Below are 57671 nucleotides of genomic sequence, written 5' to 3' on the forward strand. Positions count from 1 at the left end.
CCCCCCCCGCGGCTGTAGATAAACGCCACGCGGTCGATCTCATCGGCGCGCAGCGTCTGCGCCAGCTGCGGCAGCAAGCGATCGACACCGCTCAGCGCCAGTTCGTCCGCCCTCGCGGCCGGCACCGGCGCCTTGCCGGCAAACGCCACGTTGGCGGCGGCGCGCAGATAATAATCCTCCGCACGGTTGAGCGGCAGCAGCCCGCCCTGGCCGTCGCCGATAGCGCGATCGCCGAACCCCGGCAATGCCAGGCGTTTGGCGATGGCAATGCAAAACGCCTCCATGGAAATCGGCTGCCCTTGCGCCGTTTGCGCAGTCGCCGGCGTCACTATCGGCCAGCGCGCGGTGGTGGTCTTACTGGCGACGCCGCCCCAGGGGGCGCTGAATCCCCAACTCTCAAAATTATGGGTGTCCGGGACGATATAGTCGGCCAGCGCCGTCGTTTCGTTGATAAACGCATCGATAGCGATAAACAGCGGCAAACGCGCCGGATCTTTCAGCCGCTCCTCCGCCACGCCGCGCAACCCGGCGATACCGTACAAGGGGTTGGTCATGTTCGAGATCCAGGCTTTCAGCCCGTACGGGTACCCTGCCAGCGCCGAGGTCAGCAGCTCGGTCAACTGCCCGGCGACGAACGGATACCAGGGCGCTTTGGCCGGCCAGGGCGAAATGCCCGCCGCCACTTTTTCGCGGTATTCGTCGGAGGTTTCATAGGCGGCCTTGCTGCGCGCGATATTCAGCCCTTTCGGTTTTACCAGGCCAGGAAACTCGACCAGGTTATAGCGCGGCCCCTCGGCGAAGCCGTTGAATTTACCGCCGCCGACGAACACGCCCCCCGCCAGGCTCAGGTTGCCGATCAGCACGTTAAGCATCATCACCGCCCAGGTATTGTAAAACCCGTTCGCCGCCATCATCCCGCCATGGGCGATCACTGCCGCCTTGCGCCCGTGGGCGGTAAAGGCCTCGGCCAGTGCCGCGATGCGTGCCACCGGCACACCGCATTGCCGGCTGTACGCCTCCGGCGACAGCTTGTCGGCGGCCTCTTTCAAACACTGGAAGCCGCTTTTCACCTCCACCTGCGCGCCATCGTACAGCGTCACCGTACGGGTTACCCACAGCTCGGCGCTGTCGCACGTCTCGGCCGCCACCAGCTCACCCGCGCCGTTGACCACCAGCGGTGACGCCGACCCGGTGCCGTTGAGATCGGCCAGCGTCAGGTGCTGCCCCGCGCGCGGATGCTCGCTCTCGGCGATCACCAGATGCGTGGCATTGGTCCAGCTCTTCTCGCCGGCGCGTTGCATGGCGGCCTCAGACGGGATGGCGAGATAATCGGTCTGATAACGCCGGTGGTCGAGGATCCAACGGATCATCGCCATCGCCAGCGCCGAGTCGGTACCCGGCAATATCGGGACCCAATGGCCATGATCGTCCGCCAACGTGGTGGTCAGCGGCAGCGCCGGCGCCACCACCGCATAACGGAATTCGCTGCGCAATCTGGCGCTGGCCAATTGCCGGGCCTGGCGCTTGAACGGGTTGCCGGACTGCGCCGGTGAGGTCCCCATAAACAGCGCGAATTCGACCTGTTCCCAGTCCGGTTTCACGTGCGGGTTCTTGTCCAGATCGTTCATCAACGCGCCGGAACCGGCACGGTAGGCCAGCCCGCAGTAAGCGCCGTGCGCGCCGAAGTTTTTGCTGCCGAAACTGTTCTGGGCGAAGCGCCGCAGGAAGCTATCGCGCCCGTCGTCACCGGCGTTGGTCACCAATAGCTGGTTGGCTTTCGGCCCCAGCCCCGGCCGTCGGGCATCGATCGGCGTCTCCAGATCGCGGATCGCCCGCAGGCCGTCCACATGCCCCTCGCCGAACAGATTGCCGCCCTCCACCACTTCGGCGATCAACTGCTCAAAGCTGATGCGCTGCCACTTGCCCTCGCCGCGTTTGCCGACGCGCTTCATCGGCTCCAGCACGCGCATCGGGCTGTAAAGCCCCTCCAGCAGCGTGGCGCCGCGTGCGCAGGCGGTGGAACGGGCATCGAGGCCGCGTTCGCCACCCAACTGCGCCAACGCATCCTGCAGCGGCAACGCAGAGTCGACGTGCCGTTCCTGAGACAGCGGATGATAAGGGTTGCCGGCAATGCGCAATACCCGGTCGGTCTGCCTGTCCACCCGTACCCGCACGCCGCATTGCGTCCAGCAGCCGAAACACTGGGTCATCGAGATGGCCTGCTGCGGATTGCCTTGCCATTCCGGCATTGCCCGCCCTTCGGGCGACAGGGAGTTGCCGTTGATGCGATCCAGAGTCACCCGCCCTGAGGTGCCGTGAATCAAGCCGTCGATCGCCCGTTTGGCGACTTCGCGATAGCTCAGGCCGAAAGCGGACAATCCGCCGAAGGCCAGGCCCACTTTCAACCACTGACGCCGGGTGAGTTTAGCCATGTTGTTTTCTCCGCAGTAAAAACGCCTGTGCTTCACGCACCATGATCATTAACGCCAGCCACAAGCCGAAGGTGCCGACGATCGCCAGCAAACCGTCGGTGCCGAGCGGCAGGCTATAAGAGGAGTTAGACGCGCTGTATTTCGGGATGGTTTGTACCTCGATCAACAGCGTCCAGCGCATCAGCCAGCTCAGCACCAGAGCACCGGCCACCAGCAGCGGCGCACCGCCGCGCGGCAAGCGCCGATAGCCGGCCCAGGCGGCGCACGCCAGCGTCAGCCCCCACAGCGCAATCCATCCTGCGGCATACCGGCGCGCCATCGCCTGCGTCTGCAGCCAGTGGCGTACCGCCGCGCCGGATAACGTATCGCCGCATACCCACAGCAGGATCGCCCCGCCGAGCAGCAGCAGTGTCAGCAACATCCCGCGCGCCAGCGGCGCCTGCTGACCGGGCCGTTCGCGCATCGCCAGCAGCAGCAAAGCCAAGAGCGCCTGCAGCGCGCTGAGGAACATCACGATCGGAAACCCGTAGCTGAACCAGATTGGGCGGGCGCGCACGATGGAAACCTCTCGCCCGGTGTACAACAGCAGGCCGATAGCCACCAGCGCGCAGGCGGGCGCTATCCCACGCAACAGCGCAACCGGTCTGCCCGTCAGCCGCGTAAATTCAATCGCGATAAACCACAGGCCGATCAGCAGGGTAAACAGCGGCAAGAACAGCGCGCCCCACGGCATCCACGACCAGGGCGTCGGGTAGGCGTAGAAATGCCAGAAACGGGCGGTTTGATGCAGGTCGGCGGTCAGCGCCAGCGGCGCGGTAATGGCGCACGTCAGCCCGATAAACAGCGCCATGCGCTCCAGATGCGCGGCGTTATCTCCACCGCGCCAGCGCCACACGCAGGCCAGCAGCGCGGCGCAGGCGGCGATGCCGATAAAGAAGAAATATTGTACGGCCCACGGCAGCCAGCTCACCGCCTGCGGCTGGCTCAGCACTTCTGCGATCATCAGTTGGCGGCTCATCGTCTTTCTCCCCATAAGGCGACCTGCGCCCGCCCCGGCAGCGGCGTGACGAAGGCGTCATCCAGCCCCAGATAGAACACGTGGGGCGCGGTTTGGTGCTCCGGCTTGAGAACTTTTATCTCGGCCTCGTGGCGCCGCAGCAGCTTGCTCAGCGTGCTGTGCGGATCGCGCATATCGCCGATGATCCGCGCCCCTCCCACGCACGACTCCACGCATGCCGGCAACAATCCCGCCTCCAGCCGGTGCACGCAAAAGGTGCATTTGTCCGCCGTTTGGGTTGTGTGATTGATAAAACGGGCATCGTACGGACAGGCCTGTACGCAATAGGCGCAACCCACGCAGCGTTTGTTGTCGACCACCACGATCCCGTCCTCGCGCTGAAAGGTGGCCTGTACCGGACATACCGGCACGCAGGGCGGGTTGTCGCAGTGATTGCACAGCCTGGGCAACAGCACGTTGGTCGCAGCGGCTTCGCCTTCGAGGCTGACCTGATACTGGTTTACCGTGGTACGAAACTCCCCGTGCGGCGTCTGGTTTTCAATGGCGCAGCTCACGGTACAAGCCTGGCACCCTACGCAGCGCCGCAGGTCGATCAGCATCGCGTAACGGCGGCTCGCATCCCCCTCGCGCCGCGTCGGTGCTAACGTCAGCCCGGCCTCCGCCACGGAGATCAGCGAAGCCCCCGCCGTCAACACGCCCAGCCGCTGTAAAAACTGCCGTTTACCGAAATCCATGCGCCTCTCCCACGTCCTGGGCATCACCCCGATCACGCTATTGATGCCCGTTAGATGAATAAACAATGTCGATGATTTACAGTGTAAAAATGACATTGGGCTCAGCTCTATTGTGGTTAACCACATACCGGACCTAACGTTGATCTAAAACAAGTGACGGCAGGCAGATTGCCCATCAGGAGGGGCCGTGAGGGTCGTGTTATTACTGCTGCTCAGTCTCGGCTGGGGGATGGCGGCACAGGCGGGCGAGTGGTCGGTCGGCGTGCTGGCGATGCGCGGCGATGCGGCGACCGCGCGTGACTGGCAGCCGCTGATCGACAGGCTCAACGGCAGCGTCGGCGGTGAGCGCTTCCGCCTGCAGCCGCTCGATCTGGCGCAGATGCGCGAAGCGGTCAATCGGGGCAGCGTGCAGTTCGTGGTCACTAATCCGGCGCAGTTCGTGCAGTTGAACAGCCACTATCATCTGCGCTGGCTGGCGTCGTTGCGCGCCGCCAACGGCGATCGGGCAACGGGCAACATCATCGGCAGCGTGATTTTGGTGCGGCGCGACAGCGGCATAACGACGCCGCAGGCGCTGATGGGCAAAACGGTGGGCGCCATCGCTCCGCAGGCCTTCGGCGGCTATCTGACCGGCTATAAGGCGCTCAGCGATGCCGGTATGCGGCCCGAGCGCGATTTTCACCTGCGCTTTACCGGTTTCCCTGCCGACGCCCTGCTCTATCTATTGCGCGAGCGCGCCATTCAGGCCGCTATCGTTCCCGTCTGTCTGCTGGAGAAAATGGGTCAGGAAGGCTTGATCAACCCGGCGGATTTTCGCCCGCTGTTGCAACGGCCCACATCGGTTCCCTGCGTCACCAGCACGCCGCTTTATCCCAACTGGTCGTTCGCCGCCCTGCCCGGTCTGGATAACTCACTGGTGGATGCAGTAGCAAGAGCCTTGCTGACCGCACCGCCGCAGTCTCCCTTTCAGTGGGGCGCACCGGCCTCGACCAGCGCGGTGGAAGCGCTGCTGCGCGCCGTCAATCAGCACCCGGAACAGCGGCGCCTGTGGCTGGATATCAAGAGCTGGCTGATCCAGCATCAGACGGCCGTCAGCCTGTCGCTGGCGGTGCTGGCGCTGTTGATCGTCAACCATATCTGGATCGCGCTGCTGGTGCGCCGGCGTGGGCGACAGCTGCTCCATGCCGGAGAACAACTGCGCCGTCAGGAGCAGGCGCTGGAGAACGCCAGGCAGTTGAACGTGCTGGGAGAGATGGCCTCCGGCTTTGCGCATGAGCTCAACCAGCCGCTGGCAGCCATTCGCCACTATGCGCAAGGGTGCCTGATCCAACTGCGCAAAACGGACGCCGGGCACCCGCTGCTGACGCCGCTGGAAAATATTGATCGGCAGGCGCAGCGCGGCGGCGAGACGATTCATAACCTGCGCCAGTGGGTGCAGCCCCCCACCGAGAAGGTAGACAAGGCGAGCTGGCGCCCCATCTCGATAAACGAAACCGCCGAGCGGGTGTGGGCACTGCTGCGCCTGACGCAACGCTACCCCGACCTGAAACTGTTCAACAACGTGGCACCTTCGCTGACGCTAACCCTGCCGCCGGCGCTGCTGGAACAGCTGCTGGCGAACCTGCTGCTGAACGCGGCGCAGGCCGGCGCCAACGCCGTCTGGCTTTCCGCCGACGAACACGAACGGGCGCTCGATGTGCGTTTGCAGGACAACGCGGGCGGGATGAGCGCGGCCGGGCTGGAGCAGGCTTTCCGCCCCTTCAACACCACCAAGGCCGGCGGCATGGGGCTGGGGTTGGCCATTTGCCGCCGCCTGGCCCGGTATGGCGGCGGCGAGATCCAACTGGCTAACCGCCCCGCCCCCGACAGCCGCAATGGGCTATGCGTCACCCTGCATTTCATATTTAACGATGAGGAAAACCATGCCGCTAATTCATCTGGTGGATGATGACGTCGCCGTCACCGACGCCTGCCATTTTTTACTGACCAGCCTCGGCCACGACGTGCAATGCTGGAATGACAGCACCGACTTTTTGGCGCAGGCCGATCTGTTTCAGACCGGGATCGTCTTGCTGGACATGCGGATGCCGAAACTCGATGGGCACCAGGCCTACGCTGAACTGCGCCGCCTCGGCAGCACGCTGGCGGTGGTGTTCCTGTCCGGCCATGGCGACGTGCCGATGGCGGTGGAGCAGATGAAGTACGGCGCGGTGGACTTCCTGCAAAAACCGATCGCCGCTGAACCGCTGATCGCCGCCCTCGAACGGGCGCGGCAGGTCTCGGCCAAAGCCTGGCGACGCCATGAAACTTGCGGCCGCTACCGCACGCTCACGCCGAAAGAACGCGACATCGCACAGCTGGTGGTGCGAGGCATGATGAACAGGGAAATGGCGGAGCGGTTGAATATCGCCCTGCGCACCGTAGAGGTTCATCGGGCGAAAGTGATGGAGAAAATGCAAGCCGCCAGCCTGGCGGAATTAGTGATTCAGTTGCAGGGATTACCGCACGCCGCGCAAGAATGATCGCATCATACAAAATTCCGCCCCCCCTCTTGCCAACCGGCCTTCCTCAGGCCAGAATACTGTACATTAATTCAGTATTTACAGGTGAGTCATGTTTGTAGAATTGGTGTACGACAAACGCAACGTCGCTGGGCTGCCCAACGCCGCCGAGATTATTCGCAACGAGCTGGAAAAACGCGTGCATGCGCTGTTCCCGGAAGCTGACGTGCGCGTGAAACCGATGCAGGCCAACGGCCTGAACTCCGACGCCAGCAAAAGCGATCGTGAGAAGCTGAACCGAATGTTGGAAGAGATGTTCGAAGAAGCGGATCAGTGGCTGGTCACTGATATATAAACCCAACCTGATGGCTGGGCTCCTCAACCGGCTATTTTACCGCCAGAATACAGCAAACGCTCAGCCCTTGATTAATGGGCTTGACGCGGTGCCTCCCCCATCCGGTTATCGGTTGGTTAGTGTGCACTTTTCCAGCGCATATATACCATAACAAAAAGCCCCAGCATCGCTGCTGGGGCCTCTGTCATGGTGCCGGCTACCGGAATCGAACTGGTGACCTACTGATTACAAGTCAGTTGCTCTACCTACTGAGCTAAGCCGGCTGAATTTGGCGGAAGGACAGAGATTCGAACTCTGGGAGCTGTTACACTCGACGGTTTTCAAGACCGTTGCCTTAAACCACTCGGCCATCCTTCCAATGGGCGCTGATATTAGCGATACCGTTATGAAATGTCTATCATTTTGATGCAAAAAAATGGCATGAGCGGTGCAGTTGCCTAAACTTCAGGCCTTAAACGCTTAAAAAATGAAAAGCCCCGCAAAAGCGAGGCTTTTATGTTCGGCTGAAACGCGATTACTTCGGCTGCGAATCGTAGTCGGAACAGGTTTGATAGCCCTTGTTCATGACATGGCCCGTGTCGTTGTAGCTGACAAAGTACGTTTGCACTTTGCCATCGCGCGGCGCGACAGCATAGGTATCGCAAGTGCCTTGCGCATGAATCAGTGTGGCAGACGTCGACGGCGGACCGGCAATCGCCCGCACCTGCTGCTTGGTCATCCCTACTTTGACATCGCTGACCACCGGCTCATTGACATAACTGGTTGCACGGTCATAGGCGGTGCAGCCGGCAAGAATGGAAAATACCGCTGCAGTACCGACGGCCAAAACCAACTTCTTCGTCATAGCTTGTCCTCTTGGAGTACGTTTGTTGTCCCCTAAGTCTAGAAGTGGAAAGGCTTTTCTACAAATTCCCGTTTGTCGATCGGTGCGGTTTACGCTCGTCGATCAGCGTTTGACGTTTTCCTGTCGTTTCAGCTGCTCTTCAAACCCCTGCTGTGACTCCTGCACGTAACGCTGCAGCCCTGCGGGATCGATAAATGCCTGCGCATCGCCGGCCTGTAAACGCCGCCATTTGTCGGCTAAAGCGAAACGCGTCCCTTTATTGGCGATAAATATATCCGCCTGCACCCGTGCCAAACGGGCGAAACTGCCGCGAATGTCCTCAATCAGCTGCGGATAGTTTTTGTTGCCGATCAGGTAGTAATCCGGTGTAGCCAGGCTGTCAGCATAGATAAAGCGATACGGCTTGCCGTTATGCCGTAGCGTGGTCAACCACGACGTCGCGCCCGGCAGATGCCCCGGCGTCATCATCGCGGTCAGCGTCAGGCCGCCAAGGGTGATGCTGTCGCCATCGGCAACCACAATATCCGTTTGCACGGCCGGGAAAGTGAGCGAATCCCCCAACGCGAAATCCTGCCGTCCACCTAACGCCAACTGGCGCGCATTGGCCGCGCTGGCCACCAGCCTCGCGCCGCTCCAGCGTTTCAGCTGCGCAATGCCGCCGGCCTGATCGAGCCTTGCATGGCTGTTCAGGATATATTTCAGATCCTTAATGCTGAACCCCAGCCGTTCGATATTCGCTTTGATGCCCGGCGCACTGCTCTCCAACCCCGCATCGATCAAAATCAATCCCTGCGGCGTGCTCAACAATACCGACGACAGGTTGCTCGTGCCGACGTAATACACCTGCTCAAAGATCTGGAACGGCGCTATCGGCTGCACCCACTCTTCAAACAGCGAGTATGGCGGAGCGCTAGACAACGGCTGCGCCGGGTCTAACTTCGCCTGCGTGGAGAAGCTCAAGGAAAAGGCCATCGCCATCAGATAATGCATGCTTTTTTTCATTTTTCTCTTCTGTCTGTGTCAACCGGGCAGGAGTATACTCGGCCTTATATTGAACAGTATTCAATTAAAAAAAGGACAATTGATGAATATTCTACAAATGGACATGAATCTGCTGAAAGTGCTGTATCTGCTGATGGTAACGGGTTCCAGCCGTAAAACCGCCGAGCGGCTGGGCATCAGCACCTCCGCCGTCAGTCATGCGCTGGCTCGCCTGCGGGAAGTGTTGGATGACCCGCTGTTTCGCCGAGAAGGCCATCGCCAGGTTCCCACCCTGTTTGCACTGTCGTTGAAAGACAAATTGGCGCCGCTGTTCTCCTCGCTGGACAGTGAAATGTTCGGCCAACAACCGCAGGCGCCGCGTCGCTTCACGCTGGTGGCGCCCCCCGCTCTGCACCCTATTCTGTTGCCTTTGCTGGCGGAAAAGGGCGCCGCTTGCCATGCCGATATTCACTGCCAAAACTTTGAACGACGCGCCTGGCGCGAAGAGCTGCTTGAGGGGAGCGTCGATCTGGTGCTGGCGGTGGGCGATCATCAACAACGCACCAGCGCACTGCATTATGAAGCGCTTGGGCGCACTCGCCTGATTGCGCTGTATGGCCCGCCGCTATACCCAGTCCTGCAAGATAAACGCGCGCTGGCCTTCAGCGAACTGGCGGATTACGCGCATTATTATTGCCATCCGTGGCCACAAACGGAAAACGAGCTGGATCGGCAGCTTGAGCGCCAGGGGTTGCACCGCCGCATTGCCCTGAACTGCGCCGACTACGCACAACTTCCACCGGTGCTGCGCCGCGCGCCGTTGCTGGCGGTAGTGCCTCAACCATGGTTTACCGCCCAGCCCGACAAGCACGGGTTAAGCGCGCTGCCGATTAGCGATAACCTGGCTATCGGTCACCTTTTTTCTCAATACCGAAAAGGCGAGCCGGAGTGGCGAAAGCGGCTGATTTCCGCCATCCACGCCGAGCTGCGACACTACTACCGCTAAGTAGGATCAGAAACCGAAGTCGCTCAGCGCCGGGACATCGTCCGGGCGCCGACCGAGCGGCCAATGAAAACGCCGATCCTGTTCGCGAATCGGCATGTCGTTGATGCAGGCATGGCGGTTAATCATCAATCCATCCTGATTAAACTCCCAGTTTTCGTTGCCAAAGCTGCGATACCAGTTGCCGGAATCGTCGCGCCACTCATAGGCGAAACGCACCGCGATGCGCGCGCCGTCAAACGCCCACAGTTCCTTAATCAGCCGATACTCCAGCTCTTTCGCCCACTTGCGTTGCAAAAATGCGACCACCGCCGCGCGGCCGTCGACAAACTCTGCGCGATTACGCCAATGGGTATCGAGAGAATAGACCTGCGACACCCGCTCAGGATCGCGGCTGTTCCAGGCATCCTCCGCCAACCGCACTTTTTCGCTGGCCGATTCACGGGTGAAAGGCGGCAATGGGGGTTTAATGCTCATGATCATCTCCTGCGTAATAATGTAGACAACTCTGTCTACATTATTACGCTAGCGCATGTAGACAGAGTTGTCTACAATCACTCGAAAATAGCCTGGGAGAAAATGATGACCGCCGATCGCAATACCTTACCCGCCCGCCAGCGCATCCTGTTGACGGCCCACGATCTGTTTTATCAGGAAGGGATCCGCGCCACCGGCATCGATCGCATCATCAAGGAATCAGGCGTCACTAAGGTGACGTTTTATCGCCACTTTCCCAGCAAGAACGAATTGATTACGGCGTTTTTGGCCTATCGCCACCAGCAGTGGCTCACCTGGTTCAGCACAGCGCTGGATCGCCATGTGGCACAGAGCGGCGGGTTGCTGCCGGCGCTGGCGCCCTGCCTGGCGGAATGGTTCGACGATCCGCGCTTTCGCGGCTGCGCGTTTATCAATACGGCGGTGGAAATCGCCGATCTGCTGCCGGAAAGCCTGCAAATCGCCGGCCGGCATAAACGGCAAATGGCGGATGAACTGGCGCGTCACCTGCCCGCCGGCCCACAGCGGGAAAAGCGGGCGGCAATGCTGGCGATGCTGATCGACGGCGCCATCGTCAGAGTGCAGATAGAGCGGCAACCGCAGGCCGCGCTGCAGGTGCTGAATGCCGCGTTGGACATGTTGGCGCAAGGCGGGTTCGATCAGTAATTGGCCCAAATGCCCGGCGTCACCAGTTCCAACAGATGGGCGTCGGGATCGCGAAAATAAATGCTCTCCCCGCCGTGTTCCCAGCGCATCCGCCCCTCAATCTCCACGCCGTTGGCCACCAGATGCCGTTCCCAGTGCGGCAACTGCTCTTTCGCCACCGCCAGCCCGATATGCGCCGGCCCCACGCCATCGTGCGCAGGAATAAACCCGGTCGGGTAGTGCGCCCCGCGCAGCGAATCACCTTCGATAAACAACAACAGTACGCTCCGATCGCCGACGTTGTAGGCGCGAAACCGTTCGTTGGCGACCATCGTCGGCAGCTTCAGCACCTCCTGGTAAAACGCGTCCGCGCGTTCAATATCGCTGACGTACAGCACCGTTTCTATCACCCTGTCGATCTTGAGTTCCATAATAGCCTCCGCTCTGTTTTCCGTTCTGACAGCGTAGGTCGAACGGAGGCGAGCCAAAGCGCTTCCCGAGCCGACAACGGATCAATCCGTGCTTTTTACCAGCAAAAAAAACGCGGCCCGAAGGCCGCGCTGTGTGATTCACACGCTGGTGCTTAGAACTGGTAAACCAGGCCCACGGCAACCACGTTGTCGGTGTTGATGCCGGCAGCGTCGGTGAAGTCGTTGTTGTCCATCAGGTTGATTTTGTAATCAACATAGGTAGACATGTTTTTGTTGAAGAAGTAGGTCGCACCCAGGTCGACGAATTTGACCAGGTCTTGATCGCCGTAGTCCTTGCCGTTGCCGGCGCGGCCCAGGTCTTTACCTTTGGTCTGGTTATAGCCGACGAACGGACGCAGACCGAAGTCGAACTGGTAGTGCGCATAGGCTTCGAAGCTCTGCGCCTTGTTGGCGTAGCCGTAAGCACCATCATCCTTGGCAGAGCTGCCGAAACGCGCCGCGTTGTAGGACTGGGTGAACATCACCGCCAGGTAGACGTCGTTGGCGTCATATTTCAGACCGCCGGAGTAGCCTTCCGCCTTGTCGCCGCGGCCCATGATGTTCTGGTGACCGTTACCGCCGTTCTGCTCGCTGGTGCGGCGAGAGTTGAAGAAGGCGCCCGCGGCGCTGATGCCGTAGCCCATGTCATAGCTCATGGACATGCCGTAGCCTTCGCCGTTTTGGCCCAGAACGTCGCGACCATTGTTGGTCTCTTCGCCGTTGCCGTTTTTACCCTGGTACTGCAGGGCGAAGTTCAGGCCGTCAACCAGACCGAAGAAATCATTGTTACGGTAGGTCGCCAGGCCGCTGGAACGCTGGAACATGAACTGGTCGGCGCCGTAGGTCATACCGTCGAACTCGGGCTGCAAGTCGGTATACGCCGCGACGTCGTACAGCACGCCGGTGTTACGGCCGTAGTCGAAGGAGCCGTAGTCGCCGAATTTCAGACCGGCGAAGCCGTAACGGGTGAAGTTCTTGTTGTCCTGGCTTTCAGCGTGGTTCAGGTTCGCCTGATATTCCCACTGGCCGTAACCGGTCAGCTGATCGCTGATTTGCGTTTCGCCGCGCAGGCCAAAACGCATATAAGACTGATCGCCGTCCACGCCGTTGTTGCTGGAGAAATAGTGAAGCCCGTTTACTTTACCGTACAAATCCAGTTTATTACCGTCTTTGTTGTAGATTTCCGCCGCGCCTGCTGTGCCTGCAACCAGCAGTGCGGGTACCATCAGAGAGAGTACTCGAAGTTTCATCGTTATTATCCTCGTTAATTATGTCGAGCTACGGCCACTGCCCTTTTCGAGCATTATTAGCACGACTGTGCATTACCATTCTGGTAACAAGGGTTATATTAATCCAGAAAGAAAATGATACCAAGTATCCGATAGTGTTTCATTGTAATTAATAAAGGTTTCAAAATGTAAATACGCGCGAACTTTCACAAAACATTACAGACAAACAAAATAAAGCACTTAAAGATAAAAAATAGACTAACTGATAAAAAATCATGTAGTTATACATATCTTTAAGAAAAAAAAGCCAACCATACAATTGAGCGAGACAATAAGCACATTGTGCCAAAACGCGAACCACGCGCAGCCGCTATAATCACCTCGCTATCATCATTATTTTCATTATTACCTTCATTATCCGAAGATAATTTCTGCATTCCTTTAACCGGCTTCTGGCCGGTTTTTTATTTTCCTCCCTACCCTCCTCACAATTTCAGCCCGTACAAATAGCACGCAAATAAATAACCTAATGATATAGTTTCATTAATTTACTTTCGCACTAATTGCTAATCTTTTTCCTTATTTTAGCCTACAAATTGAACTTGCTTTTCATTTCGTGCTTTATCTCATCGATTATTTCCCGCCGCAGGCACAATTAGCCGCAGAGATTCAGTTCTGGTAATCTGAAAAAAGCGCACCTTCAGCGAGTAAAATTCATGATGCCCTTTCAACCCGACGTGCTGTGGCGGCGGCTGCAAAGTTCCCCCTTCCGCGCTCGCTTCCGTTTAAATGCCAAGGACCAGACTTATCTCGAGGGTAAGGGATTGCCGCTGATCCTCAGCCATGCCCGCGATTTTATCGACCGCCGCCTGGCCGCCGCCCACCCTAAAAACGACGGCAAGCAAACCCCGATGCGTGGCCACCCGGTGTTCGTCGCCCAGCACGCCACTGCCACCTGCTGCCGCGGCTGTCTGGAAAAGTGGCACGGCATACCGCAGGGCGTCGCACTGGACGAACAGCAAAAGGACTATATTGTCCAGGCTATCGCGCTGTGGCTGGTGCGCAGAGGCGGTGCCAGGGATGTGTCAGGCACGAATATTTTCGACCCGGATCGCGGATTGTGATAAAAACTGTCAGTAACTTTCACCATTCTTTTGACCCAAGATCCTGACGCTTACATGACAGCCACCTTGTGCAATGAACAGCAAACGCCCGGCGTTCCTCAACAGATCGCCACCCGTCTGGCCTTTTTCGTCGCCGGTCTCGGCATGGCCGCCTGGGCGCCGCTGGTCCCCTTCGCCAAAGCGCGCATCGGTATCGATGACGGCTCGCTCGGCCTGTTGCTGCTCTGTATCGGCGCCGGCTCCATGTTGGCGATGCCGCTGACCGGTTTCCTGACCGGCAAACTGGGTTGCCGTGCGGTGATCCTGATGGCCGGGCTCGGGTTGTGCATCGATCTGCCGCTGTTGGCGCTGATGGACTCCCTCGGCGGCATGGCCGCGGCGCTGCTGCTGTTCGGCGCGGCGATCGGCATGATCGACGTAGCGATGAACGTGCAGGCGGTGATCGTCGAACGCGCCAGCGGCAAGGCGATGATGTCCGGTTTTCACGGTTTCTTCAGCATCGGCGGCATTGCCGGCGCCGGCGGCGTCAGCGCGCTGCTGTGGCTGGGGCTGACGCCGCTGCAATCCACCCTGCTCACCGTGCTGGCGGTGATCGCGCTGCTGACGCTGGCCAGCCGCCATCTGCTGCGTGAGAGCGGCGCCGATGACGGCGGGCCGATGTTCGTCTTGCCGCGCGGCTGGGTGATGTTCATCGGCATTTTGTGCTTTATCATGTTCTTGGCGGAAGGATCGATGCTCGACTGGAGCGCGCTGTTTCTCACCACATTGCGCGGCGTCGAACACAGCCAGGCCGGTCTGGGCTATGCGCTGTTTTCCATCACCATGACGCTCGGCCGGCTCAATGGCGATCGGGTGGTTAACTCGCTGGGCCGCTACCGGGTGCTGCTGCTGGGCAGCCTGTGTGCCGCTCTCGGCCTGAGCCTGGCCATCGCCTTCAATCACGCTACCGTTTCGCTGGTCGGTTTCATGCTGGTCGGCCTGGGCGCCTCGAACGTCGTGCCGATCCTGTTCAGCGCCGCAGGCAACCAGCGCGACATGCCGGCCAACTTGGCGATCGCTTCCGTCACCACCGTCGGCTATGCCGGTATTCTGGCCGGCCCGGCGCTGATCGGCTTCATCGCTCAGTTTTCCAGCCTGACGGTGGCCTTCGCTTGCGTAGCCGCTCTGCTGTTGGCGGTGGCCGCCAGCGCCAGGGCCGTCACTCGCTGATTCAGGAATGCGCAGCCACTATGCAAAATAAACAATTGACCATAAGCTCCAGCAACATTACCCGCTGCTTCCTGCTGTTTATCGTGCTGCTGACGATCGGCATCGGCCTGTATGGCTACAACTACACCAACGCCTGGCTGGCGGAAAAAAAGTACACGCTGAACAGCATCGCCGGTTCGCTGCAAAAGCGTATCGATGCCTACCGCTATATGACCTATCAGGTCTATGACAAATTCGGCAATGCGCCGGCGCAGAATGTCGATCCCGGTTTGCAGGAAACCCGCCTGCGGCCCGATGTCTATTATGTCGAGAAACCGCACAAGAAAACCGACGCGGTGATCTTCGGCAGCCATGACGAAAACACGCTGGCGATGATCGCCAACATCTCGGACTACCTGGACACCCGCTGGGGCGCCAAGACCGAGAACTACGCCATGTATTACCTCAATGGTCAGGACAATAGCCTCAGCCTGATCACCACCCAGCCGCTCAAAGAGCTGGCTTCGCGCTTTCGGGAAAGCTACCTGACCACCTCGGCGGACGAACGCCGCGCCGAGATGCTGCAACAGGCCAATATGCTCGACGAACGCGAGAGCTTTTCCGACCTGCGCAAGCAGCGCTTCCAGAACGCCTATTCGTTCTCGATTCGCACCACTTTCAATCAGCCGGGGCATCTGGCGACGGTGATCGCCTTCGATTTGCCAATCAACGACATCATTCCGGCCAATCTGGCCCGCGCCAATTTCCTGCTGCTGCCGGACGATGTCGATCTCGACGATAGCGCCATCCCGGCGGAAACCGTCCTCGGTACCCATGCGACGATGAGCGGCGGCTGGGTGGAATTCAGCGCCGCTCTGCCCAATGCACCGCTGAAGGTGATGTATCGCGTTTCGGCCATCAATCTGGCCATCGATCTGCTGCGCAACAACATTTGGCTGATCGCAGTCAACTTGCTGCTGCTGGCGCTGTCGATGCTGAGCATCTACTTTATCCGCCGCCAGTACATTCGCCCGAGCGAAAACATGGCGGTAGAGCTGGAGGCCGAGCGCGCGCTGAATCAGGAGATCGTCTCCAGCCTGCCCTCCGGCCTGCTGGTCTACAGCTTCGCCAACAATACGGTGATCGCCAGCAACAAAATCGCCGAGCACCTGCTGCCGCACCTCAGCCTGCAAAAGATCGCCCATATGGCCGAACAGCATCACGGTGTGATCCAGGCGACGGTCAACAACGAGGTGTATGAAATCCGCATTTTCCGCAGCCAGCTGTCGCCGGACACCTACCTGTTCCTGATGCACGATCAGGATAAAGAGGTGATGGTGAACAAGCGGCTGCAGCAGGCGCGGCGCGAATACGACAAGAACGTGCAGGCGCGCAAACTGATGTTGCACAACCTGGGCATCGAACTGAATCAGCCGGTGCGCCAGATGCACGATCTGGTCGACCGTCTGCACAGCCGGCCGGATGAGGAACAACAGCAGGCGCTGCTGGGCCAGCTGACGGCGGCGTCGGCTTCGGTGCTGGAGTTGATCGATAACATCACCCTGCTGACCCGGCTGGAAACCCAGGACTGGCAACCCACGCGCGAACCGTTCAACCCGACGGCGATGATCGACGAGTTGCTGCTTGAGGCCCTGCCTGCCCTTAATCAGAAGGGGCTGGCACTGTTCAAGCATTTCCAGCTGGACGTCGAGCAGAACTATATCGGCGATGCCAACGCGCTGCGCAAGGTGATCTCGCTGCTGGTGCATTACGCCATTATCACCACCGCCTGCGGCAAGGTTTCTCTGGTTATCGACCATGAGCCCGAGCACCCTGACCGCCTGATTTTCCAAATTAACGATACCGGCTCCGGCATCTCCAACGAAGAGATCAGCAACCTTAACTATCCGTTCCTCAGCCAGACGCTGGTGGATCGCTTCAACCACGGTTCCGGCCTCACTTTCTTCCTGTGCAATCAGCTGTGCAAGAAGCTTAACGGCCAGTTGGACATTCGCAGCAAGGTGGATATCGGCACTCGCTACACCATCCGCGTCGCCATGGAGATGGAGAAAAAAGAGCCGCAGGAGCAGGAAAAGCTGCTCGACGGCGTCACCGCCCTGCTGGACATCACGTCAGATGAAGTGCGCGGCATCGTGACCCGTCTGCTGCAGGCCTATGGCGCCGACTGCCTCGTCGCCGAAGATCGCGCGGTCAACCGCGATTATGACGTGCTGCTGACCGATAACCCGCAGCGCGCCGATGATTACACCCTGTTGCTGGCGACCGATGAGCCGGGCTGGCAAGCGCTGGATAAACGCTACATTCGGGTGAACTATAATCTGAACGGCGCATTAATCGACGCCGTGCTGATGCTGATCGAACAGCAAATGGCCGCGCTGGAACAGGAAGAAAGCCCGCTTTCATTGAGCTCAGAAGATATCCAACTCTATGAAAAACAATTGAAATCAAGTGATTACTATGGGCTGTTTGTCGATACAGTACCCGACGATGTCAAAAAACTGTATACTGAGGCGGGCAGCAGTGATTTCAATGCGCTGTCACAAACCGCACACCGCCTGAAAGGCGTGTTTGCCATGTTAAATCTGCTTCCCGGCAAGCAGCTGTGCGAATCGTTAGAACAGCGCATCGCAGAAGGTGATGCGCCCGAGATCGAGAATAACATCAGTCAGATTGATTTTTTCGTCAGCAGACTGCTGAAGCAAGGTAGCCAACAACATGAATAACCTGAACGTAATTATTGCTGATGACCATCCTATCGTACTGTTTGGCATCCGGAAGTCACTTGAGCAAATTGAATGGGTGAATGTCGTTGGGGAGTTCGAAGACTCAACCGCACTGATCAACAATCTGTCCAAGCTGGACGCCAACGTGCTGATCACCGATCTGTCGATGCCGGGTGACAAATATGGCGACGGCATCACGCTGATTAAATACATCAAGCGTCATTATCCGCAGTTGTCGATCATCGTGCTGACCATGAACAACAACCCGGCGATCCTGAGCGCGGTACTGGATCTGGATATTGAAGGCATCGTGCTGAAACAAGGCGCGCCGACCGATCTGCCTAAGGCGCTGGCCGCCCTGCAAAAAGGCAAGAAGTTCACGCCGGAAAGCGTCTCCAAACTGCTGGAGAAGATCAGCGCCAGCGGCTATGGCGACAAACGCCTGTCGCCGAAAGAGAGCGAAGTGCTGCGTCTGTTCGCCGAAGGTTTCCTGGTGACCGAAATCGCCAAGAAACTCAACCGCAGCATCAAAACCATCAGCAGCCAGAAGAAATCGGCGATGATGAAGCTGGGCGTCGAGAACGACATCGCCCTGCTCAACTACCTCTCGTCCGTCAGCATGACGCCGTTGGACAAAGACTAAAGCCCGCCTCACGGCAGGTTAACGCCAAACAGGCACGGCATCCGCCGTGCCTGTTTGCTTTTCAGGCCTCGCTGCGGTTGTAGCGTACCTGCTGGCTGTAATAAGCCAATGTCTGCTCCAGCGTCTCCAGCGTAACCGGCTTCGACAGGCAATTATCCATGCCCGCCTCGAGACAGCGCTGCTTCTCTTCCGCCAACGCGTTCGCCGTCACGCCGATCACCGGCGCGCTGAACTGCATCTCCCGCAGCGCCTGCGTCAGGCGATAGCCGTCCATGTTCGGCATATTGACGTCGGTCAACACAATATCAACGTGGTGCTGTTTCAGTACGGCGAGCGCGTCTACGCCGTCGTTGGCGGTCACTACCTGATACCCCAGCGACCCCAGCTGATCGGAAAGCAGGCGACGGTTGATCGGATGATCGTCAACCACCAGCAGATAGATATCGCCGTTGTCTGCCGCACTGGCCTTGGCGGGCACCGGCAGCTGTACCAGCGCCTCTGCCGCGCCGTTGCCGACGCCGAACAACCGGTTGATTAAGGTCAGCGTTTCACGCGGCGTAGAGGTGCTGTGCATCCAATAGCCTGGCCGGGTTTCCAGCGACGGGCCGATATGTTCGGTCGAGAACTGGATCTGAGCCAACAGCGGCGTGTTCAGCATCAGCGGGTAATCGCTGAGCATCACCTCGCCGGCGGCGGTATCCTGCCCGTCATAGCGCTGGATATCGGCGCCGTAGCCGCCCAGAATCGCCATCAGGTAACTTTCCAGGCGCTGATTGCGGATATCCAGCCACAGCCGCCGGCCCTGCCAGGTATCGCTGGCCTGCGGGATCGGGAACTGGGCGTTAAACAATGGAATGCGAATGCTGAACAAGCTGCCCAGCCCCGGTTCGGACTCGACGGAGACGTCGCCGTCCATCAGGTTGACCAACTTCTCGCAGATCGCCAGCCCCAAACCGGTTCCCTGGAAGTGGCGCTGCACGCCGGTTCCCACCTGGAAGAACGGATCGAACAGGCGCGAGATTTCCTTCTCCGGGATACCGACGCCGGTATCGCGCACGCTGAACTCCAGGTAACTGCCGCGGGTGCAGACCTGCAGCACAATACAGCCGGTATCGGTGAACTTGATGGCGTTGTTCACCAGGTTGGACAGCACCTGCTGCAGCCGCACCGGATCGCCGAAAATGCGCTCCGGCACGTTCTGTTCGATAAAGCAGTACAGCCCCAGACGTTTCTTCACCACCAGCGGCAAATAGTTGCCGGCGATATGGGTGATCACCTCCAGGCAGGAGAACTCGCGCGGTTCGATCTTCAGCTGCTCGGACTCGATTTTGGAGAAATCGAGAATATCGCTGATGATTTTCAGCAGCAGGCCGGAAGAGTTATTCATCGCGTTGACCAGCCGATCGACCCCTTGCGGCAGCGCCTTGGTCTGCAGCAAATCGAGGTTGCCGATAATGCCGTACAGCGGCGTGCGCAACTCATGGCTGACGGTGGCCAGGAACATCGATTTGGACTGGCTGGCCTGCTCCGCCGCCGCCGCCATCTCCTGCAGCGACTCTTCCATCTTCACGCGCGCGCTGACGTCCACCAGTACGCAGATCGCCACCTCTTCGTTACGGTAGCGCGAGTGGACAAAGCTGATCTGCAGGTTGTTATTGTTGCTGGTCATCACATCGACGAAATTCGCCTGCTGTTCGCAAATGATGCGCGTAATGCGATCGCGATCTTCGTGGGTCAACAGGTTGATGTAGTTATGCGCCAGTTCGTTACTCAGGATATTGGTGCCGTCGCTGATACGCAGGATGCAGATGCCCACCGGCGCCGAGGCGACAATCTTGCGGTTGAACTGCTCGTGTTCTTCCAGACGGAAGGCGTTCTCCTCCGCCGGCAAGAACATCTTGCGCTCAAACAGCCAGGCCAGCGTGAACAGCACGATAGCCGATAACAGGTTCAGCAACAGCGCGTTGAGGATCAGCATCTTGAAGCGTTCCACCACGCTCTTCACCGGCAGCGCATAAACGATGCTCAATGACGAAGGCGGCAACGCTTTCTTCAGGATCAGGTCGCGGTAATTGTCGACATAGCCGAAGTAGGCATGATCTGCGGGATAGTGGTTAAGTGAGGCGGCATAGCGATCGCCGTCCGCCAGGCGCAGCACCGGCTCGTTATTCTCATCCAGCAGCGTGACGCCGATCGGCAGGCTGCCGGCGGTAACGAAATCTTCCAGCCGGACGGTTTGCTCGATGCCCAGCAGCGCCTCCAGCTTGTTGCCGATATAGAGAGGCGTCAGCACATACAGATAACCGATATCAGGCCGCTGTGCGCTGGGGCTAATCCAATACAGGTTGTTGTCTTTGTCCAGATTCTTGGCGTTGCGGTATTTCAGAATGCGCTCGTGCAGCAACTTCAGCATGTTTTCCCGGTTGGCGACCGCGTTGCCGCCGCCGAATTCCGCCAGACACAGGCTGTCGCCGCCGATGAAGAACACCCGGTTGAGATCGTAGGCCGCCACGAAGTTCTCTTTCCAATACTGGATCAGGCCGCTCAGCGAATCGAGTGAACTGCGGTAAGTGGCGCTCAGGGCGCAGTTAGACTCCGGATACAGCGGGTAGAATTGCGGTGGGCTGCCCTTGCCGGGGATCACGCCGCTGAACATGTCCATGCCGCTGACCGAACCGTTGAGGCGGTTTTCCGCCATGTACTTGATGTCGCGTATGATGTCGGCAGAATGGCGGATATAGCCCTGCGCCTGATCGAAATTGAGGTTGTACTCCTGGCGGATGTCCGATTCTTTCTGATGCAGGATATTCAGAATATAAAAGGTGGTGAGCAGCGCTCCCAACGACCACAGCAAAATCGCCAGCACCCGGAACAGATAGCGGGATATCTTCAGCGTAGTTCGAAAAGAGGCTAAGTATTTCAATCGGATACCATACGAAAGTCAGTGGCGGCGCGCGTTGTCGCCGGCGCGGCGGCCGGCGGCTCGGTGCGCCAATTAAACCATATAACTGAAAAAGGGCCTAGCATCGCTGCCAGGCCCTTTTGTCTCAGTGCATTACGGTGTCGGCATGCCGACGCCCTCACCTTGCTTAAACGTTGTCGTCGTCCATCGGCTCAGCCGCGTCGTCGCCATCGTCCAGCGGCGTGGTGTCTTCTTCCACCGCTTCCGCGCCCGGTTCCAGGCTGTCCAGCTCTTCGTCTTCCACCGGTTCGGCCACGCGCTGCAGACCGACGACGTTTTCGTCTTCCGCCGTGCGGATCAGCGTCACGCCCTGGGTGTTACGACCGACCACGCTGACTTCCGAAACGCGGGTACGCACCAGCGTGCCGGCATCGGTGATCATCATGATCTGATCGCTGGTTTCCACCTGCACCGCGCCGACCACCTGGCCGTTACGCTCGCTCACCTTGATGGAGATAACCCCCTGAGTGGCGCGTGACTTGGTCGGATACTCGGTCACCGCGGTGCGTTTACCGAAGCCGTTTTGCGTCACGGTCAGGATGTCGCCCTCGCCGCGCGGCACGATCAGTGAGATCACGCTGTCGCCTTCGCCGAGGTTGATGCCGCGCACGCCGGTCGCGGTACGGCCCATCGAACGCACCTGCGTTTCCGGGAAGCGCACCACTTTACCGTTGGCGGAGAACAACATCACTTCGTTGCTGCCGTCGGTCAGATCGACGCCGATCAGCTCGTCGCCCTCGTTGAGGTTGACGGCGATGATGCCGGCGCTGCGTGGGCGGCTGAACTCGGTCAGCGCAGTTTTCTTCACGGTACCGCTGGCGGTGGCCATGAACACGTGGCGCCCTTCTTCATACTCGCGCACCGGCAGAATGGCGGTGATACGCTCATCGGCTTCCAGCGGCAGCAGGTTGACGATTGGGCGACCGCGCGCGCCACGGCTGGCTTCAGGCAGTTGGTACACCTTCATCCAATACAGGCGGCCACGGCTGGAGAAGCACAGGATCGTATCGTGGGTGTTGGCCACCAGCAGGCGATCGATAAAGTCTTCTTCTTTAATACGCGCGGCGGACTTGCCTTTGCCGCCGCGGCGCTGCGCTTCATAGTCGGACAGCGGCTGATACTTCACGTAGCCCTGGTGAGACAGGGTCACCACCACGTCTTCCTGGTTGATCAGGTCTTCGATGTTGATGTCGGAAGTATTGGCGGTGATCTCGGTGCGGCGGCCGTCGTTGTACAGCTCTTTGACCGCCACCAGCTCTTCGCGGATCACTTCCATCAGGCGCTCTGGGCTTTCCAGAATAAAGATCAGCTCGGCGATAAAGTTGAGCAGCTCTTTATATTCGTCCAGCAGCTTTTCGTGCTCCAGGCCGGTCAGTTTCTGCAGGCGCAGATCCAGAATAGCCTGAGCCTGCTGCTCGGTCAGGTAGTATTTGCCGTCGCGGATGCCGAACTCCGGCTCCAGCCACTCAGGGCGAGCGGCGTCGTCACCGGCGCGTTCCAGCATGGCGCTGACGTTGCCCAGATCCCACGGCTGAGCCACCAGCGCGACTTTCGCTTCCGCCGGCGTCGGCGCACGGCGAATCAGCTCGATGATCGGATCGATGTTAGCCAACGCGATAGCCAGCGCTTCCAGGATATGGGCGCGGTCACGGGCCTTGCGCAGTTCGAAGATGGTGCGGCGGGTGACCACTTCGCGGCGGTGGCGCACGAAGGCTTCGAGGATATCTTTCAGGTTCAGCAGCTTAGGCTGCCCCTGATGCAGCGCGACCATGTTGATGCCGAAGGTGACCTGCAGCTGCGTCAGCGCATACAGGTTGTTCAGCACCACTTCGCCGACCGCGTCGCGTTTGACTTCGATCACGATGCGCATGCCGTCTTTATCGGACTCGTCACGCAGCGCGCTGATGCCTTCTACGCGTTTTTCTTTCACCAGCTCGGCGATCTTCTCGATCAGACGCGCCTTGTTCACCTGATACGGGATTTCGTGAACGATGATGGTTTCGCGCCCGGTCTTGGCGTCGGCTTCCACTTCCGCGCGCGCGCGCAGGTAGACTTTGCCGCGCCCGGTGCGGTAGGCCTCTTCAATGCCGCGGCGGCCGTTGATGATCGCCGCCGTCGGGAAGTCCGGCCCCGGGATGTGTTCCATCAGCCCTTCGATGCTGATGTTTTCATCGTCGATATAGGCCAGGCAGCCGTTGACGACTTCCGCCAGGTTGTGCGGCGGAATATTGGTGGCCATGCCCACGGCGATGCCCGACGAGCCGTTGACCAGCAGGTTCGGGATCTTGGTCGGCATGACGGCCGGGATCTGCTCGGTGCCATCATAGTTAGGCACGAAGTCGACGGTTTCTTTTTCCAGATCCGCCAACAGTTCGTGAGCAATCTTGGACATGCGCACTTCGGTATAACGCATCGCCGCCGCGGAGTCGCCGTCGACGGAACCGAAGTTACCCTGGCCGTCCACCAGCATGTAGCGCAGTGAAAACGGCTGAGCCATACGCACGATAGTGTCGTAAACCGCGCTGTCACCGTGCGGGTGATATTTACCGATCACGTCCCCGACGACACGGGCCGATTTCTTGTATGGTTTATTCCAGTCGTTACCCAATACGCTCATCGCGTACAGAACGCGGCGGTGAACCGGCTTCAGTCCATCACGAACATCTGGCAGCGCACGTCCGACAATAACGGACATCGCATAGTCCAGATACGAGTTTTTCAACTCGTCTTCGATGTTTACCGGTGTGATTTCTCTGGCAAGGTCGCTCATGGAGCTGCTATCCCTCTACTAATGATTCATCTGCCCGCTGCCATAGTGGCAAAGGTGTAAAACTATATCACAAAGCACGCTTTACGGGAAAATAACCGCCGCTGTTTCACGGAAATTGTGCAGATAAGTGCGCTAAAAACGCATCGGCACAGACGATGCCGCGCCGGAACATGTATAATCCGCGCAACGAGAACAAGGAGCCAGACAAGCCCATGAACGCAGAATCATCCAGCCGAGTGCAAAACGTTGACCACCAGGAAATCGCCAAGTTCGAGGCCGTCGCCTCCCGCTGGTGGGATCTGGAAGGCGAGTTCAAACCGCTGCACCGCATCAACCCGCTGCGCCTGAACTACATCATGCAGCACGCCGGCGGCATTTTTGACAAGCAGGTGCTCGACGTGGGCTGCGGCGGCGGCATTCTGGCGGAGAGCATGGCGCGCGAAGGCGCCAAGGTAACCGGGCTGGACATGGGCGCGGAGCCGCTGCAGGTCGCCCGGCTGCACGCGCTGGAAAGCGGCATGGACGTCACCTATGTGCAGGAGACGGTGGAAAGCCACGCTCAGGCCAACCCGCAGCGCTACGACGTGGTCACCTGCATGGAGATGCTGGAGCACGTGCCGGATCCGGCCTCGGTGGTGCGCGCCTGCGCCCAACTGGTGAAACCGGGCGGCCACGTGTTCTTCTCCACCATCAACCGCAACACCAAAGCCTGGCTGATGGCGGTGATCGGCGCGGAGTACGTGCTGAAGATGGTGCCGCAGGGCACCCACGATCATAAGAAGTTTATTCGCCCTTCCGAACTGATCGGCTGGGTCGACGGCACGCCGCTGCGCGAAAAGCACATGATCGGCCTGCATTACAACCCGATCACCGATCATTTCAAGCTTGGGCGCAACGTTGACGTGAACTACATGGTGCACACCCAGCACGAAGGCTGAGCGCTGTAAACCGCGCCGGCCCTGCGTTATCGGGGTTCGGCGCCAACGCGGTGTTAGGAAAAATACCTAATTTCCGCGACTTCGATCAAAATCGTGGTTGTAGACAGTTTTTTAGAATATTAAATCAGATCAATATGCCGTTTTTTTCTAACGTTTAATAAAGCGCCAAACGATCGGTTTTTTCAGTTTTTCAGTAAAATCTGATCTCGCTTATTGACAAGCTTGTCGCGCCAGTCACGGCGCGCACTGCGAACGGCAAGTTACATTTCACCCCCAAGTTATCCACAAATTAGGCCGGTTTTGTTCACTTGCAAACGCCGTTTTTTCTCACTATCTTGTTACCTCACCGACATACAACCCCTATATATAGTGTTTACATACTGAGCAGAGCGACTACACTTCTGCTTAGGGGCACCATACGGACAGGTAAAACACCACATGAACCAAAGTCTGCTTGTAACTAAACGCGATGGCCGTAAAGAGCGCATCAACCTCGACAAAATCCACCGGGTCATCGATTGGGCCGCAGAAGGATTGCACAACGTCTCGGTTTCTCAAGTAGAGTTGCGTTCCCACATTCAGTTTTATGACGGCATCAAAACCGCCGACATTCACGAAACCATCATCAAAGCCGCTGCCGATCTGATCTCCCGCGATGCGCCGGACTATCAGTACCTGGCCGCTCGCCTGGCGATCTTCCACCTGCGCAAAAAGGCTTACGGCCAATTCGAGCCGCCGAAGCTGCACGCTCACGTGACGCGCATGGTCGAGATGGGCAAATACGATAAACATCTGCTGGAAGACTACAGCGCTGAAGAGTTCGAGCAGATGGACTCCTTTATCGATCACTGGCGCGACATGAACTTCTCTTATGCCGCCGTCAAGCAGTTGGAAGGCAAGTATCTGGTGCAGAACCGCGTCAGCGGCGAGATCTACGAAAGCGCCCAGTTCCTGTACATGCTGGTGTCCGCGTGCCTGTTCTCCAACTACCCGCGTGAAACTCGCCTGGACTACGTCAAACGTTTCTACGACGCGATTTCCACCTTCAAGATTTCGCTGCCTACGCCGATCATGTCAGGCGTGCGCACCCCAACCCGTCAGTTCAGCTCCTGTGTGCTGATCGAGTGCGGCGACAGCCTGGACTCCATCAACGCCACCTCCAGCGCCATTGTGAAATACGTTTCGCAACGCGCCGGCATCGGCATCAACGCCGGCCGCATCCGCGCGCTGGGCAGCCCGATCCGTGGCGGGGAAGCTTTCCATACCGGCTGCATTCCGTTCTACAAACACTTCCAGACCGCTGTCAAATCCTGCTCGCAGGGCGGCGTGCGCGGTGGCGCGGCAACGCTGTTCTACCCGATGTGGCACCTGGAAGTGGAAAGCCTGCTGGTGCTGAAAAACAACCGCGGCGTTGAAGGCAACCGCGTGCGCCACATGGACTACGGCGTGCAGTTGAACCGTCTGATGTACCAGCGCCTGATCAAAGGCGAAGACATCACCTTGTTCAGCCCGTCCGACGTGCCGGGGCTGTATGACGCATTCTTCGCCGATCAGGACGAATTCGAGCGCCTGTACACCCAGTACGAGAAAGACGACAGCATTCGCCAGAAGCGCGTGAAAGCGGTTGAGCTGTTCTCGCTGATGATGCAAGAGCGCGCCTCTACCGGCCGCATCTACATCCAGAACGTCGACCACTGCAACACCCACAGCCCGTTCGATCCGCAGATCGCGCCGGTGCGTCAGTCCAACCTGTGCCTGGAAATCGCCCTGCCGACCAAGCCGCTGGAAGACGTCAACGACGAGAACGGCGAAATTGCGCTGTGCACCCTGTCCGCCTTCAACCTGGGCGCGATCGACAGCCTGGACGATCTGGAAGAGCTGGCGACCCTGGCGGTGCGTTCACTCGACGCCCTGCTGGATTATCAGGATTATCCGATCAAGGCCGCGCACCGTGGCGCGATGGGGCGTCGCACCCTGGGCATTGGCGTGATCAACTTCGCCTATTACCTGGCGAAGAACGGCGTGCGCTACTCCGATGGCAGCGCCAACAACCTGACCCACAAAACGTTCGAAGCCATTCAGTACTACCTGCTGAAAGCCTCCAACCGCCTGGCTCAGGAACAAGGCGCTTGCCCGTGGTTCAAAGAAACCACCTATTCGCAGGGCATCCTGCCGATCGACACCTACAAGAAAGACCTGGATGCGATCTGCAACGAACCGCTGCACTACGACTGGGAAACCCTGCGTAAAGAGATCCAGGAAACCGGTCTGCGCAACTCGACGCTGTCCGCCCTGATGCCGTCGGAAACCTCTTCGCAGATTTCCAACGCCACCAACGGCATCGAGCCGCCGCGCGGCCACATCAGCATCAAGGCGTCGAAAGACGGCATCCTGCGCCAGGTAGTGCCGGAGTATGAGCGTCTGAAAGACAACTACGAGCTGCTGTGGGAAATGCCGAGCAACGACGGCTATCTGCAGCTGGTGGGGCTGATGCAGAAATTCATCGACCAGTCGATTTCGGCCAACACCAACTACGATCCGACCCGCTTCCCGGGCGGCAAGGTGCCGATGAAGCAGCTGTTGAAAGACCTGCTCACCACCTACAAGTTCGGCGTGAAAACGCTGTACTACCAAAACACCCGCGACGGTGCGGAAGACGCCCAGGAAGATTTGCAGCCTGCCAAGGCCGGCGATGACGACTGCGAAAGCGGCGCCTGCAAGATCTAAAGTTTGACCTAGCGGGCCGGAATTTTCCGGCCCCTTCATTTAGCCACGTTACGATGGATTCAGGCTTATGGCTTACACCACTTTTTCTCAGACCAAAAACGACCAGCTGCAAGAGCCGATGTTCTTCGGCCAATCGGTAAACGTTGCGCGTTTCGACCAGCAAAAGCATGAAATCTTCGAAAAACTGATCGAAAAACAGCTCTCCTTCTTCTGGCGCCCGGAAGAGGTTGACGTCTCTCGCGATCGCATCGATTATCAGGCGCTGCCGGAGCACGAGAAGCACATCTTCATCAGCAACCTGAAGTATCAGACCCTGCTTGACTCCATTCAGGGCCGCAGCCCGAACGTCGCCCTGCTGCCGCTGATCTCGATCCCTGAACTGGAAACCTGGGTGGAAACCTGGTCGTTCTCCGAGACCATCCACTCCCGTTCCTACACCCACATCATCCGCAACATCGTCAACGATCCGGCGCTGGTGTTCGACGACATCGTCACCAACGAAGAGATCAAGAAGCGCGCGAAAGACATTTCCGGCTACTACGACGATCTGATCGAGATGACCAGCTACTATCACCTGCTGGGTGAAGGCACCCACCAGGTGAACGGTAAAACCGTCACCGTCAATCTGCGTGCGCTGAAGAAGCAGCTGTACCTGTGCCTGATGAGCGTGAACGCGCTGGAAGCGATCCGTTTCTACGTCAGCTTTGCCTGCTCCTTCGCGTTCGCCGAGCGCGAATTGATGGAAGGCAACGCCAAGATCATCAAACTGATCGCCCGCGACGAAGCGCTGCACCTGACCGGTACCCAGCACATGCTGAACCTGATGCGTTCCGGCGCCGACGATCCTGAAATGGCAGAGATCGCCGAGGAGTGCCAGCAAGAGTGCTACGATCTGTTCGTGCTGGCCGCCCAGCAGGAGAAAGAGTGGGCGGAATACCTGTTCCGCGACGGCTCGATGATTGGCCTGAACAAAGACATCCTGTGCCAGTATGTGGAATACATCACCAATATCCGCATGCAGGCGGTCGGCCTCGGTCTGCCGTTCGAAACCCGCTCCAACCCGATCCCGTGGATCAACGCCTGGTTGGTGTCCGACAACGTGCAGGTAGCGCCGCAGGAAGTGGAAGTGAGCTCCTACCTGGTTGGCCAGATCGACTCGGAGATCAACGCCGACGACCTGAGCGACTTCGAACTGTAAGCGATGGCGACGCCAACCGTAACGCTGCGCGCCGCCGGCACGCAGCTCTCTTGCCCCAACAGTGAAAACTGCCTGCTCGACGTGCTGGAGCTGCACGACGTGCAGGTGGAGTACCAATGCCGCTCCGGTTATTGCGGCGCCTGCCGCCTGAAGCTGGTGAAAGGCGAAGTGGCCTACCGCCAACAGCCGCTGGCGTTTATCAACGCCGGCGAGATCCTGCCCTGCTGCTGCATGCCGCTGACGGATATCGAGCTGGAAATTTAACGTCGGGTGCCGGAAACCGCGCCTGGAGACCAGAAGGCGGGGTTGCCCCCGCCCTAGTATTACCGCTTCACCTCACACGCCAACCTGATCAGGATAGTGATATTTTCCTGGTAGATTTTCAGCTCGCACAGCGAGTCTCTTATCATCCAGATAAATAACAAAACCGTAATACATACAACGGTTAGCGAGTGAAACACATGCCTTAAGCGCATGCTTGCCTCCTTGCTGTGAAGGGGCTACCATAACGGTGTCTAGGCGTTAGGGCAGCCCCATTCTGATTGAGAGTCAGTCTGGGGCTTTCATCTATCCGCCTTGTCACACAATGCCCAAGACGAACAGTCTCAAGCACCCGTCAAGAGAGTAACAGCATTCCCTCACCGCGAATATCCCCTATAAGATTATGATTAATCAGGGATATATAACTATCCTCAAAGTATTTCGCTTAGCGCTCCTTTCCCGCCGATGCGGTAAAATAACGCGCCGGAGAATCGCCGAAGGCTTTGCGAAACATGGCGATAAAGTTGCTCGGCGAGGCATACCCCAGCGCTTCCGCGATCTGCAGCACCGTTTCGCCTTCGGCCAACTTCGCCAATGCATATGACAACCGGGCCTGCTGGCGCCACTGGGCAAAACTCAACCCCGTCTCGCCGATCATCAGCCGCCGCAGGGTACGCGGCGACATCGCCCCCCATTCAGCCCACGCCTCCAGTGAACGTTCGCTCCCCGGTTGCGCCAGCAAGGCCTGCAGAACGCCGGCCAGGCGCGGATGGGACGACATCGGTAAATACAGCGGCTCCGTCGGCGCCTGACGTATCTCATCCCGCATCACCTGCGCCATACGATCCTGCTCCAGGGTAAGCGCGCAGCGTTTATCCCAGCCTTCCGCACGCTGAGCCAGCGCCTGCAGCACGGCGCTGATGCCGATAACGCAAGGTGTATTCGACAGCTCGTGGCAGGCCTCCGGCGCCAGCAGCAAACTCCAGCCGCTCAGCGCGCCGCAGACCTGTACCCGGTGCTCCGTCGCCGGCGGGATCCAACCCGCCCGCTGAGGCGGCAGCACCCAATCGCCCTGCGCCGTGCGTACATGCAACAAGCCGCTTTCGACGCACAGCAACTGCCCGCGCACATGCTGATGCCAGTCGTATTCTCGCGTGCCCAACCGATACTCCCGGCCTGCCGCATCGCGGCCGCCAAGCGCGATAAGCCAGGGGCCCGCGGACCATTCGCTGCAGTCAGCGTCGAGGGCGTGAAGGTTCGCATTCATATTGGCCACTAATCACTATTTTTAGTCCAGATACCGTTATACCAACCTTTTCCTGCGCCGACATAATGAAATGCTTCCGGCCGCGACCGTCTGTGGCCACTGTTTCACGAGGGAATATGATGACAACACTCAGCATTGGCATTATCGGCGCAGGGCCCGGCGGCCTGTGTCTGGCTCAGGGACTGCGCCGCTTCGGCATCCACGCCACGGTATTTGAACGCGACGCCACACCGCAGGCGCGCGATCAGGGCTACCGGCTGCGCATCGATCCGTCGGGCCAGCAGGCGCTGGCCGCCTGCCTGCCGCCGGCACACTACCGGTTGCTCTGCGCCGGCAGCGCGCAAAACAGCGGCGAGAGCAATCTATGGGATCCGCAGCTTGCCCCGCTCACCAGCCGACGCCCCGAGCACTGGTTGCCCTCCAGCCAGCGCCAAACGCAAGAACCGAGCGGCGATCTCGGCATTCATCGCCAAACGCTGCGCGAGATCCTGCTTGCCGGCCTGCAAGACCAGGTGCGCTTCGGCCATACCTTGCGTGAATTTGCACAAACGCCGCAGGGTGTGGAACTGCAGTTCGCCAACGGCGAACACGTGCGGGTCGATGTGCTGATCGCCGCCGACGGCGTCAACTCGCTGGTGCGGCGGCGCTGCCTGCCCGAGGCGGGGCCCGAAGACAGCGGCGCGGTCACCCTTTACGGTAAAACGCCGCTCGATGCGGCGACCCGGGCCCAATTGGCCCCCGAGCTGCTGAACGGCGTATCGGTGATCTTCGCCGACGGCGTGTCGCTGGTGGTTGAACCGATGCGCTTTCAGGCCCCCATGGCGCAGCTGGCGGCCGACTACGCACCCGATTGCCGCCTCTCACCGGTCGACGACTATCTCTATTGGGCCTGTATCGGATCGGCTGGGCGTCTCGGCGGGCCGGTGCGAACTGAGGGAACCGCTGCGCTGCAGGCGCGCGTACGGCATATCTCGCAGGGATGGGCGCCCGCCTTGCAAACGGCGTTAGCGCTGGCGGATCCCCTGTCGCTCAGCGTGCGGACGGTGCAGGTTACGGCGGCGATGCCAGAATGGCACAGCGAACGCATCGCCTTTCTCGGCGACGCCGTGCACGCCATGAGCCCGGCGGGTGGACTCGGCGCCAACACCGCGCTGGTAGACGCCGCCAGCCTGGCGGCGCATCTGACGCACTCAGGCAGCGCCGCGCAGGCGCTCAGGAACTACGGTACAGAGCTGCAAACGCGAGGCGCGGCGGCAATACGTCTTTCACGCCTGGCGTCCGAACGGCTACAACAAAACAGTGAGGCAGACAACTCAGCGCCATGAGCGTCACTCGATAATGTCCACCACCTCCAGCCAGGCGTTTTTACCGCACGCCTGGCCCCCATTCAGCCAGCGGCGCAGCATATCCAACGCCAGCATCGCGACCGACTCCTGCCGCAGCCGCAGGCCGTGGCGCGACGCGCGATAACTCACGGTCTGGCCAATGCCGCCGCGCGGCGTGTGCAGCGCAATGCTCACCTGCTCATCGCGCATGGCGCTGACCGCCAACGCCAACGGTGCACCGGTCAATTCCGCCAGCGAGCGGGCGCGCGCCAGCGTCGTTTCCAGCGTTTCGATGCAGTGCGCCGGCAGCAGCTCGCCACCCGCCAGCGGCGCCCCTTCGCTCTGCAGCTGCAGATTGATCAAACCGCCGCTGAACTGCTCGCTCAACGCCAGCTTCAGCCCTTGCTGATTCAGCCGCTGCGTCAGCGTCGCCGGCAACCCGTCGGTGCCTTCAAAGATGCAGTTGTCCCCCGCCACTTCGCGCACGCGTCGCCAGGCCAGCTCCATCTCCGCACGCCGGCTTTCCGGCCCGGTCAGCTTCAGTTCGATGATCGGGCTGGAGGAACGGTAACCCAACACCACATCCGGCGGCAGCGGCAGGCCGTCCAGCTCGGCGGCCAGATCGCTCTCGGAGGTGCCGAAGGTGGTCAGGCGCAGGCACAGCGGCGGCGGCGGCAAGGTGAAGCGCTGGCGCAGACGCGGCACGATCTGCTGTTCGACCATCACTTTGAATTCCGACGGCACGCCGGGGGTGAAGAACATCAGGCATTGGTTCAGCTGCAGCGCGAACCCGCAGGCGGTGCCTACCGGGTTATCCAGCATTTCCGCGTTGGCCGGGATCTGCGCCTGCTTGCGGTTGGAAGGGGCCATCGGCCGCCCGCGCTCGGCGAAATAGGCTTCCATGCGCGCCAACCAGTCAGCCCGTTCGACCAGCTCTACGCCGCTGGCTTTCGCGGCGGCCAGCGCGCTGAGATCGTCGCTGGTCGGCCCCAGGCCGCCGTTGACGATCAACACATCGGCGATGTGGCTGCGTTCCTGCAGGATCTCGATCAACGCAGAGAGGCTGTCCCCGACCGTTTCACGCCCGCTCATCGGCACGCCCTGCTGGAACAGGTAGTCCGCCAGCCAGGCGGCGTTGGTATCAATAATTTGCCCGTGCAGCACCTCATCGCCGGTGCTGAGCATATCCACCCTTAACATTGATCTCTCCCACATTTTTTGGTCATTCCACTATAGAAGCCCGTAAATAACTTTTCACTAGCCGCCTGCGGATAATTTCAGCCATGGGTTCGTTTCTCATGCGCCATGCAGCCCGCCGCAATGTAAACATTACTGTACATCATGCGTAACGTCAGTTTGACACAAATTAGGGCTTCCACTATCCTGCCATCCTCATAAATCGTTACCTATAATTTTCAAAATCTTTCGGCTGGTAGAGAAAAAACGTGAAGAATCGCACTCTTGGCAGTGTTTTTATCGTGGCGGGCACCACCATTGGCGCCGGGATGCTGGCGATGCCGCTGGCGGCGGCCGGCGTCGGCTTCGGCGTCACGCTGGCCTTACTGGTCGGGCTGTGGCTGTTGATGTGTTACACCGCGCTGCTGCTGGTAGAGGTTTACCAGCATGAACAGGCGGATACCGGTCTGGGTACCCTCGCCAAACGTTATCTCGGCGGCGGCGGCCAGTGGCTGACCAGCTTCAGCATGATGTTCCTGATGTACGCCCTCACCGCCGCCTACATTAGCGGCGCCGGCGAATTGCTCGCCACCAGCATCAGCCAATGGACGTCACAGGACTTCCCGGTGTCGCTCGGCGTCCTGCTGTTCACCCTGGTGGCCGGCGGCGTGGTGTGCATCGGCACCCACTCGGTCGACTTGTTCAACCGCATCCTGTTCAGCGCCAAAGTGGTGTTTCTGGTGGTGATGCTCGGCCTGATGTTGCCGAATATCCACCAAACCAACCTGATGACGTTGCCGCTGGAGCAAGGCCTGGCGCTGTCGGCCATTCCGGTGATCTTCACCTCCTTCGGTTTCCACGGCAGCGTGCCGAGCATCGTCAACTACATGGGCGGCAACATTCGCAAACTGCGCTGGGTGTTTATCATCGGCAGCGCCATCCCGCTGATGGCCTATATCTTCTGGCAGCTGGCGACGCTGGGCAGCATCAGCTCCGACACCTTCGTCGGCATTCTGGCGCAGCAGGCCGGACTGAACGGCCTGTTGCAAGCGGTGCGCGACGCGGTGGCTTCGCCGCACGTTGAACTGGCGGTGCACCTGTTCGCCGATCTCGCGCTGGCGACCTCGTTCCTCGGCGTCGCGCTCGGGCTGTTCGATTTCCTGGCCGACCTGTTCAAGCGGCAAGATAACGTGCGTGGCCGCCTGCAAACCGGCGCCATCACCTTCCTGCCGCCGCTGGCCTTCGCGCTGTTCTACCCTCGCGGCTTCGTGCTGGCGTTGGGTTTCGCCGCCATCGCCCTGTCGGTGCTGGCGCTGCTGCTGCCTTCGCTGTTGGTGTGGAAAACCCGCCAAAAGCATCAGGCGCAGTATCGCGTCTGGGGCGGTACCCCTGCGCTGGCGCTGGTGTTTGTCTGCGGGGTAACGGTGATCGCCATTCAACTGGGCATCGCCAGCGGCATGCTGCCGACGGTCGGGTAAGCGACGAAAGACAAGAAATGATAAAGAAAAAGGGGCCGCAATGGCCCCTTTTTGCTGAGCGTCAGAAGCTCAGCCCTACGCCGACATAAGGGCCATCGGCCAGGGTGTTGTCGCGACGCCCGTCTTTGCCTTCCATCTGCATGTAACGGTAGCCCACGTCCACGCTCAGCGGACGGAACTTCCAGCGCAGGCCGCCGCTGGCTTCGTTATAGGCCTTCACGCCGCTGGTGAAAGACTCAGGGGCAAAGTAACCTTCGCCGTGCAGGCTGAAGTAACGGTTAATTTCCCACTCCAGGCCGCCGCCCAGCGCCACCGCCCCGCCGCTCTTCCCGTCTTTCGGGCTGAGGTACAGCGCTTTGGCGCCCACGGTCGCCGTCAACGGCCCCAGCGGCACGCCGAAGTTCAACCCCACGCTGCCGACGTTGCCGTCATGGTCGCTGCGCGCCCAGTTGCCGGTCAGGCCCAGACCTGAAGAGCCGGTGCTCATGCCAACGCCCAGGTTGGTGTAGTGCTGCCCGGCTTCGCCCGACACGCTGATGGCGTTCGCCGCGCCGGTCACCAACAGCAATCCTGCCGCGCACGCGACCCAAGTCTTTTTCATCATCTTTCCCTCTGGTTTGTCATCCGTACCGAATGATCGAATCAACGCATAATAATAACGTCACGAGTCTATACCAAAGCTCAATGCGTATTTAAGGGATAAAAGCGAAAAAATTCTTCAATAATCAAATAAATGTAAATATTTGCAAACAACAATCTATATTCGTCAAGGCGATGCCAACGATAACCGAGACCTATTTGCCGTCGCTCGGCAATAGGGCTACAACTAGTAGTGGCTTTGACCGAGGTCAGGGGAAGAAGCCCCGCCAAAGGACTATGCTGATGAACGCTTAAACCGCCCGAGTCTTTACTTAAATGCACTACGATAAGGAGCAAGTGATGAGCAAGAAAGGACTGACCACCGCAGCCGGCGCCCCGGTTGTCGATAACAATAACGTGATCACCGCAGGCAAACGCGGCCCGATGCTGTTGCAGGACGTGTGGTTCCTGGAAAAACTGGCCCACTTCGACCGTGAAGTCATCCCCGAGCGCCGCATGCATGCCAAGGGATCCGGCGCCTACGGCACCTTTACCGTCACCCACGACATCACCCGCTACACCCGCGCCAAGATCTTCTCCGAAATCGGTAAGCAGACCGACATGTTTATCCGCTTCTCCACCGTCGCCGGTGAACGCGGCGCCGCCGACGCCGAACGCGACATTCGCGGCTTCGCCATGAAGTTCTATACCGAAGAAGGCAACTGGGATTTGGTGGGTAACGATACGCCGGTGTTCTATCTGCGCGATCCGCTGAAATTCCCCGATCTCAACCACGTGGTGAAACGCGATCCGCATACCAACCTGCGCAACCCGGTCTACAAGTGGGACTTCTTCTCCCACCTGCCGGAATCACTGCACCAGCTGACCATCGACTTCAGCGATCGCGGTATTCCGAAGTCCTACCGCCACATGCACGGCTTCGGCAGCCACACCTTCAGCTTTATCAATGCCGCCAACGAGCGCTTCTGGGTGAAATTCCACTTCCGCTGCGAACAAGGCATTGAAAACCTGATGGATGAAGAAGCGGAAGCGATCATCGCCAAGGATCGCGAAAGCTCACAGCGCGATCTGTTCGAGGCGATCAAACGCGGCGACTTCCCGCGCTGGAAGCTGCAAATTCAGATCATGCCGGAACACGAGGCCTCGCAGACGCCCTATAACCCATTCGATCTGACCAAGGTGTGGCCGCACGGCGACTACCCGCTGATCGACGTCGGTTATTTCGAGCTGAACCGCAATCCCGACAACTACTTCTCCGAGGTCGAGCAGGTGGCGATGAACCCCGCCAACGTGGTGCCGGGCATCAGTTTCTCGCCGGATAAAATGCTGCAGGGCCGTCTGTTCTCCTATGGCGATGCGCACCGCTACCGTCTGGGCGTCAACCACCACCAGATCCCGGTGAACGGCGCCAAGTGCCCGTTCCACAACTACCATCGCGACGGCGCGATGCGCGTGGACGGCAACAGCGGCAATGGCGCCACCTACGAACCAAACAGCTTCGGCCTGTTCCAGGAGCAGCCGGACTTCAGCGAACCACCGCTGAGCATTGAGGGCGCGGCCGACCACTGGAACCATCGTGAAGACGACGATTACTACAGCCAGCCGCGCGCGCTGTTCAACCTGCTGAGCGCCGAAGAGCACCAGCGCATGTTCACCCGCATCGCCGGCGAACTGTCGCAGGTGCCGGAACAGATCCAGCGCCGTCAGGTCGAGCTGTTCACCAAGGTGCACCCGGACTACGGCGCCGGCGTCGCCAAGGCGTTGGGGCTGAAATAACCTTCTGCAGCCATCCACTCAGCCGCCCTTTCGGGCGGCTTTTTTATGCCTGGGAGAGACGCTGCGCCACCCACTGCTGCAACTGGCGGCGCGAAATCTTGATGCCGCCGTTTTTCAGTTCCTCGGGCAACGGGAGCAACGCCACCGGGCGTTGGAAATTGGCCAGCTGGTTCTGCGACCAGGCGAGCAGTGCCCCCAACGACAGCGCCGGATCGCCGTCGATCACCGCCACCGGCCGCTGGCCGAACTCAGCATCCGCCATCGGCACCACAAACGCCTGCGTGATCTGCGGGTGCGCCGCCAGCACGCGTTCGATATCCTCGGGCTGCACCCCTTCGCCGCCGCTGAAAAACAGGTTGTCCAGCCGGCCGAGAATGCGCAGTTCCCCCTCCTCCATCACGCCGCGATCGCGGGTCGCGAACCAGCCCTGCTCATCGGCCAACGGCTGCAGATGCCCATGACGCCAGTAGCCGAGCGCCAGGCTGTCGGCGCGGATCCAGACCTCTTCGTCGACCAGTTTTACTTCGCGGCCGCCGAGCGGCAGGCCGACGCCCGGCCGCGCATCGGCGCGCTTGGCGCACACCGTGGAGGCCAGTTCGGTCAGCCCGTAGCCGCACCAGCAGCGGATCCCCGCCGCCTCCGCCCGTTCGGTCAGCTCCACCGGGATCATCGCGCCGCCGAGCAGCACCGCTTTCAACGTCATGCCCGTCAGCGGTTGCGCCAACAGCCGCCAGAGCTGCGTCGGCACCAGCGAGGCGTGCGTGCAGCCAGCCAATGCCTCGGCCAGCGGGTGCATCTCGCGCACCGCCAACCGCGCACCCGCCGCCAGCCAGCGCCAGACGATGCCCTGACCGGAGACGTGAAACAGCGGCAGTGACAACAGCCAGCAATCCTCGCGTTGAAAATCCATCAGCTGCAACACCCCGGCGGCGCTGGCCAGATGATTGGCGTAGCTGTGCGCCGCCGCCTTCGGCATGCCGCTGGAACCGGAAGTCAACGTCAGCGTCGCCAGACGCTGCGCATCCCACGTCGGCAGGTCTGGCCAACGCGGCTCGGTCGAGGGCGGCGTCAATCGAATCACCTCTTCCGGCAGCGCCGGCAACGAGTCCGGGCCGAAGACAAAGGTCATATCCAATTCCGGCAACAGCTGCGCCAGCAGCGGCGTCGGCAAGGCGGGATTGAGCGGCAACAGGCGCGCGCCACATTGCAGCAGCGCCAGATAGGCCAGCAGCAGCGGATAGCTGTTTTTACCGCACAGCGCCACGCCGCAGCCCGGTTCAACGCCCTGATGCTGGAAATCCGCCGCCAGCTCATCCACCTGGCTTTGCAACGCCAGCCAGCTCAGCGGCCGTTCGCCGAGCAACAGCGCCGTCGCCTGCGGCTGAAGGCGCGCCCAGTGCCGCCACGGCCAATCGCTTAACCGCGCCATAGACACTCCAGCGCCGAAACATCCAGCAGCGGCAACGCGCTGCCCGGCCACGGGCGCAGCACCTGCGCCTTCATCAACCCCAGCGTGTCCAGCCCCGGCACGGTGTCCGGCGTCAGCCAATGGGCGATGCGCGCCAGCTGGGTCAACCCCAGGCTGGATTCGAGGCTGGAACTGATCACCGCCGTCAGGCCCGCCGCGTGCGCCTGCGCCACCAGCGTCTGGCAACGCGCCAGGCTGCCGACCAGCGTCGGTTTGATCACGATGGCCGCTACGCCCGGCTCGGCCTGCACCACAAAATCCGCCTCGCGCACGCTCTCATCCCAGGCGATGGCAATGCCGGTCGCCCGGGCGAAATCACGCGATTCATCACGGGTCTTGCAGGGCTCCTCTAAAAAAGCGATGCGATCGCGCCACGCTGGGTTGACGTATTTGGCGAAGCCGTCGGCCTTGGCGCGGCTCCAACTGCGGTTGGCATCCAGCCGCAGCCGCAGATCCGGCAGCGCCTCCAGCAGCACGTTGACGATCATGCCGTCCCGCACCGCCTCATACAGCCCCACCTTCACCTTGGCGACTTTCTCGCCCGGCAAGGCGCTCAATGTCTCGAACAGCTCGTCCGGATCGCCGGTACACAGCGGCGCCTTGCGGAAATCCGCCTGCGTCGGCAAGCGCTGCTCCAGCTCGGCCTGCGCACAGCTGAGCCCAAAGGCCACCGAGGGCAGCTCGCTGTCATCCGGTTCGTTGCCCGCCAGCCACGCCTGCAGCCAGTCCAACGCGGCCTGTTCGGCCTGCACCAACGTTTCCTGGCTGAATTCCGGCAGCGGCGCGATCTCGCCCCAACCTTCACGCTCGCCCTGACGCAGCTGCACCACCCATCCGTCACGCGTTTTCAACCGCTGATTGCGCAGCACCACGCCCGCCTCCATCGGCAGGCTGTAACGGTATAGCGCCGCGCTGCGGTTTGCCCCGCTCATTACGGGTTACGCTTGAATTTGCTGAAATCCGGCTGGCGCTTCTCGTTGAAGGCGTTGCGCCCTTCCTGCCCTTCGTCGGTCATGTAGAACAGCATGGTGGCGTTGCCCGCCAGCTCCTGCAAACCGGCCTGGCCGTCGCAGTCGGCATTCAGCGCCGCCTTCAGGCAGCGCAGCGCCATCGGGCTGTTCTGCAGCATTTCGCGGCACCAGCGCACCGTCTCTTTTTCCAGATCGGCCAGCGGCACCACGGTATTGACCAGCCCCATGTCCAGCGCGGCGGCGGCGTCGTACTGGCGGCACAGGAACCAGATTTCGCGCGCCTTCTTCTGGCCGACGATGCGCGCCATGTAAGACGCCCCCCAGCCGCCGTCGAACGAGCCCACTTTCGGGCCGGTCTGGCCGAAGATGGCGTTATTCGCCGCGATGGTCAGATCGCACATCATGTGCAACACGTGGCCGCCGCCGATCGAATAGCCGGCCACCATCGCCACCACCGGTTTCGGGCAGGTGCGGATCTGGCGCTGGAAGTCCAGCACGTTGAGGTGGTGTACGCCGCTGTCGTCGCGATAGCCGCCGTAGTCGCCGCGCACTTTCTGATCGCCGCCGGAGCAGAAGGCCTTATCGCCGGCACCGGTCAGAATAATGACGCCGATGCCGTCGTCGTAACGGGCGTTGGCCAGCGCGTCGAGCATCTCTTTGACCGTTTGCGGGCGAAACGCATTGCGCACCTGCGGCCGGTTGATGGTGATTTTGGCGATGCCGTCGGCGGACTTGTGATACAGAATGTCTTCGAAATCGCCGGTGCAATCCTGCCAGGCGATGGCGGCATACAGCTGTTCTTCATTCGGATAAAGCATGTTCGGTTCCTTTAACCAGGGTTAACGAGAAAGGTCTGCAGCTCGGCGACGAAATCCTGCGGATTGGCCAGATGCGCGTTGTGGCCGGCCTGCGGCACGATGCGCAACGGCAACCCGGCGTCGCGCGCCAGCCGTTGAAATTTGGGATCGTTCTCACCGCACAGCACCCGCAGCGGCATGGTCAGTTGGCGCAGCTGCGGTGCCAGATAGGGCTGCCGCCCGAGCGACGTGGCTTCGAGCATGTCGGCGATCGCCGGGCCGCTGTTGACCGAGCGCGCGGCGATCAGCGCCTGGCGGTGCACGTGGCTGAGCTCTTTGAACACCGGTTGCTGATACCAGTCCGCCAGGACTTCGGCAATCGGCTCACTGCGAAAACGCGCCGCCCATCGCGCATCCTGCTCGCAACGATCGCGGCGCTGTTGTTCGTCCTCAAGTCCCGGGTTGCCGCCCTCGACCAGCACGCCTTGCAGACCGTCGTGGCGTCCGTGGCAAGCGTGATACATGGCGATGCGCCCGCCGAGCGAGTAGCCCACCAGCCAATAACGCTCGATATTGCGCAGTTGCAGGGTCGCGGCGATTTGCGCGCTGATGTCGTCGAAGCCGCGGCAGCTCACCGCCACGGAATCGCCGTGGCCGGGCAGATCGATGGCCAACGACGGCCATTCCGGGCAGCGCGCGGCGATCACCCGCCATTCATTGTTGTTGCCGAGCAGGCCATGCAACCATATCAGCCAGGGGCGGCCCGCTTCGCCCTGTTGCAAAATTCGCGTCGCCAGCATCATTGCACCGCCATCTGTTGCACCAGGTATTGCAGGCTTTCGGCCCCTGCGCTCGGCGGCACCTGCAACTCTATCAACGTGGCGCCGCCGCGCCGCCAGCCTTGCTCAACCGCCTGTTGCAGCTGGCGCCAGTTTTCCGGCCGCGCATAGTCAAGCTGGAACATCGCCGCCGCGTGGCTGAACTCAACGTTCTGCGGCATGCAGTAAAAGCGCTGACGCTCCTCTTCCGGCGTCGGCAGCAGTGAGAAAATTTGGCCGCCGTTGTTATTGACGACGATCAGCACCGTCGGCGCCGAACAGTGGCGCAGCAGCGCCAGCGCATTGAGGTCATACAGGGCGGAAAGGTCGCCCACCACCGCCAACGTCGGCCGGGCGGTGGCGCGCTGTACGCCGGCGGCGGTGGAAATCAGACCGTCGATGCCGCTGGCGCCGCGGTTGCTGAATACCGGGTAAGCGGCAGGCAGCATCGTTAACGCGTCGATCAGTCGCACCACCAGGCTGTTGCCGAGAAACAGCTGGCCGTTCTCCGGCAGCAGTTCCGGCAGGCGGTGCGCCAGCTGCGCTTCGCCAAAGTTATCGTGCAGATGCGTGGACGCCGCCGTCAGCGCTTTATCCGCCAGCGCCGCCAGCCCGGCGGCCCACGGCGCGCGCGGTTGCGCGGGATGCTGCGCCAACCACTGCGCCACGCCGGCGCGCAGGCGCCGCCCCCGGTGTTGGGCCGGATCGAGCCGCCCCGGCAGCTCGTCGATAATCCAATATTCTTCCGGCTGACACTGCGCCTGCCATTGCAGCAGGCGTTTGCCGGTCAGGCTGCCGCCGAACTGCACCACCAGCTGCGCATCTTGCAGTACGCGCTGCGCCTGCGGATGCGCGAGCCACAAATCGGCGCAGGGCAGCGGTTGCCCGGTCTGCGACAGCACATCGCCGATCAGCGGCCAGCCCAGCGTTTCGGCCCAGTCGGCCACCTGCGCGCCCTCTTCCGCGCTCATGCGCCCGGCCAGCACCACGCCGCGCTTTTGCCGCCAGGAGAACCAGTCCGGCTGCGGCGACGGCGCCGCACGCGTCTCGCTTTCCTGCAGCCACGGACGATCGCTCTGCCACCAGTCGCCCAGCGCGGCGGACCAATCGGCATAGTGACGCTCATCGCCGCCGTACAGCGGTTCGGCGAACGGGCAGTTGATATGCAAAGCGCCATGCTGCAGGCGCGCCATCGCGCTGTCGACGCTGGAGGCCAGCCACGCGGCCGGAATATCCGGCGTCGGACGCGGCAGATCGATCGCCAACGTCGGGTGGCTGCTGTAGAGACCGTTTTGACGGATCGCCTGATTGGCGCCGCAGTCGATCAGTTCCGGCGGCCGATCGGCGGTGAGAAACACCAGCCGTTCACCGGTCAGGCCGGCTTCGATCAACGCGGGATAAAGGTTCGCCGCCGCGGTGCCGGACGTAACGATCACCGCCACCGGCTCACGCGCCGCCTTCGCCAGCCCGAGCGCCAAATGGCCGAGCCCGCGCTCATCAAAATGGGTATGGCAGATAAACGATCGGTTGGCCGCGGCGGCCAGCGTCAGCGGCGTGGAGCGCGATCCCGGAGCGATACAAACATGCCGCACCCCATGGCGGGCCAGCGCCTCGAGCAGCACAGCCGCCCACCGGCGATTAAAAACACTTGTCGACATAGTTCGCTCACAAGTCAGTTAGCAGAGATCGTCCCCGGCGCAGCCGACGGACGCCGCGCCTGTAGTTACGTTCTGTATTATATGAGGTGTTATTTTCACGGCTTTTGCGCCAGCGCAAGAACGCCGTATATCCCTGGGTGTTTACACCAGATAATTGTTTGATTTAGAACAAAAAACAAACAATTAAAACACAAACACTTTACACTTGCGGCGACGCCGGCTCAATCCGTCCATACAAAAACAAGGGAGATAAAGGCGCTCCAACGGCGGCCAGCGGGAAGTATAGGCGGGATAAGGGAAAGCGATCGGGGAAACGGCGGGATGAACGACACAGTCTGCAGAAAAGCACGAGGCGGCCTGCGCCGCCCCGATGACATGATTTATTTGCGGGCCAGCAGCAGCCCCAGCACCAGCCCGACGGTGGCACCGATGCCTACGCTGTGCCAGGGTTTATCCCGCACGTAGTCGTCGGTGCGGTGCACCGCTTCTTTGGCGCGCGCATAGTAGGATTCGCCGGTGTTCGCCCAGCGCGCCTTGACCTCACTCAGCGCCTGCTCGGCGTGCGACTTGATGTCAATGTAGGCCTGATCCGCACGATCGCCGGTGTATTGCAACACTTCTTCCAGCGTCTCGGTCAGCATTCTCAGATCGTCATCCAGCGTAGTTTGCTCAGCATCCGAATGTCTTGCCATAGTGAGGTCTCCGTGGTTGAAAAATTAAGCGTTCCTACACTATAGACAAGGATCGTCGCCTGCGGCCATCGGACTTTTACCCTAAAACACCAATTGCACCTTGGCGGCCTGGCGCTTGTCGCCGGCAAACTCCAGCGCCTGCGCCAGTTGGTCCCCGGCGAATTCCGCCGACAACAGCGGCAACGGATCGACCACATCGCCGGCCAGCCAGGCCACCGCCAGCGCGAATTCCGCCACGAAACGAAACGATCCGAGCAGGTTCAACTCTTTGGCGATCAACAACATCAGCGGGAAATCAGGGAAGCTGCCGCCCATGCCTACCTGCACCACGGTGCCTTTGGCGCGGGTGATCTCCAGACAGCGCTGCAGCGACAGCGGATGTCCCGCCACTTCGAAGGCGACATCGAAATAGCCCTTGTCCTGCTGATAGTCGCTAAAATCGTCGTCCGCGGCATGCAGGCACCGATTGGCCCCCATTTGGCTGGCGATCGCCAGGCAGCGCGGACTGAGATCGGCGCAGACAATCTCGGCGGCGCCCAGCGCTTTCAGCGCCGCCACCAGCAGACAGCCGATCGGGCCGACGCCAGACACGAAGATCTTTTTCCCCGCCACATCGCCGGGCTGCTTCGCCGCGTGAACAGCCACCGCCAGCGGTTCGGCGAACACCATCACCCTGTCGTCGCGATCGGCGGCGTAAGGAATGCACTGCGCGCTATCCACCACTTTGTATTGGGTAAAAGCGCCGTCGACGTGCGGAAAATACATCGCGCTGCCGAAAAAGCGCATCTCGACGCATTGATTGCTTTGCTGCTCCAGACAGTATTTGCACTGCCCGCAGGGTTTGCTGGGATTGAGCGCCACCTTCTGCCCGGCCGGCAACTGCGGCGAATCGCTGGCGACCACCTCACCGATCACCTCATGGCCCAGCACCATCGGCTGACGCACCTGAAAATTGCCGACCTTGCCTTCCTGGAAGTAATGCAGATCCGAGCCGCAGATGCCGCCGCGGCTGATTTTCACCAGCGTTCCCTGCCCTCGATAATCCACTTCTTGCGCGATCACCGCCACGTCTCGCTTGCCGTTGACCACGCAGGACTGAGTTTGAATTTTCATCGCAAGACTCCACGGAAAAAGATTACACCGCCGCCGACATGCCGCCATCGACAAACAGCAGTTGCCCGTTGACGAAGGCGGAGGCGTCGGCAGCCAAGAACACCGCCGCGCCGATCAGCTCCTGCGGATCGCCCCAGCGCGCGGCGGGCGTGCGTTGGGTCAGCCAGGCGGTGAAGGCCGGATCGTCGGCCAGCGCCTGCGTCATCTCGGTTTTGAAGTAGCCGGGGGCAATGCCGTTGACCTGAATGTTGTAGCGCGCCAGCTCCACGCACATGCCGCGCGTGAGCATTTTCACCGCCCCTTTGGACGCCGCATAAGGGGTGATGGTGTCGCGGCCCAGCTCACTTTGCATCGAGCCGATGTTGACTATCTTGCCGCGCCGGCGCGGCACCATGTAACGCGCCACGGTCTGCGACACGATGAAGACCGCCTTCTGGTTGACGGCAATGATGTCGTCCCAGTCTTGCTCCGGAAACTCGGTGAACGGGTGGCGGCGCTGGATGCCGGCGTTGTTGATCAAAACGTCTATCGCGCCGATGTCCGCTTCGATACGGTCGATGGCGGCATGCACCGCCTGGGAATCGGTGACATCGAACGCCGCCGCCTCGGCGCGCAGCCCCTCTTCGCGCAAACGTTCGGCGGCGTGCCGGGCATGTTCTTCGGTGGTGGCGTTGACCAGAATATGCGCGCCTTGCTGCGCCAGGCCGCGTGCCAGCAGAAAACCGATGCCGCGCGAGGCGCCGGTGATCAAGACGGTCTTGTTATCCAGTGAAAACAGATTGTTCATAGTGATTCCCGGCCATCAGGCCTCCAATCGGACAGGCTTCTATCTCAGCCGATTGTTACCGGTAAAAACGTGATGGAAATCACTGAAAATCATGTTACGAAACCCTGTTACCCTTAACGTGATCTCACGCAGGCAGCCAGCGGGTAAAACTTATCTATCCGATTGAAAAACGGCTATTTTCAATAGAATTACATTCATTGTTATCGCCAAATCGATGGGTTAACATGCCGCTATCCCCCTTGCCGCGCCGCCCGTGACGGCCACCGAATGAAACACCTCCGCGTTACGCGACAGGACATCGCACAATGGGCCGGCGTAACCCAAACGCCGGGTAACCAAACGCTGGTGGTGAACTGCCGTCTCTCACTCGGCGGCACCGTTTGAGCCGGCATTCGGGCCAATCGGCGGCGTAGCGCGGGCTTTTTCGCTGCGAGCCGCCCACCACAGACCGCTGTTTTTCATCGCATAGCCGAATAGCAGGCCCACCAGCAGGGAAAGCGTCACCAGCGGCCAATCGCCACCGCCGGCGAAGGTCGCACAGGCGCCGATAAAGGTGCCGGGCACGAACCCCAGCCACTGCTGTTTGGCCTGAATGCACATCAGGAACGCCACGACGCCGGTCAGCAGATACCCCAGCAGATTCCACTGCGGCGCCAGTTCGCTGCCGTGGATGATCGCCATTGCCCAGAAGACGCCGCTGCAGCAGGTCAACGCGCCGATCAACAGCCCTTTCAGCCCGCCCTGCGGGCAGGCGAAATACGCCGTGCAGCCGAGAAAACCGGCCCAACCGATCAGCCCCAGGCTGACGGCAACCCAGCCCCAAACGCCGGAGAGGATCCCGGTAGTAACGGCAATGGCGAAAAGAACGTTCATAAAGTGACCCGCGGCAAAAATAAAGCGCGCAGTTTACCCGAAGCGAGCGATTTTTTCGTGATTAAAATCACAATAAAAATGCAAATAAGGAAATGGAAATATCAAAAAAGCAATGTTTATCACAAAAAAAAGCCAGCGTGACGAGCACGCTGGAATAACACAACACCAGGGAAATCACGATCTCAAATGAAATGCCTACATGCGACGCCTGTCGCCCCCCTCCCGAACGCCGGTTTCAGCGTGGGAAGCCCGCACGCGTTACCATGACGCTCAACATCAAACAAATCACGGCGCTGCTCAGGAATAACAAGTGGGTCGCCAAATGCAAATCGGCGTGGTCGATCACAACGCCCAACAGGATCGGCACCCAGTTAGCGATATATGCGATCACGTAGAACAGGGAGATCAAACGCGCATGGCTGGCTTTCGGTGAAATCAGATTCACCAGCGTGGCGCTGCCGACGAAGATCGCGCCATAGGCGTAACCGGCGATCACCATGCCTGCGGCGGCCAGCGCCAGCGAATGGATCTGAATCGCCACGGCGAACACCCCGACCGACAAAGCCTGAGCCAGGCAGCCGAACATCAGCGAATGGCGGGCGTTGATGCGACGACTCAAAATCTGGCTGATGCCGGCAATCACCAGATAGACGGCGACCACATAGCCAAAGACGCCACGGCTCTGCATATCCAACAGTTTTTCGGCGACGCTCGGCCCTATCGCCAGAATGCTGGCGGCAACCGCCCAACAAATGAACAACGCCCCGGCGCACAGGAAGAATTTACCGCCGGTCGCGCGCAGGCCATCCGCCAGAGAGCTTTTCGTCACCGGCGCGTTATCCGCCGCTGCGCTATCGGCCTGCGCCGCCACCGCCTCTCGCGGCCAGCGCAGCATCACGCCCAGTGCGGCGACGGCGGCAATGGCCATGATGATGATGAACGGCAATGACGTGGTATGAAAACCGGTTTGCAGTGCGACGCCGCTAAAGATCGGGCCCAGGGCCAATCCGGTGGTAAAGGACAGCGTCGCGATCAACGCCGCATTTTTTCCGCCGTCCTGCGGCCCGAAACGCACCAACGCGATATTCGCCGCACCGGTCAGGGCGCCGGTGCCGACGCCGGCCAGCAGCCGTGCCATAAACATCATGAAGAACGACGACGCCACCGAAAACAGCAGCGCGCCAAGCAACACCACCAACAGCGCCGGCACGATCATGCTGCGCAGGTCTTTTACTTTCCCCGCCATATTGCCTACGCCGAACAGCGAAATCAGCACGCCGGCGGCATAAGCGCCGTAGATGATCGTCAGGCTGACCGAGCTCAACGCCAGCTCATGTTGATAAAGCGGATAAAGCGGCGTCGGCGCGCTGCTGTTCAACAGCGCTGACATCAATGCCAACGCCAGAAACAGCAAGATAGCGAAATGCGATGTACCCGCCTTCGCTTTAGCCGTTTCTTCAACGGCGATACTTTCTGACATGTTCAACTCCCGAATCGATCAGGCATTCGCCCTAAATAAATGCGTCTTCCCGCATGCCACGCGGCTTCAGGAAGCGCGCTTATCATAGCGTTGGGCTATCACGCCCAAAATAGCCAAGAATGCATCATCGTGATTCATTAATGCAGCATCGCAGCGTCAGGCATGCATTTCTGCAGCATGCGACGCCGCCAAGCGATGGCGCAACCGCCCAATGCCACGCCATACACTGCATGGTTGGCCAGGCTGGCGATCAGCAAAGCCGGATTTTTGCCGGCCATTCCCCAAAACCCCAACCCCACCGAGGGATAAATGAAGCACAGCGAGATCAGCGAACAGGCCAGGCCATACGTCAGCGCCCCGACGAACAGGCCGCCCCCCGACTTAACGCGCGGGCAGATCAGGCAATAGAACGGGATCGCCAGGCTAATGCCGGCAAAATAGTGCGCGCCGTAGCCCATCATCAGAGCCTCTGGCACATCGGGAATGTCGCCAGGCCGCAAAAACCAAAATTGCCCCTGCAGCCATTGATTCATCAGTTTGCCGATGAAGGCCAGGTTGAGCTTGCCGATGAGACCGACGCTGGAGGCGACACTGTTCACCCCATCCATCGTCAGCGTCGCCACTATGCCAAACAAGACCGCCATCGCCATGGCGCCAACCGGACGCATGTTCATTGTTTCGTTCCTTATCACGTTATGCCACCGCCGCCTGCTCGGACTTGGCCGAAGCACGCTTGCGCACCGCCAACGCGCCGGACAACACGATCAGCGCCATACCGGCGGCGGCGATATAAGACAGCCGCTCGCCAAATATCAGATAGCCAAGCAGCGTAGAGAAAATAATGGTGCTGTAAGAGAGAATGCTGACAATCACCGCATTGCCACCCCCGTAGGCGCGAGTCATGGCGATCTGCCCCAGACTGCCGAAGACGCCAATGGCGCAGACGCACAGCAGCATTGCGCCGTCCAGCAAGGAAAAGCCCAGCAACGCAGTCATCAGGCCGCCAACCAGCGTTCCCACCAGCGAGAAATAGAACACCACGCGCAGTTCCGGCTCACCGCGTCGCACCAGCTTGCCGACGTTAAAGTAAGCCAGCGCGGTTAACAAACCGGCCGCCAGCCCGACCAGCGTGGCAACGTACTCCCCGTTGGGGGCGTCGGGGCGCAGCAAGACCAAAATGCCGGCAAAGCCCAACAGCACGGAAAACAACAGCCGACCGGTCAGCTGCCCTCGGGTCGTGATGAACGCGATCGCCGACTGAAAGAGGGGGTTGGTATAACCCAACGTGGTGGCGGTGGCGATCGGCAGATGTATCAGCGAATAAAAACCGCAGTACATCGCCGCATTGCCTATCGCCGCCCGCTTCATATGCAATCCGAGATGACGGGTGCGAAAACCGAGGCGCTGGATCTTGATCAGCGCCGCGACGATCAGCACATTGATGAGAGAACGATAAAAAATGATGTCGAAAAATCCGACCGTCGTCGACGCCAACTTGATGCAAGCACCCATCAGCGCAAAGAATCCGCTGGCGACGACCATCCACAAAGCTACCATGATCTTCTCTTATTAACGGCCTTTGGACAGGGCCGTATCAACACTACCCGGCGGCTTTCACCGTCAACGGTTTATCGTCCGCGCAAGCGAAGAACACCAGCATTTCGGCGCCTTGCTCGCCGGAAACGCCCTGATGCACGATATCCACGGTATCGGTAAACGAATCCCCCTGCCGGAACGTGCGGCGTTCACCGGTTTTCCTCACGGTGAGCGAAACGCTGCCGCCGCTCATGTACACTGCGCTGATGCAAGGATGCGTATGCCAGGCCAGTACCTTGTTCGGCTCTACCGTCACCTTCAGCATGGTGATCTGCGGCGCGCCTGCGGGATACTGACGATATGCCGAGCCCTCCCATGCGCTGTCGGTCTTGAGCAACGTCGTTTTGACGATGCCTTCGCCATGCCCCTCGGCAGCCTGAACCGGCCCCTGAAATACTGCCAACAATGCCAAAATGCCCCACTTAACCATCTTATCGCTCCCTGACTGCCGCGAGTAAAAATGCCAGGCGCCGCGCGCGGTGAACCTGGCGAGTTGAAAAAACAGCGTTGTGCTACAGTCCTTTGATGCGCTGCTCGTATTCTGCGATGCTCTCGGCGTAGTAGCGGTTAGGCGCCGCAAAGTTGCCCACCATCACTTCGATGAGGTACGGCCCCGGATGTTTCGCTGCGGCGCCGAGGGCCTCGTCCAGATCCTCCAGCGTCTCCGCCTTCGCGGAGGCGACCCCCAGGCTGTTGGCAAACGCTTTCCAGTCATGGTTGGGCAAGGCGGTATAGTCGGCGGAAATGCCGCGATTTTGCAGCGTGTCGATGTGCATGGCGCCGTGCGCGCTGTTGTTCATCACCACGAACACCACCTTCACGCCATAACGCGCGGCGGTCTGAATTTCGATGCCGTGCATCAGCATGCAACCGTCGCCGGTCACCACGAGGCAATCCCGCTGCGGTGCCGCCAGCTTGATGCCGATGCCCGCGCAAATGGCCCACCCCATCGGCGCCAGGGAGCTGGAGGTGTGATAATCCCCCCGCCCGGCCGCCAGCCAGTGATGCGCCATGAAAATGCGGTGTGCGCCCGAATCGACCACGACGTTGGTATCCGGATTCATGCGGCTGCGAATGTGTTTAATCGCATCGCCGGGATACAGCCGGCTTTCGCCCTGGGCGATGCGCGCCTGCAACGTCGGCTGCGGCTGTTCCAGCGGCAGTGCGCGAACCCCTTCCAACCAGGCGTCACGCAGGTGAGCCGCGTCGCCAAGCCGCGCGTCCTCATCGCCAACCGCGGCCAACAAACAGTGCAACGTACCGCTCAGGCTGGAAAATATCTGCAGATCCGGCTGGTAATGCGAGCTCACTTTGTCGAAGTCTTCGTCGATCGCCACCAGCGTTTTATTGCCGTGCAGTCTCGGGTTCCAGTTCAGACTGTCGCGCTGGCTGAGATCGCAGCCCAGCACCAGCAGCACGTCGACGCCTTCACCGTTGAGGGTTTCTACCGCGCGGGCATGGCCGGCAAAACCGTAGACCCCTAATGCCAGGGCGTGCCCTTCGGGAAACGCGCCCTTGCCGGACAACGTCGTGGCGACAGGCAAGCGGTATTTTTCCGCTACCCGCAACAACAGCGCGGCATCCTGCGGATTGTTCATCCGGTTGCCCACCAGGCAGGCGACGTTGAGACCGCGCAGCAGATAATCATGCAGCAGCTGTTCCACCGCTTGCACATCCACGGCCGCTTCACGGTGCTGCGGCACTCGCTCAGGCTGGTCGCGACGATCGCCGAACGCGGTTTTCTTCTGCATGTCGACCGGCACGCTCAGATAGGCGCGCCCTTTCCGCTGTGGGTTCAGGCTGGAGAGGCTGCGGCGCAGCTCATGCTGCAAGGTCAGGTTGTTTTTCGTTTCTATCGCGGCGCAAAGCAACGGTTTGACGATGGTCAGCTCATCGATGCCGCTGTTGCTGCCGTCCTGAAAAGCGCCCTGCGCCTCATGATAGGTGGCGATGCTGCCGGCCAGGTACAGCACGGGGATCTTATCGGCTTGCGCGGCGGCCATCGCCGGCAGGAAATTCATGGTGCCGGGGCCTGAAATGCCCAAACAGACGCCAAACTTTCGGCTGGCGCGGGCATAGCCATCGGCCATAAATCCGCATGCGGTTTCATGGGCACCGACGATGCCGACAATCTCGGAACGGTCAATAGAAGTGATTAACGGATAAACCAGTTTGCCAGGGACCAAAAAGATATGTTGAATGCCGCGCGCTGCAAGGCCTTGAATAATGACATCGGCGTTGTTGCGTTCCATCTTCTCGGCGCCTGGCGCCACGGTAACTCTGACTCCGTCCTCCGTCGCCAACGCAACGGGGGGGCACAGCATCTCTGCGTGAGACTCCATTTTTTTATATCCAGTCATATCATCGTGAGCTAACTTGATTCAGAGTCGATCCCACTTGGCGGTCGCCCAGAAATAACGGGAACCGGCTCTTATTCGTATTGCTTATGCATTAGGGTGGCCTTGGTGTAAAATGTGCGTCGGGTCGCAGCATAAGCGCCGATAAGAATAAGCATTACCAGACAAAAATAAAGGTGCAAAACCGCTTCACGGTGATGCATTTATACATATCCTGAAACATTATAAATAATGATGATACGAAGCATTTTTTTCGGTCTCCACACCAGAATAAACACCGCATCACACCGCTTCCTTCCCCCTCCCGCCAGTCTGTACAGAGGAGGTGCGCAATGAACTGGGACGACGCCCGATTTTTTCTCGCCGTTGCGCGCTGCGGCACGCTACGCAAAGCCGCCAGCCAGCTGAATGTCGATCAGGCGACCGTCGGCCGACGGCTCTCCGCTTTCGAAGATGCGCTCGGCTCCAAGCTGTTTATCCGCACGCCGAAATCCTTCGCCCTCAGCCCGCTGGGGGAGGAAATGCTGGCGGACGTGATGAAGATGGAAAATGCGGTGCAGGCGATCAACCGTAAAGCCGCCAGCGGTGACGAAAGCCTGTGCGGCAACGTGCGCATCGCCACCACCGATACCCTGGCCGAAGCCTTCGTGATGCCTGCGCTGCAAGATCTGCGGGAACGCTATCCGGCCATCACCGTCACGCTGCTGACGGCGGTCAACATCGCCGATATTTCTTACCACGGCGCAGATCTGGCGATCCGCGGCGCCCGTCCCGATGACGATGAGCTGATCATCAAACGGTTAGCCACCATCGAAATGGGCCTGTATGCCACTCAGCACTACTTGGCGCGGCGCGGCATGCCGGTCAAGGGCGAGCAGTTGCGCGGCCACGATCTGCTGATGTTCCCGCGCGAGCTGGTGCCGCGCCACTGGAACAATTTCTGCGGCGAGGCCCTGCACGAGCCCAACGTCGTGCTGCAATGCAATTCGCAGCTGCTGCTGCGTTCCGCCACCCGCAGCGGGCTGGGCATCGGCCTGCTCTCCGCTTTTTTGGCGGACAAAGACCCGGAACTGGTGCGTCTGTTCCCGGAGAACAAAGACTGGGTGGATATCTGGCTGGTGCTGCATCCCGATTTGCAACGCGCCGCCCGCGTGCGCGCGGTGGTGCAGGCGCTGGAAACGTCATTTAGCGCCCATTACGGCTGAGTGCCGGCGCATGAAAAGGTAGCGCTAAGCATCACGCCTCTTTCTTCGGCAAGGTTGAGATAATAAGATATAAAGCTTATTATCTAATCATCGCACAGGACGTGCGTTCGGCCCGAGGGAACCATGGCAAAGATTAGCTGGTCACGCAAAGCACTTAAACAATTGATGACGCTGCCTGCTCAGAACCGGTTGGCCATTGCGGCAAAGGTTGAAGAATTAGGCGCTTTCCCTGCGGTCCGACTGGACATTAAAAAACTGCACGATGCTGATAACCAGTACCGCCTGCGCGTAGGAAACTACCGCATCATTTTTGAGATCGTCGATGAAGAACCTATTGTGTGTCTGATTCAGCAGGTAAAACGCAGAACATCGACAACTTATTGAAAGTCAGAGGTATGCCGAATGGCGAAGCTGCAGTATATCCATGATGACTCAGGCAAACCGCTCTATGTGGTTTTACCGCTTGATGAATACAAAAAGCTGGTGAGCCAGCGAAATGACGACGAGTCTATTCCCTATCGCGCCGATGAGCATGATGATGAAACCGTACCTCATGAAGTCGTTTCCATCATGCTGAATCAAGACGTCAGCTTGATTGCCGCCTGGCGGATTTTCCGTGGCCTCTCACAATACGATGTGGCGGAGAAATTGGGCACAACACAATCTGCCGTTTCCCAATGGGAAGCGCCGCACTCAAAACCACAAAAGAAAACCCGGGAAAAGCTGGCTGCACTCTATCGCTGCCAACCCGCACAAATGATCTTGTAAGCCCTTTTCCCGCCGATAAAAAAAAGGCCGCCGAAGCGACCTTTTTACTGTCTGAAGCGTTATCAGAACGTCGGCTGCGCCATCTGCACCAGCGAAATCAGCGGCTGCGGATAAACCCCCAACAGCAGCACCAGCGCGGCGGAGATCAGCACCACGACGCCACCGGCGGTCAACGCCCAGTTGTTCGGGGTGTCGCGCTGCAGCGATTCCGGTGCGCTGAGGAACAGGCTGACGGTCACGCGCAGGTAGTAGTACAGACCGATGGCGCTGCCTACCACGACTGCGCCGGTCAGCCACCACAGGTGTGCGCTGACGCCCATCGCGATCACGAAGAACTTACCGATAAAGCCCAGCGTCATCGGAATACCGGCCAGCGACAGCATCATCACCGTCATCACCGCGGACAAGATTGGCTTATGCCAGAACAGACCGCGGTAAGAGAACAGCGAATCCGCATCCGGGCCGCGGTACGGGCTGGACATCAGGCTGACCACGCCGAAGGCGCCCAGGCTGCTGAACAGGTAACCGGCCAGGTAAACGCCGGCGGTTTCCAGCGACAGCTGATGGGTTTGCACCGCAATCAGCGCCACCAGCAGGTAGCCCAGGTGAGCGATCGACGAGTAGCCCAGCAGACGCTTGATGTTGGTCTGGCTGATGGCCATCAGGTTGCCGAACAAGATAGAGCAGAACGCGATGATCGACAACACCATGCGCAGCGCTTCGTTGTCGGCGGCCGGGGCATACAGGAACAGACGCATCACGACCGCGAAGATTGCGATCTTGCTGGCGGTCGCCAGGAAGGTCGAGACCGGCGCAGGCGCGCCCTGATACACGTCAGGCGTCCATAGTTGGAACGGCACCAGCGACAGCTTGAAGCCCAGACCGACGATCATCATGCCCATACCGGCCAGGATCAGCGGCTGGTGCATCATGTTTTCCTGCAGGCTCTTGCCGAGGCCGGCCAGCGACAGATCGCCGGACTCGGCATACAGCAGCGCCATGCCGAACAGCAGGAACGACGACGCGGCGGCGGACAGCAGCATGTACTTGATGGCGGCTTCCAGCGGGCGCTTCTGGCGATAGGCGTAGCCCACCAGGCCGAACAGCGGCAGCGAGATCAGCTCGATACCGATGAACAGCGAAGCCAGGTGGTTGGCGCTCGCCAGCAGGATGCCGCCCAGGGCGGCGATCAGCACCAGCAGGTAGAACTCTTCGCGGTTATCCGGATAGCCGACCAGCCACGGATAGGCGAAGGTGCAGGTCGCCAGACTCGCCAGCAGCACCAGCCCGGTGTAGAACATCGAGTAGCCGTCAACCCGCAGCAGCGGGGTGACGTCCATTGGGCCTGCCTGGCCGACAAAGTACAGCGAAAGCAGCGCCAGGTTGAGACCGATCACGGTCAGGGTGGCGTTGATAAAGTGGTCGCGTCGCCACGCAATGCCTAGCATCACAACCACCACCGTCAATCCGACGATCAACAGCGGCAGCAGTGCGATCAGTTGTTGAGGAGTTATTGTCATGGCGAATTACGGCCTTGTTGTTGAAATTGCTGAAACTGACGAACCAAACCAGTGTTGCACGTTGCTCATCGCCGCGTTGGAAGTATCCAGAATCGGCTGCGGGTAAACCCCCAGCAGAACCAGCAACACCACCAGCAGCAGAATGATGAACAGTTCGCGCGCGGTCATGCCCTGCAGCGGCTGGTCTGACTTAGGCGCACCGTAGTAAGCGCGCTGCATCATGATCAGCGAGTAAACCGAAGCGAACACCAGACCGAAGGTGGAGATCACGGTGATCACCGGCACCACCTGGTAGCTGCCGAACAGAATCATGAATTCGCCGACGAAGTTACCGGTGCCCGGCATCCCCAGCGTAGCCACGGCGAAGAACAGCGACAGCGCGGGGATGAACTTGATACGCCCCCACAGGCCGCCCATCTGACGCATGTCGCGGGTGTGCAGACGTTCATACAGCTGGCCGCAGATGATAAACATACCGGCGGCGGACAGACCGTGCGCGATCATCTGGATCACGGCGCCCTGGTAAGCCAGCTGGCTGCCGGTGTAGATGGCGATCAGCACGAAGCCCATGTGCGAGACCGAGGTGTAAGCGATAAGACGCTTGATGTCGGTCTGCGCGAACGCCATCCAGGCGCCGTAGAAGATACCGACCACGCCCAGCCACATGGCGATTGGGGCGAACTCGTGTGAAGCCTCAGGGAACAGCGGCAGGCTGAAACGCAGCAGGCCGTAGGCCGCGGTTTTCAGCAAGATGCCCGCCAGGTCGACGGAACCTGCGGTCGGCGCCTGGCTGTGCGCATCCGGCAACCAGCCGTGCAGCGGCACCACCGGCATTTTCACCGCGAAGGCGATGAAGAAGCCCAGCATCAGCAGATATTGCACGTTGTGGGACATCGGCGTTTGCAGCAGGTCTTCGTAATCGAAGGTCCACACGCCGGTGGCGTTGTAGTGCACGAACACCAGGCCCAGGATCGCAATCAGCATCACCAAACCGCTGGCCTGGGTGTAGATGAAGAACTTGGTCGCCGCGGTGATGCGGGTTTTACCGTCCGACGCCTTGTGGCCCCACAGCGCGATCAGGAAGTACATCGGCACCAACATCATTTCCCAGAAGAAGAAGAACAGGAACATGTCGATGGCGAGGAACACGCCGATAACGCCGCCCAGGATCCACAGCAGGTTGAGGTGGAAGAAGCCCTGATACTTCTGGATTTCACGCCAGGAACAGAGGATCGCCAGCACGCCCAGCAGACCGGTCAACACCACCATCAGCAGTGACAGACCGTCCAGCGCCAGGTGGATGGAGATGCCGAAGCGCGGGATCCACGGCAGCAGGAATTCGCTCTGCCACTGCGGAATGCCTTTCGGCGTGGTCAATGTATAGCCGCCCTGCATCCACAGCTGCAGAGAGAGCGCCAACGTCAGCCCCATTGCGATCAGCGCTATCCAGCGCGGCACCTTAGTACCGAAGCGCTCAAGCTGCCAGCACAGCAGACCGCCGATAAAGGGGATAAGAATTAGCCAAGGTAATAGCATGGCGTTTTGTGTCCCTTATACGAATAATTTCAAACTTTGTACGTAGCGCCTGCCCGGCGCTACGCCCGAAAAATGCGTCTGTTTAAATTATTCAATTAAACCAGAATCAACAGAGCCAATACGACCACTGCACCCACACCCATAGACGCTATATACCAACGCACCTGGCCGTTCTCGCTCACCGTCAGGCCGCGGTTCCCCCAACGGGAGAAGACGGCCGGCAGGTTCATCAGCGAGTTCAGCGGATCGCGTTGCAGCAGCTTCGCAATGCCCAGATACGGCTTGACGAATACTTTGTCATACAGCCAGTCGAAGCCCCAGGCATGGAACCACCAGGTCGAGAAGAAACGCCCCGGTGCGCTGTTGGCGATGCTGTTGACCAGGCTGCGTTTGCCCAGCCACAGCGCGGCCGCCAGCAGAATGCCGACGATAGCCACCACGCCGGAGGTGATTTCAAGCGTCAGCACGCTGCCGTGCGCCAGCTCGGTCGTCTCCGGCAGCACGCCCTGCAACGGCGGCACGATCATCGCGCCGACGAAGGTGGACAGCACCAGCAGAACCAGCAGCGGCAGGTGGTGAGTGATGCCTTTACCGGCATGCGCTTTGATTTTCTCTTCGCCATGGAACACGATGAAAATCATACGGAAGGTGTACAGCGAGGTCATGAACGCACCGACCAGGCCGGCAACCATCAGGTTGATGTGGCCGTTGGCCATCGCGCCCGCCAGGATCTCGTCCTTACTGAAGAAGCCGGCCGTGACCAGCGGCAACGCAGACAGCGCCGCGCCGCCCACCAGGAAGCAAACGTACACCAGCGGGATGCTCTTGCGCAGGCCGCCCATCTTGAAGATGTTTTGCTCGTGGTGGCAGGCCAGGATCACGGAACCGGACGACAGGAACAGCAGCGCCTTGAAGAACGCGTGGGTCATCAGGTGGAAGATCGCCGCGTCCCATGCCTGCACGCCCAGCGCCAGGAACATGTAACCGATCTGGCTCATGGTGGAGTAAGCGAGCACGCGCTTGATGTCGGTCTGCACCAGCGCGGCGAAGCCGGCCAGCAGCAGAGTGACCGCACCGACGATGCCCACCAGATGCAGCACTTCCGGCGCCATCAGGAACAGGCCGTGCGTGCGGGCGATCAGGTAGAC

Annotated in this window: 50 protein-coding genes and 2 tRNA genes (1 of these 52 running past the window's edge); 19 read left to right on the top strand and 33 right to left on the bottom strand. The window is 60.0% G+C overall.

All coding sequences use genetic code 11. The features are described 5' to 3' along the window. The 3 genes from MMS95_RS02315 to ttrB all read right to left on the bottom strand — a co-directional run. A partial coding sequence (locus MMS95_RS02315; RefSeq protein WP_242141361.1) for a molybdopterin-dependent oxidoreductase occupies window positions 1–2432 on the bottom strand: 2432 nt, incomplete at its 3' end. Further along, window positions 2425–3450, bottom strand: coding sequence for a tetrathionate reductase subunit TtrC (gene ttrC / locus MMS95_RS02320; RefSeq protein ID WP_088381794.1), 1026 nt, complete (start codon window positions 3448–3450; stop codon window positions 2425–2427). The genes ttrC and MMS95_RS02315, both read right to left, overlap by 8 nt. Further along, window positions 3447–4184, bottom strand: a complete 738-nt coding sequence (ttrB, locus tag MMS95_RS02325; RefSeq protein WP_004935793.1) for a tetrathionate reductase subunit TtrB — start codon at window positions 4182–4184, stop codon at window positions 3447–3449. The genes ttrC and ttrB overlap by 4 nt, the downstream gene beginning before the upstream one ends. Window positions 4185–4413: 229 nt before the next feature. Here ttrB and ttrS point away from each other — a divergent pair, with 229 nt between their 5' ends. From ttrS to MMS95_RS02340, 3 genes are all read left to right on the top strand, one after another. Further along, a complete protein-coding gene (gene ttrS / locus MMS95_RS02330) occupies window positions 4414–6132 on the top strand; it encodes a tetrathionate respiration histidine kinase TtrS (protein ID WP_242141383.1) in 1719 nt (572 codons plus the stop codon). Further along, on the top strand, window positions 6107–6706 hold the full coding sequence (gene ttrR / locus MMS95_RS02335; protein ID WP_021505932.1) for a tetrathionate respiration response regulator TtrR: 600 nt from the start codon (window positions 6107–6109) through the stop codon (window positions 6704–6706). Before ttrS ends, ttrR begins: the two co-directional genes overlap by 26 nt. Window positions 6707–6797: 91 nt before the next feature. Beyond that, a complete protein-coding gene (locus MMS95_RS02340) occupies window positions 6798–7040 on the top strand; it encodes a DinI family protein (RefSeq protein ID WP_004935803.1) in 243 nt (80 codons plus the stop codon). Window positions 7041–7227: 187 nt separating this feature from the next. Here MMS95_RS02340 and MMS95_RS02345 read toward each other — a convergent pair. The 4 genes from MMS95_RS02345 to blaSPR all read right to left on the bottom strand — a co-directional run bounded on the left by MMS95_RS02345 (window position 7228) and on the right by blaSPR (window position 8886). Further along, a tRNA-Thr gene (locus MMS95_RS02345) sits at window positions 7228–7303 on the bottom strand. A gap of 6 nt (window positions 7304–7309) precedes the next feature. Further along, window positions 7310–7397 (bottom strand) — tRNA-Ser (locus MMS95_RS02350). Window positions 7398–7554: 157 nt separating this feature from the next. Continuing rightward, window positions 7555–7884, bottom strand: a complete 330-nt coding sequence (gene osmE, locus MMS95_RS02355; protein WP_004935874.1) for an osmotically-inducible lipoprotein OsmE — start codon at window positions 7882–7884, stop codon at window positions 7555–7557. 102 nt (window positions 7885–7986) lie between these two features. Continuing rightward, window positions 7987–8886 (bottom strand): SPR family subclass B3 metallo-beta-lactamase, encoded by a 900-nt coding sequence (gene blaSPR / locus MMS95_RS02360; protein WP_242141362.1) that lies wholly within the window; start codon window positions 8884–8886, stop codon window positions 7987–7989. Between the two features lie 82 nt (window positions 8887–8968). Here blaSPR and MMS95_RS02365 point away from each other — a divergent pair, with 82 nt between their 5' ends. Further along, a complete protein-coding gene (locus MMS95_RS02365) occupies window positions 8969–9871 on the top strand; it encodes a LysR family transcriptional regulator (protein ID WP_015378549.1) in 903 nt (300 codons plus the stop codon). Window positions 9872–9877: 6 nt separating this feature from the next. On the opposite strand, the gene MMS95_RS02370 is transcribed toward MMS95_RS02365, so the two are convergent. After that, entirely contained in the window at window positions 9878–10345 is a 468-nt protein-coding gene (locus tag MMS95_RS02370; protein ID WP_004935882.1) for a nuclear transport factor 2 family protein, read from the bottom strand. Window positions 10346–10450: 105 nt separating this feature from the next. Between MMS95_RS02370 and MMS95_RS02375 the strand changes: the two genes are divergently transcribed. Continuing rightward, window positions 10451–11029: a TetR/AcrR family transcriptional regulator gene (locus MMS95_RS02375; protein WP_088381795.1), complete on the top strand. Its 579-nt coding sequence runs from the start codon at window positions 10451–10453 to the stop codon at window positions 11027–11029. Here MMS95_RS02375 and MMS95_RS02380 read toward each other — a convergent pair. Together MMS95_RS02380 and ompC are read right to left on the bottom strand one after the other, a co-directional pair. Next, complete coding sequence (locus MMS95_RS02380; protein ID WP_015378551.1) at window positions 11023–11439, bottom strand: VOC family protein; 417 nt, start codon at window positions 11437–11439, stop codon at window positions 11023–11025. The two genes, MMS95_RS02375 and MMS95_RS02380, sit on opposite strands and share 7 nt — an antisense overlap. Window positions 11440–11591: 152 nt before the next feature. Beyond that, complete coding sequence (ompC, locus tag MMS95_RS02385) at window positions 11592–12728, bottom strand: porin OmpC (RefSeq protein ID WP_015378552.1); 1137 nt, start codon at window positions 12726–12728, stop codon at window positions 11592–11594. A gap of 695 nt (window positions 12729–13423) precedes the next feature. On the opposite strand from ompC, the gene MMS95_RS02390 reads away from it, so the two are divergent. Genes MMS95_RS02390 through rcsB form a run of 4 tightly spaced genes read left to right on the top strand, consistent with a single transcriptional unit; the run spans window position 13424 to window position 18406 of the window. After that, window positions 13424–13831: a DUF4186 domain-containing protein gene (locus tag MMS95_RS02390; protein WP_015378553.1), complete on the top strand. Its 408-nt coding sequence runs from the start codon at window positions 13424–13426 to the stop codon at window positions 13829–13831. Window positions 13832–13885: 54 nt separating this feature from the next. After that, on the top strand, window positions 13886–15040 hold the full coding sequence (locus MMS95_RS02395; protein ID WP_031300733.1) for an MFS transporter: 1155 nt from the start codon (window positions 13886–13888) through the stop codon (window positions 15038–15040). 20 nt (window positions 15041–15060) lie between these two features. Beyond that, window positions 15061–17763 (top strand): phosphotransferase RcsD, encoded by a 2703-nt coding sequence (rcsD, locus tag MMS95_RS02400; RefSeq protein WP_015378555.1) that lies wholly within the window; start codon window positions 15061–15063, stop codon window positions 17761–17763. Continuing rightward, the gene (gene rcsB, locus MMS95_RS02405; RefSeq protein WP_004935900.1) at window positions 17756–18406 is read left to right on the top strand and encodes a response regulator transcription factor RcsB; all 651 of its coding nucleotides are present in this window, start codon (window positions 17756–17758) and stop codon (window positions 18404–18406) included. Before rcsD ends, rcsB begins: the two co-directional genes overlap by 8 nt. A 61-nt stretch (window positions 18407–18467) precedes the next feature. Here rcsB and rcsC read toward each other — a convergent pair whose 3' ends face one another. Together rcsC and gyrA are read right to left on the bottom strand one after the other, a co-directional pair. After that, window positions 18468–21329: a two-component system sensor histidine kinase RcsC gene (gene rcsC, locus MMS95_RS02410; protein WP_242141363.1), complete on the bottom strand. Its 2862-nt coding sequence runs from the start codon at window positions 21327–21329 to the stop codon at window positions 18468–18470. 166 nt (window positions 21330–21495) lie between these two features. Beyond that, a complete protein-coding gene (gyrA, locus tag MMS95_RS02415) occupies window positions 21496–24138 on the bottom strand; it encodes a DNA topoisomerase (ATP-hydrolyzing) subunit A (protein WP_004935906.1) in 2643 nt (880 codons plus the stop codon). A 212-nt stretch (window positions 24139–24350) separates the two neighbouring features. On the opposite strand from gyrA, the gene ubiG reads away from it, so the two are divergent. The 4 genes from ubiG to yfaE all read left to right on the top strand — a co-directional run bounded on the left by ubiG (window position 24351) and on the right by yfaE (window position 29265). After that, the gene (gene ubiG / locus MMS95_RS02420; RefSeq protein ID WP_075684550.1) at window positions 24351–25076 is read left to right on the top strand and encodes a bifunctional 2-polyprenyl-6-hydroxyphenol methylase/3-demethylubiquinol 3-O-methyltransferase UbiG; all 726 of its coding nucleotides are present in this window, start codon (window positions 24351–24353) and stop codon (window positions 25074–25076) included. A gap of 438 nt (window positions 25077–25514) precedes the next feature. Next, entirely contained in the window at window positions 25515–27803 is a 2289-nt protein-coding gene (nrdA, locus tag MMS95_RS02425) for a class 1a ribonucleoside-diphosphate reductase subunit alpha (RefSeq protein ID WP_004935912.1), read from the top strand. Between the two features lie 67 nt (window positions 27804–27870). Further along, the gene (gene nrdB, locus MMS95_RS02430; protein ID WP_004935915.1) at window positions 27871–29001 is read left to right on the top strand and encodes a class Ia ribonucleoside-diphosphate reductase subunit beta; all 1131 of its coding nucleotides are present in this window, start codon (window positions 27871–27873) and stop codon (window positions 28999–29001) included. A 3-nt stretch (window positions 29002–29004) separates the two neighbouring features. Continuing rightward, complete coding sequence (gene yfaE / locus MMS95_RS02435) at window positions 29005–29265, top strand: class I ribonucleotide reductase maintenance protein YfaE (protein WP_019453695.1); 261 nt, start codon at window positions 29005–29007, stop codon at window positions 29263–29265. 59 nt (window positions 29266–29324) lie between these two features. On the opposite strand, the gene MMS95_RS24215 is transcribed toward yfaE, so the two are convergent. Both MMS95_RS24215 and MMS95_RS02445 read right to left on the bottom strand, forming a co-directional pair. After that, window positions 29325–29477 carry a Hok/Gef family protein gene (locus MMS95_RS24215; RefSeq protein WP_004935921.1) on the bottom strand — a complete coding sequence of 51 codons (153 nt, stop codon included), beginning with the start codon at window positions 29475–29477 and terminating at the stop codon, window positions 29325–29327. A gap of 230 nt (window positions 29478–29707) precedes the next feature. After that, the gene (locus tag MMS95_RS02445; protein WP_232733391.1) at window positions 29708–30424 is read right to left on the bottom strand and encodes a helix-turn-helix transcriptional regulator; all 717 of its coding nucleotides are present in this window, start codon (window positions 30422–30424) and stop codon (window positions 29708–29710) included. Window positions 30425–30645: 221 nt separating this feature from the next. Between MMS95_RS02445 and MMS95_RS02450 the strand changes: the two genes are divergently transcribed. Beyond that, window positions 30646–31854 carry an NAD(P)/FAD-dependent oxidoreductase gene (locus MMS95_RS02450; RefSeq protein WP_232733390.1) on the top strand — a complete coding sequence of 403 codons (1209 nt, stop codon included), beginning with the start codon at window positions 30646–30648 and terminating at the stop codon, window positions 31852–31854. A gap of 3 nt (window positions 31855–31857) precedes the next feature. Here the strand turns inward: MMS95_RS02450 and MMS95_RS02455 are convergent, their stop codons facing one another. After that, entirely contained in the window at window positions 31858–33054 is a 1197-nt protein-coding gene (locus tag MMS95_RS02455) for a nicotinamide mononucleotide deamidase-related protein YfaY (protein ID WP_156865837.1), read from the bottom strand. Between the two features lie 245 nt (window positions 33055–33299). On the opposite strand from MMS95_RS02455, the gene tyrP reads away from it, so the two are divergent. Then, window positions 33300–34508, top strand: coding sequence for a tyrosine transporter TyrP (tyrP, locus tag MMS95_RS02460; RefSeq protein ID WP_103085507.1), 1209 nt, complete (start codon window positions 33300–33302; stop codon window positions 34506–34508). Between the two features lie 61 nt (window positions 34509–34569). On the opposite strand, the gene MMS95_RS02465 is transcribed toward tyrP, so the two are convergent. Continuing rightward, complete coding sequence (locus MMS95_RS02465) at window positions 34570–35109, bottom strand: YfaZ family outer membrane protein (protein ID WP_004935943.1); 540 nt, start codon at window positions 35107–35109, stop codon at window positions 34570–34572. 338 nt (window positions 35110–35447) lie between these two features. Here MMS95_RS02465 and katA point away from each other — a divergent pair, with 338 nt between their 5' ends. Continuing rightward, window positions 35448–36884, top strand: a complete 1437-nt coding sequence (gene katA / locus MMS95_RS02470; protein WP_015378563.1) for a catalase KatA — start codon at window positions 35448–35450, stop codon at window positions 36882–36884. Between the two features lie 43 nt (window positions 36885–36927). Here the strand turns inward: katA and menE are convergent, their stop codons facing one another. The 14 genes from menE to MMS95_RS02540 all read right to left on the bottom strand — a co-directional run bounded on the left by menE (window position 36928) and on the right by MMS95_RS02540 (window position 51479). Beyond that, on the bottom strand, window positions 36928–38313 hold the full coding sequence (gene menE, locus MMS95_RS02475; RefSeq protein WP_048324462.1) for an o-succinylbenzoate--CoA ligase: 1386 nt from the start codon (window positions 38311–38313) through the stop codon (window positions 36928–36930). Next, window positions 38301–39284, bottom strand: coding sequence for an o-succinylbenzoate synthase (menC, locus tag MMS95_RS02480; protein WP_156865836.1), 984 nt, complete (start codon window positions 39282–39284; stop codon window positions 38301–38303). Before menC ends, menE begins: the two co-directional genes overlap by 13 nt. Then, on the bottom strand, window positions 39284–40141 hold the full coding sequence (menB, locus tag MMS95_RS02485) for a 1,4-dihydroxy-2-naphthoyl-CoA synthase (RefSeq protein ID WP_156865835.1): 858 nt from the start codon (window positions 40139–40141) through the stop codon (window positions 39284–39286). The genes menC and menB overlap by 1 nt, the downstream gene beginning before the upstream one ends. Window positions 40142–40152: 11 nt before the next feature. After that, window positions 40153–40923: a 2-succinyl-6-hydroxy-2,4-cyclohexadiene-1-carboxylate synthase gene (menH, locus tag MMS95_RS02490; RefSeq protein ID WP_103085509.1), complete on the bottom strand. Its 771-nt coding sequence runs from the start codon at window positions 40921–40923 to the stop codon at window positions 40153–40155. After that, on the bottom strand, window positions 40920–42596 hold the full coding sequence (gene menD / locus MMS95_RS02495) for a 2-succinyl-5-enolpyruvyl-6-hydroxy-3-cyclohexene-1-carboxylic-acid synthase (protein ID WP_156865834.1): 1677 nt from the start codon (window positions 42594–42596) through the stop codon (window positions 40920–40922). The genes menH and menD overlap by 4 nt, the downstream gene beginning before the upstream one ends. 380 nt (window positions 42597–42976) lie before the next feature. Beyond that, window positions 42977–43288 (bottom strand): stress response protein ElaB, encoded by a 312-nt coding sequence (gene elaB / locus MMS95_RS02500; protein ID WP_004935964.1) that lies wholly within the window; start codon window positions 43286–43288, stop codon window positions 42977–42979. An 81-nt stretch (window positions 43289–43369) separates the two neighbouring features. Continuing rightward, window positions 43370–44401: an L-idonate 5-dehydrogenase gene (idnD, locus tag MMS95_RS02505; RefSeq protein ID WP_033632516.1), complete on the bottom strand. Its 1032-nt coding sequence runs from the start codon at window positions 44399–44401 to the stop codon at window positions 43370–43372. A gap of 22 nt (window positions 44402–44423) precedes the next feature. Beyond that, window positions 44424–45188: a gluconate 5-dehydrogenase gene (gene idnO, locus MMS95_RS02510; protein WP_033632515.1), complete on the bottom strand. Its 765-nt coding sequence runs from the start codon at window positions 45186–45188 to the stop codon at window positions 44424–44426. Window positions 45189–45551: 363 nt separating this feature from the next. Beyond that, window positions 45552–46061: a DUF1097 domain-containing protein gene (locus MMS95_RS02515; RefSeq protein WP_004935976.1), complete on the bottom strand. Its 510-nt coding sequence runs from the start codon at window positions 46059–46061 to the stop codon at window positions 45552–45554. A gap of 235 nt (window positions 46062–46296) precedes the next feature. Next, a complete protein-coding gene (locus MMS95_RS02520; protein WP_103085511.1) occupies window positions 46297–47541 on the bottom strand; it encodes an MFS transporter in 1245 nt (414 codons plus the stop codon). Window positions 47542–47678: 137 nt separating this feature from the next. Beyond that, a complete protein-coding gene (locus tag MMS95_RS02525) occupies window positions 47679–48215 on the bottom strand; it encodes a DUF2938 family protein (RefSeq protein WP_242141364.1) in 537 nt (178 codons plus the stop codon). 19 nt (window positions 48216–48234) lie between these two features. Further along, window positions 48235–49098 (bottom strand): DMT family transporter, encoded by an 864-nt coding sequence (locus tag MMS95_RS02530; RefSeq protein WP_049241827.1) that lies wholly within the window; start codon window positions 49096–49098, stop codon window positions 48235–48237. A 43-nt stretch (window positions 49099–49141) separates the two neighbouring features. After that, the gene (locus MMS95_RS02535; RefSeq protein WP_004935988.1) at window positions 49142–49567 is read right to left on the bottom strand and encodes a cupin domain-containing protein; all 426 of its coding nucleotides are present in this window, start codon (window positions 49565–49567) and stop codon (window positions 49142–49144) included. Window positions 49568–49649: 82 nt separating this feature from the next. Continuing rightward, complete coding sequence (locus MMS95_RS02540) at window positions 49650–51479, bottom strand: thiamine pyrophosphate-binding protein (RefSeq protein ID WP_015378575.1); 1830 nt, start codon at window positions 51477–51479, stop codon at window positions 49650–49652. A gap of 347 nt (window positions 51480–51826) precedes the next feature. Here MMS95_RS02540 and MMS95_RS02545 point away from each other — a divergent pair, with 347 nt between their 5' ends. From MMS95_RS02545 to MMS95_RS02555, 3 genes are all read left to right on the top strand, one after another. Continuing rightward, a complete protein-coding gene (locus MMS95_RS02545; protein WP_033632508.1) occupies window positions 51827–52699 on the top strand; it encodes a LysR family transcriptional regulator in 873 nt (290 codons plus the stop codon). A gap of 123 nt (window positions 52700–52822) precedes the next feature. Beyond that, on the top strand, window positions 52823–53083 hold the full coding sequence (locus MMS95_RS02550; RefSeq protein ID WP_085337386.1) for a type II toxin-antitoxin system RelE/ParE family toxin: 261 nt from the start codon (window positions 52823–52825) through the stop codon (window positions 53081–53083). 18 nt (window positions 53084–53101) lie between these two features. Continuing rightward, on the top strand, window positions 53102–53467 hold the full coding sequence (locus MMS95_RS02555; RefSeq protein ID WP_103085514.1) for a helix-turn-helix transcriptional regulator: 366 nt from the start codon (window positions 53102–53104) through the stop codon (window positions 53465–53467). Window positions 53468–53529: 62 nt separating this feature from the next. On the opposite strand, the gene nuoN is transcribed toward MMS95_RS02555, so the two are convergent. From nuoN to nuoL, 3 genes are all read right to left on the bottom strand, one after another. Beyond that, complete coding sequence (nuoN, locus tag MMS95_RS02560; RefSeq protein WP_004936000.1) at window positions 53530–54987, bottom strand: NADH-quinone oxidoreductase subunit NuoN; 1458 nt, start codon at window positions 54985–54987, stop codon at window positions 53530–53532. Between the two features lie 6 nt (window positions 54988–54993). Next, the gene (nuoM, locus tag MMS95_RS02565) at window positions 54994–56523 is read right to left on the bottom strand and encodes an NADH-quinone oxidoreductase subunit M (RefSeq protein WP_004936002.1); all 1530 of its coding nucleotides are present in this window, start codon (window positions 56521–56523) and stop codon (window positions 54994–54996) included. A gap of 95 nt (window positions 56524–56618) precedes the next feature. Beyond that, a protein-coding gene (nuoL, locus tag MMS95_RS02570; protein WP_242141365.1) for an NADH-quinone oxidoreductase subunit L crosses the window boundary here: on the bottom strand, window positions 56619–57671 show its 3' portion. Its footprint extends 795 nt past the window's final position; only the last 1053 of its 1848 coding nucleotides appear in the window; the start codon falls outside the window, past its right edge; the stop codon is at window positions 56619–56621.

It is taken from the genome of Serratia sp. PGPR-27, from assembly GCF_022678525.1.
GTDB classification, from domain to species: Bacteria; Pseudomonadota; Gammaproteobacteria; order Enterobacterales; family Enterobacteriaceae; genus Serratia; species Serratia nematodiphila.

Coding starts and splice junctions, on each gene's coding strand:
- ttrC (WP_088381794.1), bottom strand. CDS start 3,450: ATGAGCCGCCAACTGATGATCGCAGAAGTGCTGAGCCAGCCGCAGGCG.
- ttrB (WP_004935793.1), bottom strand. CDS start 4,184: ATGGATTTCGGTAAACGGCAGTTTTTACAGCGGCTGGGCGTGTTGACG.
- ttrS (WP_242141383.1), top strand. CDS start 4,414: ATGGCGGCACAGGCGGGCGAGTGGTCGGTCGGCGTGCTGGCGATGCGC.
- ttrR (WP_021505932.1), top strand. CDS start 6,107: ATGCCGCTAATTCATCTGGTGGATGATGACGTCGCCGTCACCGACGCC.
- MMS95_RS02340 (WP_004935803.1), top strand. CDS start 6,798: ATGTTTGTAGAATTGGTGTACGACAAACGCAACGTCGCTGGGCTGCCC.
- osmE (WP_004935874.1), bottom strand. CDS start 7,884: ATGACGAAGAAGTTGGTTTTGGCCGTCGGTACTGCAGCGGTATTTTCC.
- blaSPR (WP_242141362.1), bottom strand. CDS start 8,886: ATGAAAAAAAGCATGCATTATCTGATGGCGATGGCCTTTTCCTTGAGC.
- MMS95_RS02365 (WP_015378549.1), top strand. CDS start 8,969: ATGAATATTCTACAAATGGACATGAATCTGCTGAAAGTGCTGTATCTG.
- MMS95_RS02370 (WP_004935882.1), bottom strand. CDS start 10,345: ATGAGCATTAAACCCCCATTGCCGCCTTTCACCCGTGAATCGGCCAGC.
- MMS95_RS02375 (WP_088381795.1), top strand. CDS start 10,451: ATGACCGCCGATCGCAATACCTTACCCGCCCGCCAGCGCATCCTGTTG.
- MMS95_RS02380 (WP_015378551.1), bottom strand. CDS start 11,439: ATGGAACTCAAGATCGACAGGGTGATAGAAACGGTGCTGTACGTCAGC.
- ompC (WP_015378552.1), bottom strand. CDS start 12,728: ATGAAACTTCGAGTACTCTCTCTGATGGTACCCGCACTGCTGGTTGCA.
- MMS95_RS02390 (WP_015378553.1), top strand. CDS start 13,424: ATGATGCCCTTTCAACCCGACGTGCTGTGGCGGCGGCTGCAAAGTTCC.
- MMS95_RS02395 (WP_031300733.1), top strand. CDS start 13,886: ATGACAGCCACCTTGTGCAATGAACAGCAAACGCCCGGCGTTCCTCAA.
- rcsD (WP_015378555.1), top strand. CDS start 15,061: ATGCAAAATAAACAATTGACCATAAGCTCCAGCAACATTACCCGCTGC.
- rcsB (WP_004935900.1), top strand. CDS start 17,756: ATGAATAACCTGAACGTAATTATTGCTGATGACCATCCTATCGTACTG.
- gyrA (WP_004935906.1), bottom strand. CDS start 24,138: ATGAGCGACCTTGCCAGAGAAATCACACCGGTAAACATCGAAGACGAG.
- ubiG (WP_075684550.1), top strand. CDS start 24,351: ATGAACGCAGAATCATCCAGCCGAGTGCAAAACGTTGACCACCAGGAA.
- nrdA (WP_004935912.1), top strand. CDS start 25,515: ATGAACCAAAGTCTGCTTGTAACTAAACGCGATGGCCGTAAAGAGCGC.
- nrdB (WP_004935915.1), top strand. CDS start 27,871: ATGGCTTACACCACTTTTTCTCAGACCAAAAACGACCAGCTGCAAGAG.
- yfaE (WP_019453695.1), top strand. CDS start 29,005: ATGGCGACGCCAACCGTAACGCTGCGCGCCGCCGGCACGCAGCTCTCT.
- MMS95_RS24215 (WP_004935921.1), bottom strand. CDS start 29,477: ATGCGCTTAAGGCATGTGTTTCACTCGCTAACCGTTGTATGTATTACG.
- MMS95_RS02450 (WP_232733390.1), top strand. CDS start 30,646: ATGATGACAACACTCAGCATTGGCATTATCGGCGCAGGGCCCGGCGGC.
- MMS95_RS02455 (WP_156865837.1), bottom strand. CDS start 33,054: ATGTTAAGGGTGGATATGCTCAGCACCGGCGATGAGGTGCTGCACGGG.
- MMS95_RS02465 (WP_004935943.1), bottom strand. CDS start 35,109: ATGAAAAAGACTTGGGTCGCGTGCGCGGCAGGATTGCTGTTGGTGACC.
- katA (WP_015378563.1), top strand. CDS start 35,448: ATGAGCAAGAAAGGACTGACCACCGCAGCCGGCGCCCCGGTTGTCGAT.
- menE (WP_048324462.1), bottom strand. CDS start 38,313: ATGGCGCGGTTAAGCGATTGGCCGTGGCGGCACTGGGCGCGCCTTCAG.
- menC (WP_156865836.1), bottom strand. CDS start 39,284: ATGAGCGGGGCAAACCGCAGCGCGGCGCTATACCGTTACAGCCTGCCG.
- menB (WP_156865835.1), bottom strand. CDS start 40,141: ATGCTTTATCCGAATGAAGAACAGCTGTATGCCGCCATCGCCTGGCAG.
- menH (WP_103085509.1), bottom strand. CDS start 40,923: ATGATGCTGGCGACGCGAATTTTGCAACAGGGCGAAGCGGGCCGCCCC.
- menD (WP_156865834.1), bottom strand. CDS start 42,596: ATGTCGACAAGTGTTTTTAATCGCCGGTGGGCGGCTGTGCTGCTCGAG.
- elaB (WP_004935964.1), bottom strand. CDS start 43,288: ATGGCAAGACATTCGGATGCTGAGCAAACTACGCTGGATGACGATCTG.
- idnD (WP_033632516.1), bottom strand. CDS start 44,401: ATGAAAATTCAAACTCAGTCCTGCGTGGTCAACGGCAAGCGAGACGTG.
- idnO (WP_033632515.1), bottom strand. CDS start 45,188: ATGAACAATCTGTTTTCACTGGATAACAAGACCGTCTTGATCACCGGC.
- MMS95_RS02515 (WP_004935976.1), bottom strand. CDS start 46,061: ATGAACGTTCTTTTCGCCATTGCCGTTACTACCGGGATCCTCTCCGGC.
- MMS95_RS02520 (WP_103085511.1), bottom strand. CDS start 47,541: ATGTCAGAAAGTATCGCCGTTGAAGAAACGGCTAAAGCGAAGGCGGGT.
- MMS95_RS02525 (WP_242141364.1), bottom strand. CDS start 48,215: ATGAACATGCGTCCGGTTGGCGCCATGGCGATGGCGGTCTTGTTTGGC.
- MMS95_RS02530 (WP_049241827.1), bottom strand. CDS start 49,098: ATGGTAGCTTTGTGGATGGTCGTCGCCAGCGGATTCTTTGCGCTGATG.
- MMS95_RS02535 (WP_004935988.1), bottom strand. CDS start 49,567: ATGGTTAAGTGGGGCATTTTGGCATTGTTGGCAGTATTTCAGGGGCCG.
- MMS95_RS02540 (WP_015378575.1), bottom strand. CDS start 51,479: ATGGAGTCTCACGCAGAGATGCTGTGCCCCCCCGTTGCGTTGGCGACG.
- MMS95_RS02545 (WP_033632508.1), top strand. CDS start 51,827: ATGAACTGGGACGACGCCCGATTTTTTCTCGCCGTTGCGCGCTGCGGC.
- MMS95_RS02550 (WP_085337386.1), top strand. CDS start 52,823: ATGGCAAAGATTAGCTGGTCACGCAAAGCACTTAAACAATTGATGACG.
- MMS95_RS02555 (WP_103085514.1), top strand. CDS start 53,102: ATGGCGAAGCTGCAGTATATCCATGATGACTCAGGCAAACCGCTCTAT.
- nuoN (WP_004936000.1), bottom strand. CDS start 54,987: ATGACAATAACTCCTCAACAACTGATCGCACTGCTGCCGCTGTTGATC.
- nuoM (WP_004936002.1), bottom strand. CDS start 56,523: ATGCTATTACCTTGGCTAATTCTTATCCCCTTTATCGGCGGTCTGCTG.